The sequence below is a fragment of the Occultella aeris genome, assembly GCF_902703175.1.
Lineage (GTDB): Bacteria > Actinomycetota > Actinomycetes > Actinomycetales > Beutenbergiaceae > Occultella > Occultella aeris.
Genome location: NZ_CACRYJ010000062.1, coordinates 1 through 56,617, shown reverse-complemented (window position 1 = coordinate 56,617; position 56,617 = coordinate 1). Strand labels below are relative to the sequence as shown.

General features: G+C 70.3%; 50 protein-coding genes and 2 tRNA genes (1 of these 52 cut by a window edge). 23 read left to right on the top strand and 29 right to left on the bottom strand.

Features of this window, described 5'->3' with window-relative positions; translation table 11 throughout:
- Positions 1–1,938: the 3' portion of an alpha-galactosidase gene (locus HALOF300_RS22070; RefSeq protein ID WP_197522764.1), read on the top strand. Its footprint begins 141 nt before the window's first position; the window shows 1,938 of its 2,079 coding nt (coding positions 142–2,079); its start codon lies off the left edge, out of view; the stop codon is at positions 1,936–1,938.
- A gap of 36 nt (positions 1,939–1,974) precedes the next feature.
- Here the strand turns inward: HALOF300_RS22070 and HALOF300_RS22065 are convergent, their stop codons facing one another.
- The 4 genes from HALOF300_RS22065 to HALOF300_RS22050 form a co-directional block, all read right to left on the bottom strand.
- A complete protein-coding gene (locus HALOF300_RS22065; RefSeq protein ID WP_156743052.1) occupies positions 1,975–2,355 on the bottom strand; it encodes a VOC family protein in 381 nt (126 codons plus the stop codon).
- A gap of 87 nt (positions 2,356–2,442) precedes the next feature.
- Positions 2,443–3,495 carry a DUF2804 domain-containing protein gene (locus HALOF300_RS22060; RefSeq protein WP_231955688.1) on the bottom strand — a complete coding sequence of 351 codons (1,053 nt, stop codon included), beginning with the start codon at positions 3,493–3,495 and terminating at the stop codon, positions 2,443–2,445.
- Between the two features lie 26 nt (positions 3,496–3,521).
- A complete protein-coding gene (locus HALOF300_RS22055; RefSeq protein ID WP_156743051.1) occupies positions 3,522–3,992 on the bottom strand; it encodes a hypothetical protein in 471 nt (156 codons plus the stop codon).
- A 6-nt stretch (positions 3,993–3,998) separates the two neighbouring features.
- On the bottom strand, positions 3,999–4,496 hold the full coding sequence (locus HALOF300_RS22050; RefSeq protein WP_156743050.1) for a DUF1269 domain-containing protein: 498 nt from the start codon (positions 4,494–4,496) through the stop codon (positions 3,999–4,001).
- Positions 4,497–4,701: 205 nt separating this feature from the next.
- On the opposite strand from HALOF300_RS22050, the gene HALOF300_RS22045 reads away from it, so the two are divergent.
- Entirely contained in the window at positions 4,702–4,908 is a 207-nt protein-coding gene (locus tag HALOF300_RS22045; protein ID WP_156743049.1) for a hypothetical protein, read from the top strand.
- A gap of 5 nt (positions 4,909–4,913) precedes the next feature.
- Here the strand turns inward: HALOF300_RS22045 and HALOF300_RS22040 are convergent, their stop codons facing one another.
- The 4 genes from HALOF300_RS22040 to HALOF300_RS22025 all read right to left on the bottom strand — a co-directional run bounded on the left by HALOF300_RS22040 (position 4,914) and on the right by HALOF300_RS22025 (position 11,409).
- Positions 4,914–6,665, bottom strand: coding sequence for a SulP family inorganic anion transporter (locus HALOF300_RS22040; protein ID WP_156743048.1), 1,752 nt, complete (start codon positions 6,663–6,665; stop codon positions 4,914–4,916).
- Positions 6,662–7,762 (bottom strand): AI-2E family transporter, encoded by a 1,101-nt coding sequence (locus HALOF300_RS22035; RefSeq protein ID WP_197522763.1) that lies wholly within the window; start codon positions 7,760–7,762, stop codon positions 6,662–6,664. The genes HALOF300_RS22040 and HALOF300_RS22035 overlap by 4 nt, the downstream gene beginning before the upstream one ends.
- Positions 7,763–7,832: 70 nt before the next feature.
- Positions 7,833–10,580 carry a helix-turn-helix transcriptional regulator gene (locus HALOF300_RS22030; protein ID WP_156743046.1) on the bottom strand — a complete coding sequence of 916 codons (2,748 nt, stop codon included), beginning with the start codon at positions 10,578–10,580 and terminating at the stop codon, positions 7,833–7,835.
- Positions 10,581–10,734: 154 nt separating this feature from the next.
- Entirely contained in the window at positions 10,735–11,409 is a 675-nt protein-coding gene (locus HALOF300_RS22025) for a GAP family protein (RefSeq protein WP_156743045.1), read from the bottom strand.
- A gap of 204 nt (positions 11,410–11,613) precedes the next feature.
- Here HALOF300_RS22025 and HALOF300_RS22020 point away from each other — a divergent pair, with 204 nt between their 5' ends.
- From HALOF300_RS22020 to HALOF300_RS22000, 5 genes are all read left to right on the top strand, one after another.
- Positions 11,614–11,823 carry a hypothetical protein gene (locus tag HALOF300_RS22020; RefSeq protein WP_156743044.1) on the top strand — a complete coding sequence of 70 codons (210 nt, stop codon included), beginning with the start codon at positions 11,614–11,616 and terminating at the stop codon, positions 11,821–11,823.
- A 107-nt stretch (positions 11,824–11,930) separates the two neighbouring features.
- The gene (locus HALOF300_RS22015) at positions 11,931–12,329 is read left to right on the top strand and encodes a DUF7144 family membrane protein (protein ID WP_156743043.1); all 399 of its coding nucleotides are present in this window, start codon (positions 11,931–11,933) and stop codon (positions 12,327–12,329) included.
- Positions 12,326–13,042 carry a hypothetical protein gene (locus tag HALOF300_RS22010; RefSeq protein WP_156743042.1) on the top strand — a complete coding sequence of 239 codons (717 nt, stop codon included), beginning with the start codon at positions 12,326–12,328 and terminating at the stop codon, positions 13,040–13,042. Before HALOF300_RS22015 ends, HALOF300_RS22010 begins: the two co-directional genes overlap by 4 nt.
- A 2-nt stretch (positions 13,043–13,044) precedes the next feature.
- The gene (locus tag HALOF300_RS22005; RefSeq protein ID WP_156743041.1) at positions 13,045–14,778 is read left to right on the top strand and encodes a SulP family inorganic anion transporter; all 1,734 of its coding nucleotides are present in this window, start codon (positions 13,045–13,047) and stop codon (positions 14,776–14,778) included.
- On the top strand, positions 14,775–15,623 hold the full coding sequence (locus HALOF300_RS22000; protein ID WP_156743040.1) for a mechanosensitive ion channel family protein: 849 nt from the start codon (positions 14,775–14,777) through the stop codon (positions 15,621–15,623). Before HALOF300_RS22005 ends, HALOF300_RS22000 begins: the two co-directional genes overlap by 4 nt.
- A 13-nt stretch (positions 15,624–15,636) precedes the next feature.
- Here HALOF300_RS22000 and HALOF300_RS21995 read toward each other — a convergent pair whose 3' ends face one another.
- The gene (locus HALOF300_RS21995) at positions 15,637–17,022 is read right to left on the bottom strand and encodes a DUF1254 domain-containing protein (protein WP_156743039.1); all 1,386 of its coding nucleotides are present in this window, start codon (positions 17,020–17,022) and stop codon (positions 15,637–15,639) included.
- A 163-nt stretch (positions 17,023–17,185) separates the two neighbouring features.
- Here HALOF300_RS21995 and HALOF300_RS21990 point away from each other — a divergent pair, with 163 nt between their 5' ends.
- On the top strand, positions 17,186–18,520 hold the full coding sequence (locus HALOF300_RS21990; RefSeq protein WP_156743038.1) for a DUF1254 domain-containing protein: 1,335 nt from the start codon (positions 17,186–17,188) through the stop codon (positions 18,518–18,520).
- On the opposite strand, the gene HALOF300_RS21985 is transcribed toward HALOF300_RS21990, so the two are convergent.
- The 6 genes from HALOF300_RS21985 to HALOF300_RS21960 form a co-directional block, all read right to left on the bottom strand.
- Positions 18,507–19,379 (bottom strand): 5-oxoprolinase subunit C family protein, encoded by an 873-nt coding sequence (locus tag HALOF300_RS21985; RefSeq protein ID WP_197522762.1) that lies wholly within the window; start codon positions 19,377–19,379, stop codon positions 18,507–18,509. The genes HALOF300_RS21990 and HALOF300_RS21985 overlap by 14 nt on opposite strands.
- A complete protein-coding gene (gene pxpB, locus HALOF300_RS21980; RefSeq protein ID WP_156743037.1) occupies positions 19,376–19,987 on the bottom strand; it encodes a 5-oxoprolinase subunit PxpB in 612 nt (203 codons plus the stop codon). Before pxpB ends, HALOF300_RS21985 begins: the two co-directional genes overlap by 4 nt.
- Before the next feature lie 10 nt (positions 19,988–19,997).
- Entirely contained in the window at positions 19,998–20,729 is a 732-nt protein-coding gene (locus HALOF300_RS21975) for a 5-oxoprolinase subunit PxpA (RefSeq protein ID WP_156743036.1), read from the bottom strand.
- An 80-nt stretch (positions 20,730–20,809) separates the two neighbouring features.
- Positions 20,810–21,112: an SHOCT domain-containing protein gene (locus tag HALOF300_RS21970; RefSeq protein ID WP_156743035.1), complete on the bottom strand. Its 303-nt coding sequence runs from the start codon at positions 21,110–21,112 to the stop codon at positions 20,810–20,812.
- 51 nt (positions 21,113–21,163) lie between these two features.
- Complete coding sequence (locus HALOF300_RS21965) at positions 21,164–21,607, bottom strand: DUF6325 family protein (protein WP_197522761.1); 444 nt, start codon at positions 21,605–21,607, stop codon at positions 21,164–21,166.
- A gap of 163 nt (positions 21,608–21,770) precedes the next feature.
- Positions 21,771–22,538, bottom strand: coding sequence for a TetR/AcrR family transcriptional regulator C-terminal domain-containing protein (locus HALOF300_RS21960; RefSeq protein WP_156743034.1), 768 nt, complete (start codon positions 22,536–22,538; stop codon positions 21,771–21,773).
- 88 nt (positions 22,539–22,626) lie between these two features.
- Between HALOF300_RS21960 and HALOF300_RS21955 the strand changes: the two genes are divergently transcribed.
- Positions 22,627–23,019, top strand: a complete 393-nt coding sequence (locus HALOF300_RS21955; protein WP_156743033.1) for a VOC family protein — start codon at positions 22,627–22,629, stop codon at positions 23,017–23,019.
- A gap of 287 nt (positions 23,020–23,306) precedes the next feature.
- On the opposite strand, the gene HALOF300_RS21950 is transcribed toward HALOF300_RS21955, so the two are convergent.
- Together HALOF300_RS21950 and HALOF300_RS21945 are read right to left on the bottom strand one after the other, a co-directional pair.
- Entirely contained in the window at positions 23,307–25,667 is a 2,361-nt protein-coding gene (locus HALOF300_RS21950; protein WP_408637001.1) for an arylsulfatase, read from the bottom strand.
- Between the two features lie 87 nt (positions 25,668–25,754).
- On the bottom strand, positions 25,755–26,252 hold the full coding sequence (locus HALOF300_RS21945) for a DUF1269 domain-containing protein (protein ID WP_156743031.1): 498 nt from the start codon (positions 26,250–26,252) through the stop codon (positions 25,755–25,757).
- Between the two features lie 230 nt (positions 26,253–26,482).
- On the opposite strand from HALOF300_RS21945, the gene HALOF300_RS21940 reads away from it, so the two are divergent.
- Positions 26,483–26,686 (top strand): hypothetical protein, encoded by a 204-nt coding sequence (locus HALOF300_RS21940; protein ID WP_156743030.1) that lies wholly within the window; start codon positions 26,483–26,485, stop codon positions 26,684–26,686.
- Between the two features lie 21 nt (positions 26,687–26,707).
- On the opposite strand, the gene HALOF300_RS21935 is transcribed toward HALOF300_RS21940, so the two are convergent.
- Entirely contained in the window at positions 26,708–28,003 is a 1,296-nt protein-coding gene (locus tag HALOF300_RS21935) for a cation:proton antiporter (RefSeq protein ID WP_156743029.1), read from the bottom strand.
- A gap of 227 nt (positions 28,004–28,230) precedes the next feature.
- Here HALOF300_RS21935 and HALOF300_RS21930 point away from each other — a divergent pair, with 227 nt between their 5' ends.
- From HALOF300_RS21930 to HALOF300_RS21900, 7 genes are all read left to right on the top strand, one after another.
- Entirely contained in the window at positions 28,231–29,007 is a 777-nt protein-coding gene (locus HALOF300_RS21930) for a CYTH domain-containing protein (RefSeq protein ID WP_156743028.1), read from the top strand.
- 114 nt (positions 29,008–29,121) lie between these two features.
- The gene (locus HALOF300_RS21925; RefSeq protein ID WP_197522760.1) at positions 29,122–29,637 is read left to right on the top strand and encodes a DUF6069 family protein; all 516 of its coding nucleotides are present in this window, start codon (positions 29,122–29,124) and stop codon (positions 29,635–29,637) included.
- Positions 29,638–29,690: 53 nt separating this feature from the next.
- Positions 29,691–30,932: a PucR family transcriptional regulator gene (locus HALOF300_RS21920; RefSeq protein ID WP_156743027.1), complete on the top strand. Its 1,242-nt coding sequence runs from the start codon at positions 29,691–29,693 to the stop codon at positions 30,930–30,932.
- 78 nt (positions 30,933–31,010) lie between these two features.
- Complete coding sequence (locus HALOF300_RS21915) at positions 31,011–31,952, top strand: ACP S-malonyltransferase (protein WP_156743026.1); 942 nt, start codon at positions 31,011–31,013, stop codon at positions 31,950–31,952.
- A gap of 103 nt (positions 31,953–32,055) precedes the next feature.
- Positions 32,056–33,111 (top strand): beta-ketoacyl-ACP synthase III, encoded by a 1,056-nt coding sequence (locus tag HALOF300_RS21910; RefSeq protein ID WP_156743025.1) that lies wholly within the window; start codon positions 32,056–32,058, stop codon positions 33,109–33,111.
- A gap of 117 nt (positions 33,112–33,228) precedes the next feature.
- Entirely contained in the window at positions 33,229–33,477 is a 249-nt protein-coding gene (locus tag HALOF300_RS21905) for an acyl carrier protein (protein ID WP_154794631.1), read from the top strand.
- 89 nt (positions 33,478–33,566) lie between these two features.
- A complete protein-coding gene (locus HALOF300_RS21900) occupies positions 33,567–34,811 on the top strand; it encodes a beta-ketoacyl-[acyl-carrier-protein] synthase family protein (protein ID WP_156743024.1) in 1,245 nt (414 codons plus the stop codon).
- Positions 34,812–35,023: 212 nt separating this feature from the next.
- Here HALOF300_RS21900 and HALOF300_RS21895 read toward each other — a convergent pair whose 3' ends face one another.
- From HALOF300_RS21895 to HALOF300_RS21880, 4 genes are all read right to left on the bottom strand, one after another.
- A complete protein-coding gene (locus HALOF300_RS21895) occupies positions 35,024–35,524 on the bottom strand; it encodes a DUF3145 domain-containing protein (protein ID WP_154794633.1) in 501 nt (166 codons plus the stop codon).
- A 120-nt stretch (positions 35,525–35,644) separates the two neighbouring features.
- The gene (def, locus tag HALOF300_RS21890) at positions 35,645–36,130 is read right to left on the bottom strand and encodes a peptide deformylase (RefSeq protein WP_156743023.1); all 486 of its coding nucleotides are present in this window, start codon (positions 36,128–36,130) and stop codon (positions 35,645–35,647) included.
- A 63-nt stretch (positions 36,131–36,193) separates the two neighbouring features.
- A complete protein-coding gene (locus HALOF300_RS21885) occupies positions 36,194–38,266 on the bottom strand; it encodes a hypothetical protein (RefSeq protein WP_156743022.1) in 2,073 nt (690 codons plus the stop codon).
- Positions 38,267–38,384: 118 nt separating this feature from the next.
- A complete protein-coding gene (locus tag HALOF300_RS21880; protein WP_156743021.1) occupies positions 38,385–41,993 on the bottom strand; it encodes a methylmalonyl-CoA mutase family protein in 3,609 nt (1,202 codons plus the stop codon).
- A gap of 138 nt (positions 41,994–42,131) precedes the next feature.
- Here HALOF300_RS21880 and HALOF300_RS21875 point away from each other — a divergent pair, with 138 nt between their 5' ends.
- Positions 42,132–42,833 carry a hypothetical protein gene (locus HALOF300_RS21875; RefSeq protein WP_156743020.1) on the top strand — a complete coding sequence of 234 codons (702 nt, stop codon included), beginning with the start codon at positions 42,132–42,134 and terminating at the stop codon, positions 42,831–42,833.
- 379 nt (positions 42,834–43,212) lie between these two features.
- Here HALOF300_RS21875 and HALOF300_RS21870 read toward each other — a convergent pair.
- Positions 43,213–43,286: transfer RNA gene (locus HALOF300_RS21870), tRNA-Ile, on the bottom strand.
- A gap of 49 nt (positions 43,287–43,335) precedes the next feature.
- On the opposite strand from HALOF300_RS21870, the gene HALOF300_RS21865 reads away from it, so the two are divergent.
- Positions 43,336–43,836, top strand: coding sequence for a hypothetical protein (locus HALOF300_RS21865; protein WP_156743019.1), 501 nt, complete (start codon positions 43,336–43,338; stop codon positions 43,834–43,836).
- A 63-nt stretch (positions 43,837–43,899) separates the two neighbouring features.
- Positions 43,900–43,975: transfer RNA gene (locus tag HALOF300_RS21860), tRNA-Asn, on the top strand.
- 305 nt (positions 43,976–44,280) lie between these two features.
- On the opposite strand, the gene HALOF300_RS27410 is transcribed toward HALOF300_RS21860, so the two are convergent.
- From HALOF300_RS27410 to HALOF300_RS21845, 3 genes are all read right to left on the bottom strand, one after another.
- A complete protein-coding gene (locus HALOF300_RS27410) occupies positions 44,281–45,507 on the bottom strand; it encodes a DUF4352 domain-containing protein (RefSeq protein ID WP_231955687.1) in 1,227 nt (408 codons plus the stop codon).
- A 97-nt stretch (positions 45,508–45,604) separates the two neighbouring features.
- The gene (dnaG, locus tag HALOF300_RS21850) at positions 45,605–47,737 is read right to left on the bottom strand and encodes a DNA primase (protein ID WP_156743018.1); all 2,133 of its coding nucleotides are present in this window, start codon (positions 47,735–47,737) and stop codon (positions 45,605–45,607) included.
- A 50-nt stretch (positions 47,738–47,787) separates the two neighbouring features.
- The gene (locus tag HALOF300_RS21845; RefSeq protein WP_156743017.1) at positions 47,788–49,077 is read right to left on the bottom strand and encodes a deoxyguanosinetriphosphate triphosphohydrolase; all 1,290 of its coding nucleotides are present in this window, start codon (positions 49,075–49,077) and stop codon (positions 47,788–47,790) included.
- 95 nt (positions 49,078–49,172) lie between these two features.
- Here HALOF300_RS21845 and HALOF300_RS21840 point away from each other — a divergent pair, with 95 nt between their 5' ends.
- Both HALOF300_RS21840 and HALOF300_RS21835 read left to right on the top strand, forming a co-directional pair.
- Positions 49,173–50,900: a glycoside hydrolase family 13 protein gene (locus tag HALOF300_RS21840; protein ID WP_156743016.1), complete on the top strand. Its 1,728-nt coding sequence runs from the start codon at positions 49,173–49,175 to the stop codon at positions 50,898–50,900.
- Between the two features lie 63 nt (positions 50,901–50,963).
- Positions 50,964–51,431: a DUF5956 family protein gene (locus tag HALOF300_RS21835; RefSeq protein ID WP_156743015.1), complete on the top strand. Its 468-nt coding sequence runs from the start codon at positions 50,964–50,966 to the stop codon at positions 51,429–51,431.
- Here HALOF300_RS21835 and HALOF300_RS21830 read toward each other — a convergent pair.
- The 3 genes from HALOF300_RS21830 to HALOF300_RS21820 form a co-directional block, all read right to left on the bottom strand.
- Positions 51,421–52,293: a sugar ABC transporter permease gene (locus HALOF300_RS21830; RefSeq protein ID WP_156743014.1), complete on the bottom strand. Its 873-nt coding sequence runs from the start codon at positions 52,291–52,293 to the stop codon at positions 51,421–51,423. The genes HALOF300_RS21835 and HALOF300_RS21830 overlap by 11 nt on opposite strands.
- 1 nt (position 52,294) lies before the next feature.
- Positions 52,295–53,818, bottom strand: a complete 1,524-nt coding sequence (locus HALOF300_RS21825; RefSeq protein WP_156743060.1) for an ABC transporter permease subunit — start codon at positions 53,816–53,818, stop codon at positions 52,295–52,297.
- 278 nt (positions 53,819–54,096) lie between these two features.
- Positions 54,097–55,356 carry a sugar ABC transporter substrate-binding protein gene (locus tag HALOF300_RS21820; protein WP_156743013.1) on the bottom strand — a complete coding sequence of 420 codons (1,260 nt, stop codon included), beginning with the start codon at positions 55,354–55,356 and terminating at the stop codon, positions 54,097–54,099.
- Positions 55,357–55,566: 210 nt separating this feature from the next.
- Here HALOF300_RS21820 and HALOF300_RS21815 point away from each other — a divergent pair, with 210 nt between their 5' ends.
- Positions 55,567–56,589, top strand: coding sequence for a LacI family DNA-binding transcriptional regulator (locus HALOF300_RS21815; RefSeq protein ID WP_156743012.1), 1,023 nt, complete (start codon positions 55,567–55,569; stop codon positions 56,587–56,589).
- Positions 56,590–56,617: the final 28 nt, after the last annotated feature.

Sequence of the window (56,617 nt, the reverse complement as noted above, 5' to 3'; positions counted from 1 at the left end):
GTCGAGACGCAGGCGGACGTGACCCCGCTGGCCCTCACCGCCGCCGGGACCCGCCAGGTCCAGCGCGCGGACCTGCTGATCGAGCGGCCGGACGGGCGCACCGGCGCGCGCCTGCGGCTCGGGCAGGTGCGGCTCACCCGGGAGGGCACCCGCACCCGGCTCGCCGCGGAGCACGCCGATCCCGGCGGCGGCGTGCTGGCCACGCTGTTCGTGGAGTCCGACACCCGGCACGGCGCCGTGGCCCAGTGGGCGGACATCGTCAACACCTCCGCCGTGCCGATCCGGCTCACCCGTGCATTCGGTGGCTCCTGGGAGCTGCCCGTCGGCCCCGGCGCGCGGATCGGCGCCCTGGCTGGAGCCTGGAGCCGGGAGTTCACGCCGGTCACCGTCGACCTGCCCGCCGGCACGTTCGCGATCGGCTCGCGCACCGGGCTCACCTCGCACCTGTACGCGCCAGTCGTCACCGTCGGTGCCAGGGAAACCGACCTGCCCGACGCCGGTGCCGCCTTCTCCGTGGCGCTCGCCTGGAGCGGGTCGTGGTCGATGACGGTCGACGCGGTCCCGTTCCGGGGCCGGGTGCGGGTCGGCGCCGGCGTCGACGACGAGACCGGCGTGATCATGCTCGAGCCGGGCGCGTCGTTCACGACGCCACGGACGTACGCGATCCGGGCCGCGGACCCGGCGGACCTGCCCGGCGCGTGGCACGGCTTCCAACGCACCGTCCTGCGCCGGGACGCCTCGGCCCACCACCACCCGGTCGTCTACAACTCCTGGTACGCCACCACCTTCGACGTCCGCGCCGACCACCAGCTCGCCCTGGCCCAGCGGGCCGCCGACCTCGGCGCCGAGGTGTTCGTGGTGGACGACGGCTGGTTCCGCGGCCGGACCTCGGACGCTGCCGGGCTCGGCGACTGGGGCGTGGACCCGGCGAAGTTCCCGGAAGGTCTCGGCCCGCTCATCGACGGCGTCCGGGACCTGGGGATGCGGTTCGGGATCTGGGTGGAGCCCGAATGCGTGAACCCCGACTCGGACCTGTTCCGCGCCAACCCGGACTGGGTCTATCGCGCCGGTGACCGGCCACTGGTCACGGTCCGCAACCAGCACGTGCTCGACCTCGGCCGGCCCGAGGTGGAAGCGTTCGTGGCCGACATGCTGCGCCGGCTGCTCAGTGAGCACGACATCACCTACCTCAAGTGGGACATGAACCGCCCGATCGGCGACGGCGGCCGTCCCGGCGACCCGCACGGTCTCGAATGGTCGGTCCAGCACGCCCGCGGCTACCACCGGCTGCTGGACCTGATCCGCTCGGAGTTCCCGGCCGTGACCGTGGAGGCGTGCGCGTCCGGGGGCGGGCGGGTGGACGCCGAGGTGCTCGCCCGCAGCGACGTGGTCTGGGCCAGCGACGAGACCGGGCCGCGGGACCGGCTCGCGATCCAGCACGGTTTCCTGTCCGCGTACAGCGCGTCCTGGATGGCGTCCTGGGCCACCGACGAACCCGACCAGCTGGACACCGAGCCGACCAGCTTCGCGTTCCGGTTCCTGGTCGCGATGTGCGGGGTGCTCGGCGTCGGCGGAGACCTGGGCGCCTGGTCACCGACCGACCTCACCACCGCCCGCGACCTGATCGCGGCCTACCGGGAGATCCGGCCCGTCATCCTCGACGGTGACGTGACCCGGCACGGAAGTCCCGCCGTCGGGCAGTACGTGGTCCAGTACCGACTGACAGAGCCCGACGGCGGAGCGGACACCGTCGTGCTGCTCGCCTTCTCGCGGGGTGGCGTCCGCGAGCGCGTGCGGGTCGCCGGACTCGACGGCAGCTACCGCGTCCGAAGCAGCGACGTGACCGTGTCGGCTGCGGACGCGGCCGGCGCCGGGGTGGAGATCGGCTACCGCGTCGCCCCGGACGCGGATCTGGTGGTCCTGGACCGCGTCAGGTGAGCCACGGGCCGCAACCGGAGCAGGTCCGCGCCCTGCTCAGGCAGCCGCGTTGTCGGTGCACAGCCCGACGAGCCGCCCACCGGGGTCGACGATCTGCGCCCACCAGCCCATGTCACCACCGACCTCCTCGCGGGTGTTCCGCACCGTGCCGCCGGCTGCCTCGGCGGCGGCGAGCGTCGCCTCGAGGTCGGCGACGTTGACGTAGACCCGGATGCCGTCCGAGGGGGCGAGTTCGGGCGCCTGCCAGAGCCCGCCGATCATCTCGGAGCCGTTCAGGATGCCTTCGTATCCCTCGCCGAACGGGGTGAAGGTCCACCCGAACACGGCGCCGTAGAAGGACTTCGCCTGGTCCAGGTCGGTGACCGGCAGTTCCCACCAGGTCACGGTGTTCACGGGTGCGGGTGTCGGTTCGCTCATGAGGAATCTCCTTCGATCACAGTGGCGTGATCAGCCTTGCGCCACATCATCGTGCGGTCAAGATCCGCCCACCCGGGCGGACCCGGGTCACCAGCGCTGGTGGACGTCCTCGGCCCAGCCGAACACGTCCGCGACCCGGAGCCACTGCCCCTCGACGCGCACGCGGCCCGACCACGTGCCGAAGCACTGGTGGGTGAAGGAGGAGATCATCTTGAGATCGATTCCACTGGCCTTGTCATGCTCCGGAGTCAGAGTGAGGTCGACGTCGGTCCCGGTGACCCGCCAGGGCCGCAGCCAGTCCTGGGTGTCGTAGTCCCAGACCAGTTCCTCGCTGATCTTGTGCAGTCGGCCGTCCACGAAGATCGCATTCTCGGTCGACCCGGTGCCGTCGGTCCAGTTCCCACCGAGCTGGATGCCGAGCACCCGCCCGTCCGTCCGCCCGGAGCCTGCGCCCCAGTTCCAGTGCATCCGGTGCGGCCACCGGCCCCGGCCGTGGTCCAGCGTCGCCCACGACTGCCCCTCGGCGAGCCTGTGCTCGACGCCGTCCATCCAGAGCCGGCCCGTCGCCGGCCGCGCCACGTCCTTGACCGTGTACTGGAACAACCGCTCGCTCCAGGGCACCACGACGCCGAGGGACTCGTGCCCCGCGGGCCGGTGTGCGAGGACGTCCAGGCGGACCCGGTCACCGATGGCACGCAGGCGGGTGCCGCCGTCGACCTCCTCGATGCGGACCGCCACGCCCAGGGACCGCACGGTGGCCGGCCCCTCGCCGAGGGTGCCCGGCAGTGAGATTCCTGGGGCGAACGGGGCCATCACGTCCTGCCCTCGGATGGCGCCGGTACGCCGGTTCCACAGCCAGAGTCCGTGCACCCCCGCGTAGTCGATGTGCGAGGTGGTCATGGCCACGACGTGGGTGGGCGTGGTCACCGCCCAGTACTCCCAGCGCTTGTTGCGGCCCTTGCCGTACCGGCCGCGGCCGACGCCGTCGGTGCGGACCAGCGGCGTGCGGCACCAGCCGATGGCGTCGGGGTTGAGACGGCCGTCGGGGCGGGTCAGGTTCACGGGCGCCGTCAGCTCCCGCTCGATGACGCGGACTGGCTTCGTCGCACGACCGGGGACGCCGGGAGGGATCTGACTCACCAGCGCACTCTAGCCAGGAAGCCCGGCTACACCGCCGTGCGCAGGGCAGCCACGGCCCGGTCCAGCTCGTCCGCGGCGGCGAGGAGTTCGGACCGGATGCCCTCATCAGGAGCGGGCAGTGCGCCCGCGTACTCCGTCATCCTGCCCGCTAGCGCACCGGCCGTGGCGGCAGCCCGCTCGGCCAGTTCCCGCGGACGAACGGACTTGGTCCGCTGGCTCAGCTCCTGCGCCGACCGGGCCAGATCGGCGGTGCGGCGCTCCAGGTCGGACCACACCTCGGCGCCGGCGGCGCCGGCGTGCTCGGCCCAGATCCGCACCCCGTCCACGACCTCGCCGCCCTGGTCTGCAAGACCGTTCGCCTCGTCATGCCAGCGCACCGCGCGGCCGGACCGACGGGACGCGGTGCCGATGGCGATCCCCGCCAGGCCCAGGAGTACCAGGGCCACGACGACCCAGGTCACGATCGGCCCGGCCCCGACCCCGGCGGCGTCCAGCACGCTGGGTCAGGCCTCCTCGGAGAACGCCTCGCGCAGTTGCGCCTCCTGCTCGTTGCTGAGGTTCGACTGGATCAGGGTGCCCTGGATGCCCCTGGCCTGGAGGTTGTCCCGCACCTTGTCCACGACCGCGTTCTCGGACATCAGGAACAGTGCGGACGTGCCGGGAACCACCTGGTCGCGGACCGAGCCGATGAACTCGTCATCGATGCCGACGTCGGTCAGCGCCCCCGTGAGCGCACCGATCCCAGCGCCGATGGCCGCCCCGAGGAACGGCACGAAGAAGATCAGCCCGAACAGCAGGCCCCAGAACGAGCCACCCAAGGCACCGACGCCCGCGGTGTTGAGGCCCTGGCGCGTCTTCGGCTTCTTCTTACCGGCCTCCCAGGAGACGGTCGCCGAGTCGTCGACCGTGATCAGGCCCTGCTTCGAGAGTTCCCCGAGGGCTACGGCCGCGGCGTCTGCACCTTGCGCCGTCTCGAACTTCCAAACACTCAGCGTTGCCATGCTTCAGTCTCCTCATGGTGGGTGGACCGGCCCGGACGAGCGCCGAACCCGGCCTGTACCCCACCATCGTCCGAAGCCCGCCGGCCGGACGCCTCATCCCTGGCGGGTGAGCCCGGTGTTGCCGACCTTCGTCCGGAACGCGTGAGGCGGGGGCGACGCGCACCGAGGAGGCTTGGCGCCGACCGGACGGGCCGAGGGAGGTGCGATGCGCTACGACATCCGGGTGCGCGGGCGCCTCGACCGGGCGCTCGTGACCGCGCTCGGACACATCACGATCACCGCAGCGGGTCGCGACACGATCCTGCACTGCCGGGTTCCCGACGTCGCCGCGCTGGTCGGAATCCTGCATGCGCTCACGGCGCAGGGTCTGACCGTGAGGGAGGTCCGCACGGCGGATGCCGAGCCCACCTGAGGGCGTCAGCCGGAGCCCGGCTCACGTCGGTCGTTCCCCTCGGTTCCGCCGCCCGCTGCCGGTCGGCCGCCCGTTGCGGACCGGTGCCTGACCCGTCGGCTGGTCGCCGCCTCCATGGCGTGCGTGGTGGACTCGCCCAGGACCTCCGTGGCCGGGAACACCTCGAGGGCCGCCCCCACACCGCTGAGCCGTTCCTCGTCCCAGTACCTGACCATGTCCTCGCCCAGACCACTCAGGTAGAGCCGCCCACCGTTCATCTCGAGGCGCCGGGCATAGTCGGAGACCACGGTGAAGAACGTGACCCCGAGGGTGGTCCGGCCCCGAAGCCGCAGCACTACGGCGGCGTCGGTCGCCAGCCCGGGATCCGGCAGCCGGGCCTGCAACGTGCGAGCACCCGCGTAGAACAGACTGCCGTAGACGTCGAGGACGACGACGTCACCGGCGGCGAGGGCAACGGGGGCTGGACCCTCGATCAGGTGACCCTGCTCGTCGCGCTCCAGTCGCACCACCTTCAGGTCCACGGCCTCCTGGTTGAGCTGGACGAGAAGCGAGAGGGCCACACCGATGCCGACGGCGACGACCACGGGCAGGGCGAGGGTCGCCACGAACGTGGCCGTGAGCGCGATCTGTGAACTGGCGCCGGCGCTCCAGATCGTGCGGATCCGAGCGGGGTTCAGCGAGCCGATCGCCGCGTAGATCAGGATCGCGGCGAGGGTCGGCATCGCCACCCGGCCGACCAGTCCCGCAAAGACGACCAGGATGAGCAGCATCCAGACGCCCGAGAAGACCGACGCCCAGTGGGTCCGGGCGCCGGCGGCGACGTTGATCGCGGTCTGCCCGACGGAGCCGCCCACCGGCATCCCTCCGAAGGCCGCGGAGGCCACGTTTCCCCAGCCCTGGGCGCCGAAGTCGCGGTTGGCATCGGAACGCCGTCCGGACGGGTTCGGCGCCGACTCCGCCACGCCGGCGCCCTGCACCAGCACGATGGCAGCGACGGCGAACGCACCACCGACCAGACCGAGGGAGAGCGCGCCGGGATCGGGAATCTGCGGCAGCGGAAGGCCGGTCGGTATCGTGCCGACGTCGGAGACGTCGGCCACCGTGAGCCCGAGGATCGCGACCGCGGCCGTCGGGATGACCAGCGCGATCAGCGAGCTCACCATCGCGAGCCGTCCCTTGGCGAGGACGATGAGCAGCGCCAGAGCCGATAGCCCGATCAGCAGGGACGCGGGATCGATGCGCTCGGGGTGGCTGATCACGTCCCAGGCCTTGAGGAGGGCCACGGCCCCGGACGCGTCGGCGCCGGCCAGGTCCGGCAGCTGCCCGAAGATGATGTTCACCGAGACCCCGGTGAGGAAGCCGGTCATCACCGAGTGGGAGACGAACCTCGTGTACCGGCCCAGGCGCACCAGGCCGGCCACGACCATGAGCGCCCCGGCGATCAGCGTCAGCCAGATGATCGCGTCCGAACGCTGCTCCGGCGCCACTGTCGCCAGCGCCGAGCCTGCCGCGAGTGCGGCCGCGCTGGTGGTGGTGATGACCATCATCCGGGTGCTCGCGGTCAGTCCACCCACCAGCGGACCTGCGAAGCTCGCGTAGAGCCCGTGCACAGGGTTCACCCCGGCAAGCACTCCGGAGGCCATCCCGTCCGGCACCGACGAGATCGCGCCCGGCAGTCCCGCGACGATGTCGGTCCGCAGGTCCCTCCACCGCGGCAGCCGCCGGCGCCGACGCGCGGGTGCGGATCCTTCGGTCATGTCGGTCCGGGCCCGCGTGCGACCGGCTCGTCACGCAGGAGTGCCGAATCGATCAGCTCGTGCCGGCGTAGGTAGGTCGAGATCACCGCCTGCGCGGTGGCCGCGAGTGGTAGGCCGATGAAGGCGCCCATCGGCCCGAGCACCGCACCGAACGCGATCACCGCTACGAAGGAGACGGCCGGGTTGATCTCGAGCGCCTTGGAAGAGACCCGGGGCGAGAGAATGAGGTTCTCGAACTGTTGGTAGGCGATGATCCAGGCGAGCACCACCAGGCCGAGCCCGATCGACTGCACGCCGGCCACGGCGATCGGCAATGCTCCCGCGATGTAGGTGCCAACGGTCGGCACGAACTGGGAGACGACACCCACGAACAGGCCGAGCGGCACGGCGTAGCCGATGCCGATCACCGCGAGGAAGAGCGTCGTGCAGACGGCCGAGACGAGCGCCAGCACGACGCGGGAAGCGATGAAACCGGAGAGCTTCTCCTGGGCGATGCCCCACATCGCGAGGACTCGCGCCTGCCGCACGGGCTCCAGCGGCCGGCAGATAGCAATCCGCAGTTGGGGTCCCGCGGCAAGCATGTAGAAGGCGATCAGCAGCACGCCCGTGGCGGTGATGAAACCTGAGGCGAGCACCCCGCCGATGCCTAGGATCCCGCTGGCGAGATCGGCACCGTACCGCTCCAGGGCCTCGGTCACGAGTGCCTGCCGGTCCGGGATCTGGTCCGCGAGCGCCGGGTCCAGGCCGGCCCGGACCGCGACCAGCGCATCGTCAAGGGCGGCCACGAGCTGCAACAGTTGGGTCACGAACAGGTTCCCGAAGACTGTGACGAGCGCGACCACCGCGACCAGTCCGCCCACCATCACGGTCGCCGTCGCCACGGCCCGTCGCCACCGGTGCCGGACCAGTGCGTTGACCGCCGGCTCCATCGCCAGAGCGAGAACGAACGCGATCAGGACCGTGGAGATGATCCCCTTGAGCGAGCCGAGGATCCCGTACGCGATCACCCCCACGATCGCGGCGACGACCACCTGGGCCAGCGCGCGCGGCAACCATGGCGGTGGTCGTCGGTCCACGACAGGTAGGGACGCGCTCACCTCCTGGACGGTACGCCGAGGCCCGTCCGCTGGACTCACCCCATCCGCATGAGGGCCGGTGGTGGGGCCGTCAGAGGAGGTCGCGCTCCACTGCGATCCGGACCGCCTCCCGCCGCCCGGACGCGCCGAGCTTGCGGTAGACGGCGCGCATGTGCGTCTTCACCGTGTTCGCCGAGACGAACAGGGACTGTCCGATCTCGGCGGCGGTCATCGGCGAGCGGAGATAGGTCAGGATCGTCATCTCCCGTTCGGTGAGCTCCCAGAACGAGGGCGACCGGCGGATCGGGACCCGATCACGCATCCGCGTGATGAGTTCGCCGACCAGGGTGCCGTACTGGGTCCCCCAGGCCAGATGCTCGGACAACAGTGGGGCGAGGTCGGGTCCGGGCAGCGCGAACGGGCGCGTCAGCTCTGACTCCAGGGACGTCCGGAGCGTCCGCTCGAGCAGCACATGCGCGTCCTCGGCCGCACCCTCGGCAGCGAACATGAGGGCCTCGGTCAGGTTCGCGCACATCGCGATGTGTGCTGTTCGCCGCGCGGCGGGGATCCGGGCGAGCACACCGCGAGCATCTGCGTAGGTGCCGGCACGGCGGTGCAGATCCGCCATCCAGACCAGGATGCTTGACTCGAGCTGGCTGGGGTCCATCGACGTGACCCTGGCCAGAGCGGCGTCCGGGTGACCCGAGACGTCCTCGCGAAGCGCCGCCATGATCGCCGCGAAGGGCTCGGTGAGCCCGCCGTCCGACTCCGGGTCATCCAGTCCCGCCTGCCGAGCGACCTCGACGAGCGCCGCATCGTCGGTGGACAGTCCCACAATCATCAGGGCGAGTGCCGCGTTCTTGCGGAGCTTTTCCTGCCGGGGCTGGGCCTTCCGGATGGCTGCTTCCAGATGGCCCCGCGCCTGCTCGATGTGATCGAGCCAGAACTCGGCCGCACCGAGGACGAGATGGGCCGGGACGAGCGAACTGGAACCTGTCCGCCCGGCGCGCCGGCCGCCGTCGACGGCAGCACGCGCCACGCGGGCGGCCTCGTCGAAGCGACCGAGGACCCACAACGGAACCGGCACCATGGCGGCACTCGCGGCCGCGAGTTCGTGCAGATCGCAACCGGAGGCGAGGTCCTCCGCCCGCTGGAGGTCCGCCAGAGCACCGGCCGGATCGTCGTCCAGGCGCACTGTCGCCTCGCCGATCAGGAAGTGCGCGAACGCCATGACGGCACGGTCGCCGGTGCCGTCCACCGGAAGCAGCTCACGCACGCGGTCGCGCGCCGCAGCAACCTCGGGGTCCGGGCCGGCCACGAACAACTGGAGCAGTGCGTCCACGAGTTCGACGTGACGTGCGCGATCCGGCGGCAGCACCGCGACCCGGGCACGGGCCCGCGCCCTCGTCGCGGTGCTCGTGGTGCGGTGGTCGAGGAACTCACACAGTGCGAGCACGAGCAGGATCTCGGCGTCGTCGACCTCCGGGCCGGGCAGTTGCGCGCAGAGCCGCCGCAGCAGTTCCGTCTCGCCCCGGAGCAACAGATCAGGCCACTGCGCCCGCACCAACGCGAGCGCGAAGGGACCGTCTCCCCCTGCCACAGCCAGCGAGACCGCGAGCGGCACGTCGGCCCCAGCCCAGTACCGGGCCGCACGACGACGAAGTGTCAGCGCCGCCTCTGGATCATTGCGCTGCAGGATCGCCCGGCACTGCGACGCGAACAACGCGTGCCAGCGGAACTCCTGCTCGTTGCCGCCTCCCGCAGTGAGGAAGACGCCGGTGCGTACGCATTCCTCGAGCAGTGCTGCCCCATCCGGGTGAAGCACCGCAGCCAGATCCCCGCGGATCCGGTCTCCGACGGTGGCGTACAGGATGAACGTGGCCAGTTCTGGCCGGAGGGTGCCGAGGATCTCGTCCGTGAGGTATCCGGTCAACGGCAGCGCCGCGTCGCTCATCGCTTCGAACTGCCGCCGCCAGTCCGTCGAGGTGCCGAACGCAACGATCGCCATCCGCGTCGCGACGGGCCAGCCTCCGGTCGACTCGAGCAGGAGGTCGGTGTCCGGCACATCCAGCTCGAGCCCGGCCTGGGCCGCCAGGGCGGCCACCTCCACGCGGCTGAAGCAGAGGTCGGCCTCCCGGATCTCTCCGAGTTCGCCGTCCAGGCGGCGCTTGTGAACGGGCAGGTTCGGGTCCGACCGCCCGGACAGGACGAGCCGCAGGTTGGGCGGCGCGAACCGCATCAACCGGCCGACCACCTCCCGGGACGCCACGTCATCCACGTCGTGCAGGTCGTCGATGACCAGCACGATCGGCGCCCGGAGTTCCTCCAGCGCCGTCAGCAGCGCGTCATACTGCTCGGGATCCACCCGGTACCGCGGCACCAGCGCCGACAGCCGGGCTCCGTCGGATCGTCCCGACCGGCGCAGCGCGGTCCGGAGGGCGTTGACCAGGCCACGGAACAACCGGCGCGGGTCGTTGTCGAACTCGTCGACCGTCAACCAGGCAACGGTCTGGCCCGTCGTCGCACACCACATCGACAGCAGCGTGGACTTGCCGTAGCCCGCGGGTGCGGTGACAAGTGTGAGCCCGTGGTCGCCCACGGACACGGTCAGCCGGTCCATGAGCGCACTGCGCTCGAGCAGGTGCGCACCGACGCTCGGGACCTCGATCTTCGCGGACGGCGTCGTCGTCGCCCAGGCCGAGTCCGCGGCGTCGGGCCTCGTGGAGGTCCCCTCCCGGGCAGCCAGGTCGATGAGCGGATGCCGACCGCTCGTTGCGCCCGAATCAGCGAAGGCGCGCTCAGCGTCCTCGCGTGCGTCCCGCGGCCCATCAGACATCATTCGCGCGTCCTGCCCGAGTCCCCAATCCTGCCTGACGCACACCGCTTCGTGCACGCCCCCCTGGCAGCCATCCAAGCGACAGCGTCACATCCGTGCAACCGGAGCCGTCCCGCGTGTCACCCGAACTGCGCGAACTTCCCCGGCCCGCGCCAGATCAGACGAGGATGGAGATCGCGTCCCCGATCACCTTGGTGCCGAGGACCAGCAACAGCACGCACATGATGACGGCGTTGTTCGCCAACATCCAGGCCCGCATACCTTCGAGCAGGCGGGCGGCCCGGTCGCCCATCACGAAGTAGATGACCACCGGGAGGATGACGCCGACGCTGGCCACCACGGTGAAGACCGCCAGGGCCACGAACTGGTCTCCGCGGGCGTCCGTGGCATTCGCGATCGCGGTGGCCCCCGCGACCACCAGGAGCAGGTTCTTCGGGTTGATGCCTCCCAGGAGGAACGCGAGACCGAACGCCTTCACGGGGCTGAACGTCTCGATCGCGGCCATCCACTTGGGCACCACCGGCGCGACGTCGCTGCCTGGACGGCCACGCCACTGCTTCACCGCGAGGAGCAGCAGGCCGAGGCCGAGCACCAGTTTCAAAAGACCCACCCAGACGGGCGTGGCGCCGTCGTCCCCGCCGGCCGTGTCGCCGACGAGCAGGAGCACGACCGATCCGACCACGGCGATTCCCACGATCCAGCCGAGCACGAACGCGACGCCGTTCGACCTCGCCCGCGCCGAGACCAGCATCAGCACGACGGCCACGATCGGCATCGGGGAGACCATCACGCCGACCGCTATCGGCAACGACTGACCGATCGCCTCGCCCATCCTGGCCTCCTTTTCATCGCCACCGACCACGATGGCCGGATCTCGACCGTGCCATCCTCGCTCGATCCGAGGACGGCGTACTCATCCGCTACGGGTGGTTCGCAGATCTGCCCGCGCGGGTCACACTCGGAGCCTGGTCCACACGGTCGACACCCGCCCGCGCAACGGACCATCCAGGTCACGGCCAAGCCACCGGAGGTCACCATGCTCTATCAGGTCCTCGTAGACGGTGCGGTGCGCCCCGACCGACTCATCGGCATCGACTACGTCAGCGTCACGCCGATCGCTGATCAGACCCTCCTTGCGTGCGCGGTTCCCGATCCTGAGGGTGTGGCCGAACTCGTCAGCGTGCTGACCGACCACGGTCTGCGGTTCGAACGGCTGCGCCGGATCCTCGACGTCCGACCGTTCTGAGAAGGACTCATCACGTTGGGGTGAGGCAGCCGCGGCGCCCGCGATCCAGGCTGGACACCTACCGGGTCCCACGGGGGTCCCGGACCGAGGGAAGACGGGTGTGGACGATGACGAGGAAGGTGACTGCCTGGGCCGGCTGGATCTGGTTCGCCGGCCTGATCATGCTCAGTTCCGGGGTGTTCAACCTGCTCAGCGGAATCTACGCGGTCGGCGCACGAGACGTCGGCGTCGTTGAAGTAGGCACCCAGATCCTGCTCCTGGACGTCAACTCCTGGGGCTGGGTCCACATCGTGGTCGGCGCCCTGCTGATCCTGGTCGCCCTGTGCCTCATCGCCGGGCAGGCCTGGGCACGGATCGCCGCAGTGGTCGTGGTCGGCCTGAACATGATGACCCAGTTCGTGTACCTGCCGCTGACTCCGTGGTGGTCGATCGTCGTGATCGCCCTCGACATGGTTGTCCTGTGGGCGCTCATCGTGCACGGCGAGGAAGCCGAAAAGGTGTCGTGACCGAACCGCAGGAGCCCGACGGCGGGGCTGCTCCACCCGTACGGGAGCGGCTCTTCCAGGGGTCCGGGGCCGGCTTGGCTGGCCTGCTCTTCGCGGTCCTGTTCATCGTGGGCTTCGTGATCCTGGACCAGATCCCGGACTCGGCGACCACCGATGAACTCACCGCCTACTACCAGGGCGCCAGCGGCAGCGCCGTGATCGTGGCCGGGTTCTACCTCGTCCCGTTCTCGGGCCTGGCCTTCCTCTGGTTCATCGCCGCCGCACGGCACCGCTTGCGATCCCTCGCACGCCGGGAGGACCCGCTGCTCGACACCGTGCAGATCACGGCTGGCGTGCTGTTCGTCGCGATGATCTTCGTCGCGGCCGCCGCCGCGGTGACAGGGGTCTCCGCGGTCCGCCTCACCCCCTCGGACGCCACCGCCGACCTCGTCACGCTCGAGCAGGCCTCGACCATGACGAATTACGCGCAGATGCTGCTGATGACCTACGCGTTCCGCACGGCCGGGGTGTTCATCCTGGCCAGCACAACCCGTGGCCTACGGGCGAAACTGTTCCCGCGTTGGTTCGCGGTTCTGAGCTATCTGGCCGTCGCGGTGCTGCTGCTGTCGCTGACGTCCGTGCGTGCCGTGGTCCTGGTGGTCCCCCTGTGGGTCGCCGCGGCCGCCGGCGTCATCCTCTTCCGCCGCGCCACCGGTCAACTTGAGGTCGCCTGACCATGTCCCCCGCTTCCGAGTCCCCGCGCGTACCGGTGTTCTTCGCATCACTGCGCGGGTACCAGGGCCAGTGGCTGCGCCGAGATCTCATCGCCGGGCTGACGGTGTGGGCCGTCATGGTGCCGGAGGCGTTCGCGTACGCGACGATCGCCGGCGTGCCGCCGGTGGTCGGCCTCTATGCGGCTGTGCCGGCGCTGATCGCCTACGCCGCGTTCGGGTCCTCGCGACACCTGGTGGTCGGTCCGATGTCCGCCACGGCGGCCCTCTCCGCTGCCACGATCGCGGAGTTCGCGCCTGGGAACTCCGACGCCTACATCGTCCTGACCACCGTGCTCGCGATCGTCACCGGCGTGGTCGCGATCGTGGCCGGGCTGGCCCGGCTCGGCTTCGTGGCGACGTTCATCTCGGAGCCGGTCCTCAAGGGTTTCATCGTGGGCCTGGCGCTGACGATCATCATCGGGCAGCTCCCGAAACTCTTCGGGGTCGAGGGCGGTGGCGAGGGCGCGATAGGCAAGTTCGTCCACGTGCTCGGCGGACTGGGCCAGCTCTCAGTCCTGACGACCGTCATCGGGGTGCTGTCCCTGGTTGTCGTCCTGGCGTTGAAACGGTGGCTGCCGGCGGTGCCGGCCTCCCTGGCCGTAGTGCTGCTCGGGATCGTCGTGGTCCATGTGTTCGGCCTGAGCGATCGCCTCGACGTGGTCGGTGAGATCGACCCGGGCCTGCCGACGCTCGGCCTGCCCTCGACGGCCTGGGGCGACTACGCCCAACTGGCCGGCCCCGCCGTCGGGGTCATGCTGATCGCGTTCGCCGAAGGGCTCGGAGCGGCGAAGACATACGCCGCCAGGAATGGCTACGAGGTGGACGCGAACCGGGAACTCATCGGCCTCGGCGCCGCGAACCTCGGCTCCGGGCTGGCCTCCGGCATGGTGGTCAACGGCAGCCTGTCCAAGACGGCCGTGAACGGGTCGGCCGGCGCGCGCTCGCAGGTGAGCGGCCTCGTGGTGGCTGCCCTGAGCCTGATCACCCTGCTGTTCCTGACCGCCCTGTTCGAGGAGTTGCCCGAGGCCGTCCTGGCCGCCGTGGTCATCTCCGCGGTTGTCGAGATGGTCGACACGAAGGCGATCATGCGGTTCTACCGCGTCTGGACACCGCGCCTGGGCGGCACGTACGGGCGCGCCGCCCGCGCGGACTTCATCGGGGCGCTCGCGGCCCTGATCGGTGTCCTCGTGTTCGACACGCTGCCCGGTCTCATCATCGGTATCGTCACCTCCCTCCTGCTCATGCTGTACCGAACCTCGCGCCCGAGCGTGCGCACCCTCACCGAGGTGGATGGCAATTGGCTCGACGCCGAGGCGAACGCGGATCACCCGGTGGACCCGGCCGTGCTGGTGGTACGGGTGGAGTCGGGCCTGTTCTTCGCGAACGCCGATCACGTCAAGGACGAGGTTCGCCGGCGCTGCACGCCGCAGACCCGGCTGGTTGTCCTGGACGCACAGACCACCCCGTTCATCGACATCAGCGGCGCGACCGCCCTTGCGGAGTTGAAGCAGACCCTGGAGCGGGGCCGCATCGCACTCGTGATCGCCGGGAACATCGGCCAGGTCCGCGACGTCCTCAGCGCCGATCACGTTGGTGGGCCCAAGGCATACGCGACCGTTGCGGAGGCGATCGGCGCATTCCAGGCGGGTGCCGACGACGAATCGGCCACGAGTTCACCCGAGCAGGTCGAACCGTGATCGCTGCCGACGGCCAGAGCCCCACCGACCAGATCGCTGGACTGATCGACTCCGGCAGTCTGAGCGGATGGGACCTCCTGATCGTCCTGATCGTCCTGATCCTCACCTGGATCGGGTCGCGCGCTGGCCGGCGCGCCGCGATGCGGCTGCTCGCCAAGACCGACGCGGTCCCCTACGAGGTGGCCTACACGTGTTCGCGCGCGGTGGGCTACTTCATCGTCCTGCTCGGGGTCGGGATCGCGCTCTCGGTCCTCGGCGCGCAGATCCAACCGGTGCTCGCCGCCGTGATCCTCATTGCGGTGGTCGCCTACTTCGCCCTGCGGGGTGTGGCCGACAACTTCGGTGCGAGCCTCATCCTGCAGATGCGCAAGCCCCTGCGCGTCGGCGACTGGGTCGAGACCGACGATCGCTGGGGCGCCGTCACGGACATGAACGCCCGATCCGTAGTGCTGCACACCTCGGACGGGAAGGTGATCCACGTCCCGAACGCCCAACTGCTCTCCGACCCGCTGGTGATCCAGCCCAGCGATGCGCCCGTCCGCTCTGAGATCGAGATCCGGACCACGGAGCTGGGCAGGATCGAGGAGATCGCCACGACCGCCGTCACCCTGGCCACCGGCGCGGACGGGGTGATGGCCACGCCTGCCCCCGACCTGGTCTGGGTGGCCAGCACCCCCGACCGGATGATCGGGCGGATCAGGATCTGGCACAAGTCCGGTGCGAGCACGGCCGTCGGCTCCCACGTCGTCCGTGCGGTCGGCGAAGGTCTCGGCGCGGCCGGGCTCGCGGCGAGCCTCACCGCACCGCCCCCACCCCCACCACTGGTACCCACTCCGACGCTCTGAGCCGCCCGATCCCTCAGGTGGGCGTGATGTCGCCGAGCTTCCAGGTCCGGTCGAAGTAGGGCTCGAGCGGACCGTAGAACCGGGTGTAACTGAACCAGTGCCGTCCAGGGATCGTCTCGATCCAGTTCGTCTCGCCGGACCCCGGCGCACTCGGACCGAAGACCAGATCGACGGAGCCATCCTCGTTCACACGAAGATCACGATCGCGTGAGCCGCGGTCGCCGCGCTGCTGCTCGTTGTCGATGAGGCAGCGTGTCTGGGAGTCGTAGACGGTGACGGACCAGAACAACTTCGCGGGCACCTGCGCGGGAACGTGCAGGGTGTACGTGCGGGACCCGTCGAGCCACTCGCCATCGGCTCCGGTGTAGGTGCCGAGGTAGGCCTGGCCGAGGCCAGGCGTCTGGCTCTTCATCGCCTCGGAGAAACTGACGGCCTCGTAGAACCAGGAGGCGCGCTCCAGGAGCTCGTCGTAGTTGGTACCGCGCTGAGCGGAGTTGTCCAACGGCAGGACCAGGTCCCATTCCCGGTCGGGCCAGTAGCGAGACCCGGCGAAGCGTTTGGCGAACGTGTTCGCCTGCGCCATCAGTTCGCCGGCCGCCGCTCCGTCGGTGAGGATGCGGGTCAGGCGCTCGTCGGGGGCGAAGGGCTTGCCCTTCTCGATACCGAGTTGCTTGAGCATCGCGAGATAGAACCGGTCGCGGTCATCCACGATCTCCCGCTGGTAGATCTCGTGCAGACGCACCCAGTACTCCAGGCCCCGGGGCTGGTCTCCGCTCCACGCCCGGCCTCCGGGTGAGACGAGACGCGTTTGCGGCGGATCCTCGCGTCGGGCGTAGGGGTAGATTCGGACGGCGTCGACGAGAGCCTGAGAGCGATCCGGGTCCGGGTCGAGGGTGCGGAAGCCGAACATGATGTTCGTCCCCGTGGAGTGAAGCACCCGGTAACCGTCGACCTCCGTGGTACCGCCTCCGGGCGGGACGATCAGATACCGTGCGCCTTCGCCCCGGTCCGGTCCCATCTCGCCCATCGCCGCGATCTCTCGCTGCCAGAAGTCGGACACACCACCGGCGGTCGGTCCCGCGGGTAGCTCGATGACGAGCGGGCCGCTCTCGGCGAGGTCGAAGAAGTTCAGGATGTACGGCGTCGTGGCGTTCGCGGTGATCAGACCGAGCCGATCGCGGTAGCTGACGTAGTGGACCAGGTCGCTTCCGGTCGCACCGAACACCTCGTAGTGCTGCTTCTTCCACTGTGCGTAGGACACCAGGGGCAGCGCCCAGAGGTAGGCCTGACAGGCGAGCTGATAGTCGAGCTCGTCGAAGACGACGGGGATGTCGTCCCGGTGTGGGAGTTCGCCCTCCATCCGCACGGTACCGAGCCGCCCCGGCAATCCGTTCGCCATGCCACCATCTCCTTCGCCCGAGTACCTCCGGTGCGCACGCACCAGCGCCAGTCTGGCTCCGGTCATCGGCGACCGGCTCACTCGCAGCGGATGAGCCGCCCGTGCGGGCGGGCACCTAACGTCGGCGGTAACCCACCCGCTGCGACGATCGGAGGAGCACGCCGTGACCGAGCAGGACATCACCGAGCTGGCCGCCAGGGCCTTCAGCTACGGATATCCCCTTGTCACCAACCTCGATCAGGTGCACCGGTACGTCACCGAGGGCGTCGGGGCGAACCCGGCGGCGCCGTTCAACACCTTCAGCCATGCACGCACGCTCGCCGGGCCGGCGGACACGTTCGTGACGATCAACAACGACACGGTCTACTCGATGGCACAGCTCGACCTCAGCGCCGGGCCGCTCGCCCTGCACGTGCCGGACACGTCCGGGCGGTACTACGTCCTTCAGTTCGTCGATGCCTGGACCAACAACTTCGCCTACGTCGGGCACCGGGCCACGGGCACCGGCGCGGGCGACTACCTGCTGGTGCCCCCGGGATGGGTCGGCGAGAGCGGCGACGTGCAGGTGATCCGGTTCCCGACGTCGGTCGCGTCGATCGTGGGACGGTGGGCCTGCTCGGGTGCGGATGACCTGTCCAGCGTGCATGTGCTGCAGGACGCGACGGTGCTGCGACAGGTCGATCCCGACGCGCGTCCGGCCGGCCTGGCACGCCCGGATGCCGGCGTGCCGGAGCCTCTCGTGTTCCTGGAGAAGCTCCGGGTGTGGTCGCAACAGTTCCCACCGGCCGCCCGCGACGTGCCGCTCCAGCAGGGCCTCGCCGCGACCGGGATCACCACGGACGGGCCCTCACCGTACGCCGGCGCGGCCGACTCCGACCTGACCTCGGCCCTGACGGCCGGGCTCGCACAGGGGCGGGAGAAGCTGCTCTCGATCCTCAGGTCCGGGTCCAGCCCGAGTGTGAACGGCTGGAAACTGACGCTGCACGCCTTCGACTACAACCTCGACTTCTTCGAGGTCGGCGCCCTCGACGACGACGCGTTCAAGATCTCCGACCCCGCAGTCCGGGTGGTGGAACGTGCCGCCGCAGCGATGGGAGGCCTGTGGGGCAATCATGCCTACGAGGCGGCCTACATCATGACCTATCTCGACGACCGGGGTGAGCAACTCGTCGGTGACCGAACCTACGAACTGCGGCTGGATCCCGTTCCGCCCGTGAACGCGTTCTGGTCGCTCACGATGTACTCGGTGCCGGACTTCTTCCTCGTGGCGAACCCGATCGACCGGTACTCCGTCGGCGACCGGACGCCCGGAATCGCTGTCGACGCCGACGGCGCCCTCACCATCACGATCTCACACGAGCGGCCGTCCGATCCGGCCGCCGCCGCGAACTGGTTGCCCGCCCCGGTGGGGCAGTTCCGGCCTGTACTCCGCATGTACGAGCCCGACGCAGCGGTCCTGGACGGCACCTACATCGTCCCCCCGATCACTCGGGTGTGACGCGGCGCCGGAACCGGATCTCCTGGCCGGGCCGTAGTTGGCCTGCGGCGTCCCGAGCGGACTCGGTGAGCACCGCTATCACCGGGTAACCGCCGGTCACCGGGTGGTCCGGGCCGAAGATGAGCGGCTGCCCATCCGGGGGTACCTGCACTGCCCCGGACACCACGCCTTCCGAGGGGAGTTCTCCCTCGCGCGCACGGTCCAGCGTGGCGCCCTGCAACCGCACCCCGACCCGGTCGCCCACGTCGGAGACCCGGTACCGACGCTCGAACAGCGTCCGCCAGGCGTCCTCAGTGAACCAGTCCCGCCGCGGCCCGGGCATCGCGTCCAGCATGAACGCGGGGCCCGACGGCGGAGCCTGGTCGGCGTCGATCGTCGCCAGGGCGGAGCGCACCCGGCCGACGGGCAGCACCTCGCCGCTGCGCACCGGCGCCGGACCGAGCCCGGACAGCACGTCCGTGGAACGGGATCCGAGGACCTCCGGCACGGCTAGCCCGCCGGCGACCGCGAGATAGGTGCGCAGACCCCAACGAGGCACCCCGAGCCGCATGACGGAACCCGCCGCCACCGCGAGCACCTGCCGCTGTGGCACCGCCACGCCGTCAATGGTGGTCGGGGCGTTCGCCCCCGTCAGGGCGAACAGCAGGTCGGACTCGGCACGCACCGTCAGGCCGCCCATCGCAATCTCCAACGCGGCCGCGCCGTCCTCGTTGCCCAGGATGCGGTTCGCCGCGATCAGGGCACCCCGGTCGGCAGCTCCGGAGGGGGACACGCCGAGCGCGGCGAACCCGGGGCGGCCGAGGTCCTCGATCAGAGTGAGCCCACCGGCCGCCACCACGGTCAGGGTGCGCTCGCTCACCCGGCCGCCTCGAACCGGACCCGCATCCCGGCCCGCAACAGTGCCGGTGGCTTCGCGGTGACGTCGAAGAGGGGCGCGTCGGTCCGTCCGAGCAGGCGCCAGCCGCCCGGGGACGAGCGCGGGTACACGGCGGTGCGGTCGGCGGCGATCGCGACGGACCCGGCCGGCACGCTCGGTCGGGGCGTGGTCAGCCGCGGCAGGTGCAGCGCCGGGTCGAGCCCGGAGAGATAGCCGAACCCGGGGGCGAATCCGATGAAGTCCACGACGTACTCCGGTGCCGTGTGCCGTGCGATCACCTCGGACTCGGTCAGACCGGTTGTCTCCGCCACGTCGGCGAGATCGGCGCCGTCGTAGTGCACGGCGATCCGGACCAGCTCCCCCATCGGCGCGGAGGTCGATACGTCGGATTCCAGATCCCTTATCCGGGCGGCAATGCCCGGCAGGTGAGCGGCAGCGTCCGCGACCACGAGCACGGTGCGCGCGGCTGGGACGACGTCCACGATGCGAGGATCGCCCGCGGCGGCCAGTGCCGCCGCCAGCGCATGGGCCTGAGCGAGGGTGTCCACCTCGATGAGCACGGCGCGCTCCCCACTGGGCCGGATCAGCATCAGTCGCGCCTCAGCTGAACGGCACCGGCGCGAGGCCGGCGCGCTCGAGCTCGGCGCGGACCCGGGTCGCGATGGCGACGGAATCCGGGGTGTCGCCATGCACACAGATGGTCCGCACGTCGAGGCGGACCTGGCTGCCGTCGACGGCGGTGAGCGTGCCGGTTCGGATCAGGCCGGCGACCCGGGCCGCGATAGCCCGCGGGTCATGCAGCACCGCCCCGGGTTCAGTGCGCGGCACGAGCGACCCGAGCGGGGTGTAGGCACGGTCCGCGAAGCCTTCGGGGATCCCGGGCAGGCCCGCTGCCTGGGCCAGCTCCAGAACCAGGGCGCCGGGGGCGCCGACGACGGCGAGTCCCGCCCCGCGCGCCAGTGTCACCACGGCTCGGGCGTGCGCCGCGTGGGCGTGGGCCGCGTGGTAGAGCGCACCGTGTGGCTTCACGTAGCTCACCCGGGTGCCGGCGGCCGCGGCGGCGTCGGCGAGTTCGTTGAGCTGCTCCGAGATGTGGGCGAGCAGGTCGGCCTCGGCGAGGTCGGTGAACGTGCGACCGAAGTTCTCCCGGTCCGGGTAGGCGACATGAGCGCCCACCCGGACGCCCAGTGCCGCAGCCTGCTCACACACCGTGCGCATCGTGGTCCGGTCGCCGGCATGACCGCCGCAGGCCACGTTGGCGCTGGTGACGACCTCGAGCATGGCCGCGTCGTCGCCCACTCCTTCACCAAGATCGGCGTTCAGGTCCAGCATGCACCGATGGTCCCACGCACAGGGCTCAGCCGCGCCAGGGCTGCCATGGGACGCTCGCGTCGCCGGGGACTCCCGACTCCTCAGCCGGCCAGGATGCGAGCCTTCTGGGCCTCGAACTCGGCGTCGGAGAGCACGCCCTGCTCCTTCAGCGCGCCGAGATCCTTCAGCTGAGCGAGCTTCTCGTCCATGCCGATGCTCGGCGCGGGAGCGGCAGGCGCAGGGGGCGGGGGCGCGGCGTAGACAGGCTCCTGCGGCGGAGGTGCCTGCGCCGCCTGTTGTTCCTGCCATCTGCCGGCCTGGCGGTGGGCGACGCGACCGGAGACGGCGGTCGCGGTGCCGGCGATCGCGGCGGTGCGGGCCATGGTGCGGAGCAGTCGTGGCATTGTGGGTTCCCTTCCGATGGACTCAGGTTGGATGGTCGGACCGGGCTCTGGTCAGGCGTCCGCTTCGGTCTCGTCGAGCGACTCCAGGAACTCGTGCAACGGGATCCGGCCGTTGGAGACCAACTGCCCGCCGGAGGCTCGGACGGCGGCGGCGAACGGAACTGCCCACAGGTTCTCGTAGATCAGGACTGCTGCGGAACTGCCCGGCTCGATGACCCCGCCGACATCGTCGAGGTCGTCCTCCCCGATCAGCCCGGTCGAGGCACCTTCGAAGACGGCAAGGTCGAGCTCGCCGTCGCCGTCAAGGTCGGAGATGGTCAGCATCGTGACCTCACCATCGGCTTCCTTGCGAACGAACAGCAGGTCGATGATCCTGATCAGCCCGCCGTCCACGAGGTCGAGCAGCCGCGGAAAGACATCACCGCGGAATTGGTTGCCCGGGAACTCCAGAACGAGGTAGTCGATGGGGCCGATCTCATCGAGAGATTCGGTCATGGCACGTCCTCCGTGTCCGATCCGTGGGGGTGCCGGCCGTGCCACCATGACTTCGGCAGCATGATGCGGCACCGAGGGCCCTGCGCCCACCGGTCAGCATGCTCGCCGATCCGGCCGGAGCGCCTCACCCAACCAGGGTGAAAGCGCCCGATCGAGGTCCGGCTCAGGCATCGATGAGGTCCGCGAGACCTGCCAGGAGCCGGTCCAGGCCGAAACCGAAGGCGGCATCCGGGTCGTATGCGGCACCGTGGGCCGCGCCCGCCGCCTCGCCGATCCGGACCGCTCGAGGGTATCGGGCCGGGTCGAGCACGCTCGCGAGCAGGGGGCCGTTGGCGGCCCACCACTGTGCATCCGTGACGCCGGAGTCACGGCGCGCCGTTTCGACCGCGCGTTCGGCGAGTGCCTGCTGCTGGGTGAAGCCGAGCAGGAAGGTCAGCGCGGCGTCGACGTCGACGTCGGACAGGCCGGTGCCGTCGAACGCGGCCAGCTCGTATTCGTACTTGGCCATCTGGCCGGGCCCGAGCGGCGGTCGGGACAGTGCCACGACCTCCACCAGCCATGGGTGCGCCCGGAGCAGGTCCCGGTTCGCCTCGGCCACGGCCGTGACCCTGCGGCGCCACCGCCGGCGCCCCCAGGCCGGGCGCGGCATGGTCAGGTAGAGATGATCGACCATGAGGTCGGTCAGTTCCGACATCCCGGGCACGTGGGTGTACAGGGACATCGGTGCCATGCCGACGGCAGCCGCCACGGCTCGCACGCTCAGTGCCGCCGCCCCATCGGCGTCCGCGAGCGCGACCGCGGCCAGGATCACCTCGTCGAGCGTGTGGGCGGGAGATGGTCCGCGACGGCGCGGGACCGGCGATTCCTGTCCGCGCCAGAGCAGGGCGAGGGTCCGGTCGCGACCGACCACCTCGGATTCGTCGTCGCCCATGGGAATGATTCTTGCATCACGATCGTTGTGCAGCGTACGGTGTAACTACCTCGTACACCGTACGCTGTTATTGCCTCGAAGGAGACCCATGCACATCACTGAGTCATCACTGTCGCTCAATGTCCCGGACGTCGAGGCCTCAGCCGCCTGGGTCCGCGACCACCTGGGCTTCACCCAGGCCATGGCGGCGGACGGGTTCGTCTCGCTGACGCATCCCGAGGCGGGCATGGCCCTGATCTACCTGCGCGTGGGCCTGCCGACGTTCAAGCCTGCTTCGGCTGCCGGAACGGCCGACGGACTGCTCGTCGTCTTCACAGTGGACGCGATCGACGCCGAGTACGAGCGGCTGCGCGGCGAGGGCGTCGAGATCGCCACCGAGATCGAGACCGAGCCGTGGGGCGAGCGCTACTTCCAGATGAGGGACCCGAACGGCGTCATCTACCAGCTCGTGCAGTGGGTGGCGGCACCAGACCCGCAATGACTTCCGGCGCAATCGGTCCCAGGAGCCTCACCCACCCGGGATGAGGTCCCTGGGACTGGACCTCCCTAGCATTCCGGATCATGGCCGCACCCTGGTCCTGGCGGGCTCGGTTCCGCACCAGGTCCTACCCCTGGCCTGCGCTCTGCTGGGCGTCCTTCTCGCCATGGGCACGCGCCACGCGGTCTTCGACCGGCACGGTCCTTGGGCCGGAGGTGACCGCCGCGACGAACCTGAGGGTCGCGTCGCTGGTGGCCGTCGGCACAGGAAGGAGGCAGGCTCGCCATGAGCTACTGCTTCATCATGGCGACCGCGACCTTGTGCTCGTCGTCGATGAGGTGCGAGTGATCATCCTCACCTAGGTCGATCTGCACCCAGTCCAGATCGCCGGTGAACTCGTTGCCCGTGGCGGTGTAGTCGGACGAGACCGGCGAAGCCAGATCGACGCCCACATCGACCGTCTCGTCGAACGTGAACTGGAACGGGATCGTCCTCTCCACGCGACCCTCACCGATCTGGCGGGCATCGGCGAACAGGGTGACCGTGCCACCCTTGGCGAGACCGCCTCCGTCGTAAGCGAAGTGCACCCGGATCTCAGTGGTCCCTGCGGGCACGGGTGCCTCGGAGCGGATGGTGTCGGTGTGGATGCCCAGAAGGTTGTAGGCGAACGCGAGTCTGCCGTTGACGCCGTAGAACGACCAGCCACCGTACGCGCCGCCCTGAGCGATGACCACGCCGTTGGTGCCCTCTGCGGGTATGACGACCTTGGCCGTGACGGTGAACGACTTGTTCTTGATGTTGATCGCCGAGTTCTCTCCGAGCCGTCGCATGCCGCGGTAGAGCTTCTGACTCTGCGCGGTGATCAGTGCTGGGCGGCCTGCGAGATCGGAGTTGAAGCGCTCAGCTGTGCGGATATCGAGCGGCAGCACGTTGAAACGGGCCGCCTGGATGAGGAACAGTTGCTGCAGGTGCGCCAACCTCTCGGGTTCCAGTGCAGCGAGATCGTTGGATTGGGTCCAATCCTCCTCGACGTTGTACAACTCCCAGATATCTTCGTCGAGGCCGTGGCTGGAGCCGAGCCACGGGTCCTTGTGCTTGGCGACCGCCGTCCAGCCCCTGTGGAAGATCGCCCTGTTGCCGACCATCTCGAAGTACTGCGTGGTGTGGCGCTCGTCGGCATCGGCGTCGGCGAAGGTGTAGTTCATCGGCGTGCCCTCGTAGGGTCGCTGTGTCACACCGTTGACGGTGCTGGGCTCCGGGATGCCGGCCGCCTCAAGCACGGTCGGTGCGACGTCGATCACGTGACTGAACTGGTTGCGGATCCCGCCCTTCTGAACACCACCGTTCGGCCAGCTCACGATCGTGCCGTTTCGAGTGCCGCCCCAGTGGCTTGCGACCTGCTTGGTCCACTGGTAAGGCGTGTCCATCGCGTGTGCCCAACCCACCGCGTAGTGGTTGTACGAACTCGGGGTGCCGAGGTCGGCGATGTGCGCGGCGACGTATTCCTCAGTCTCGATCTCGTTCATGTGGTTGATCGTGAAGCCCTCGTTGGTGGTGCCATGCATCGAGCCCTCGGCCGAGGCGCCGTTGTCACCGATGATCACGTAGATGAGCGTGTCGTCGAGGATGCCGAGCTCGTCGTAGGCGTCAAGGAGTTTGCCCACGTAGTGGTCGGTGTAGGCGAGGAATCCCGCGTACACCTCCATCTGACGCGCGAGGGCCGGCTTGATGACGTCGCTCATCTCATCCCAGGAGGGGATACCGGGGCTGCGTTCGGTGAGGACCGCATCTGCCGGGATGACACCGAGTTCGATCTGGCGGGCGAACGTCTCCTTGCGGACCTCGTCCCAGCCCTGGTCGAACTGGCCCTTGTACTGGTCGGCCCACTCAGTGGGAACGTGGTGCGGTGCGTGTGTGGCGCCGGGGGCGAAGTAGGTGAAGAAGGGCTTGTCCGGGGCGAGCGACTTCTGCTGGCGCGTCCAGTCGATGGCCTTGTCGGTCATGTCGGCCATGAAGTGGTATCCCTGGTCCGGCGTGCCCCACGCTTCGACGGGCGAGGTGTTCTCGTAGATCGCGGGGTACCACTGGTTGGTCTCTCCGCCGAGGAATCCGTAGAAGTACTCGAAGCCACCACCCGGGTGCGGCCAGTGGTCGAACGGGCCGACTGCGCTGGCCTCCCAGACAGGCACCTCGTGGCACTTGCCGAATTGGGCTGTGTTGTAACCGTTGAGCTTGAGGGTCTCGGCCAGCGGCGCACAATTGTTGGGGCGCACGCTGCTGTAGCCGGGTGCGCTGGTGGCAATCTCGGTGATCCCTCCCATGCCGACCGTGTGGTGGTTCCGGCCGGAGAGCAGCGCGGCACGCGTGGGCGAGCACAACGCTGTCGTGTGGAACCGGGTGTACTTGAGCCCTTGGTCGGCGACACGTTCGAAGTTGGGCGTCTGGACCGGGCCACCGAACGCGCTCGAGGCCCCGAATCCGGTGTCGTCGATGAGCACGACGAGCACGTTCGGCGCACCTGCGGGCGGTCGAACAGGAGTGATCGGCGGGAAGGACGTGTCCGGGTCGGTCGCGTCGTAGGTGACCGTGCCCGTGTAGGCGAGGTCGGGGATCGGCAATGCCGTGCGCTGCACCTGCTGAGAGTCCACCATCATGTGCTCCTGGTCCGTCCCGACCCACCTCTGAGCCGGGGCACCTCCGGTTCCGGATTCGGAGCCGGTCATCGTCGAGGCTTGGCCTCAGGCGTCCTCGCCGAACGCCTCCCGCAGCTGCGCCTCCTGCTCGTTCGAGAGGTTGGTCTGCACGAGCGTCCCGTGCAGGCCCTGGGCCTGCAGGCTCTCGTGGACCTTGTCGACGACGGCGTTCGCGGACATCAGGAAGAGTGCGGACGTACCCGGGACCACCTGTTCCCGTACGGAGTTGATGAAGTCGTCATCGATGCCGACGTCCGTCAGGGACCCGGTCACCGCACCGATCCCGGCGCCGACGGCCGCACCCAGGAACGGCACGAAGAAGATCAGTCCGAACAGCATGCCCCAGAACGCCCCTCCCATCGCGGCGATGCCGGTGGTGCTGGTGCCCTGCCTCGTCTTCGGCCGCTTCTTGCCTGTCTCCCACGACACGGTCGCCGTGTCGGCGATCGTGAGCAGGCCCTGCTTGGCCAGTGCCTCCAGCGCGACCGCGGTGCGCTGCGCACCGTCGGCTGTGTCGAACTTCCACACGCTCAGGGTTGCCATCCGACCTCTCCTCAAACTGTCAGATCCGCCGTCGGCTCCGGTCGTCCGTGGCGGTACATCGACCTCATCCTCGGTGGACCCTCGGAGAGTGGGCATCACCCACCGGGGATGACTGGGTCGGCGTGGGCGTCGACGATGGGCGCCCGCGTTCGTCCGATTCGTATGAGGTGATCGGGTCTCCGACGGCGGATGCTGGCACGAGCAGCATCGTTCGGCGCCGAGGAGGAGCCATGCGCTACGACATCCGGGTGCGCGGCAGCGTCCGGGAGGAGGTCGTGGCCGGCCTCGGTGACGTGACCGCCGTCGAATCGGGTATGGACACGGTCCTGCGCTGCCGCGTTCCCGATGTCGCCGCCCTAGCCGGGCTTCTTCGTGCCCTGGCCCAGGCCGGCTTGGTGATCCGGGAGTTGCGCAAGGTCGACCCCGGCTCGTGAGGGCCGTTCGGGGCCCGCGGATCAGGTGTGCAGGTCCAGGCGCCGTCGTGGGGCCGGGGCGACCTCGACCAGTTCGGGAGAGGTGGCGGGCCGCCCAGCCGCCCACCTCCCGTAGCGAACGGCGAGCGGTGCCGCGCTGACCCCGTGCGCGAGGATCGAGCCAAGCACCGTGACGGCCGCGACGTCGAGCAGGTGGTCCGAGAGCGCCGAGGCACCAAGCGACTCCAGCGCGATGAGGGCGAAGATGACGGTCGCGAGTCCGCGCGGACCGAACCAACCGACGAACGCGATCGTCGGGACCGACCATCCGCGGCCCACCATGGCGATCGCGACCGGGAGCATCCGGACCACGGTCAGCGCGCCCACCGCGATCAGCACGGTTCCGACCGTGGCCCGTGCCAGGGCGGGACCGACCATCGCGGCACCGAACGCGAGCCAGACCACGTACGAGGCCAGCAGGCCGGACGTCTCCGTGTATTCCAGGTCCGCTCCAGCCTCCTGAGAACCCAACGCCGCGGCCAGGACCATGCCACCGACGAAGGCGGCGACGAAGCCGTTCGCAGCCACAGCCGTCGCCCCGAGATAGCTCAGCAACGCCAGCGCGAACGCGGCCACCTGCTCGGACAGCGGGGACGTCCAACCGCGGCGCCGGCACGAGCGCAGCGCCATGCCTCCCCCACCGCCGACCACCACCCCGACCACGACCCCGATCGTCAGCGACCACAGCGCGCGCACCTCCCAGCTCTCCTCTCCGAGGAGTCCGGCCTGGGCGGCGACCGCCGCGATCAGAACCGTCACCACCGGCGTCGCCAGACCGTCGTTTAGTCCGCTCTCCACGTTCAGCAGGCGGCGCACCCGGGCCGGCACCCGGACATCGCTGACGACGGCGGCACCGAGTGCGGCATCGGTGGGTGCCAGCAGCGCCGCGATCAGCGCCGCGACGGCCCATCCCGACGAGGGGAACACCGCGAACGCCAGCAACGTCCCGGCGACGATGGTGAGTGGCAGCCCGATGAACAGGAGCCGGCCCACCGGTCGCGGATCACCGCCGACCTCCCGCAGTCGTAGACGGGCCGCGTCCGAGAAGAGCAGCAGCGCCAGGGTGATCTCGGCGACGGAGAGCAACCACGGTGCGTGCGGGTCCACCGGCACGATCCCGGTACCGGACTCGCCGAGCGCCACACCGATCGCGACGAACACCATCGCCGCCGTGACGCCGAGACGCTCGAGTCGGCGCGCCAGGATCGCATAGACGAGCACCGATCCTCCGAGGAGGAGCGGGATCGCGATGTCCGCGACGTCCTGGCTCCAGCCCATCGCTCCTCCGTGGCCCCGGTGCCGATCCGGATCCTCGCACCGTAGGCCCGCCCCCGCCACAGGTCGTCACCCAGTCCGCGTGAGGTCGGCACCCTCATCCAGATCATGCACCCTGGGTGAGGCCCGGTTGCCACGGTGGGCGTTGGATGGCACTGTCACGTCGCCCGCGCCCGACGTGATGGGCTGCCGGCCCGTCCGTCGGCGCGTGGAAGGGTAGGGCAGAAGAGATGAACACGGAGAGCCAGCGGCTCCTGAGCGAGGATCTGGTCAAGGTCCTCGACCTGGTGAAGGACGCGGACAGCATCGAGTTGAAGCTGACGCTGCCGGGATCGTCCTACCGGCAGTCGGCGGCCGCCCTCGGCGTGGATCCGCTCGAGGCGCAGATCCGCCAGGTCTTCTTCTTCGACACACCAGACCTCAGGCTCAATCAGGTGGGGGTGGTCGCACGAGCACGACGGATCCAGGGGCGTGGAGACGACTCCGTGATCAAGCTCCGTCCGGTGGTGCCCTCGGAACTGCCCGACGACGTGCGCGCGTCCGAGAACCTCGGGGTCGAGGTGGACGTGATGCCCGGCGGCTACGTCTGCTCCGCGTCGATGAAGCATGCACTCACCGCGCCGCGGGTACGGCAGGCCGTGGTGGGCGAGGTGCCGCTGCACAAGGTGTTCTCGAAAGAGCAGCGGGCCTTCCTCGCCGCGCACGCCCCGGACGGCCTGACGATCGACGATCTGTCCGTCCTCGGCCCGATCTTCGTGCTGAAGCTCAAACTGCGTCCGGACGCGTTCTCGCGCCGCCTGGTGGTCGAGGTCTGGCTGTATCCGGACGGTGCGCGCGTCTTCGAGCTCTCGACGAAGTGCCTGCCCGGCGAAGGTGTGATGGTCGGTATGGAGGTCCGGAAATTCCTGGAGAGCAAGGGCATCCCGCTCAGCGGCGCCCAGCAGACGAAGACGAAGACGGCGCTGGAGTTCTTCTCCGCAGAGCTGCTCGCAAGCGGCCCCGAATGAACCCGCCGCTTTGGCGACGACCGGCCCTCATCCGGGTCGAGTGACCCGGCCGAGCGTCGAAGTCGCGATGCTGGTTGTGGACCGCCGCGCGGCATCGAACCGGAGGAACCTGCCATGACCCAGCAGAACGCGACCCCACCGACCCACCCACCCATCGACGCGGGCAGACTCTGGGCCGGAGGAGCCGCCACCGCGCTCGTCGCGGCGCTCATCGCGGTCGCCGGGATCGTGATCTGTCGCGGGGTGTTCGGGATCGCCATCCTCGCACCGGAGGGCGACGGGGCCTGGGGGAATGCGAGCACCTTCTGGTACGCCGGCGCGGCCGCACTCGCGGCGCTGCTCGCCACGGCGCTGATGCATGTGCTGATCCTGACCACCCCGCAGCCGCAGCGGTTCTTCGGCTGGGTCATCGGCCTCGCCACGGTGATCGCGGTGGTGATGCCCTTCGTCCCCGACGCCGGGCTCGATGCGAAGATCGCGACCGCGGCGATCAACGCCATCATCGGGATCGCGATCGGTTCACTCGTCCCGTCGGTGGCGCGCAGCGCGATGGCGATGGCGCTGCGCCCGCCGGGCGGATTGCCTCCGACCGGCGGACCGCCGACCCGTGGCATGCCGCCGACCCGCTGATCCGCGGCCCGTCGTTTGTGGGCTTTCCACAATCCGGGCCGTATCCTCACCTCATGAACAGCGCGGCATCCGAGCGAGGCAAGGCGACTCGCGAACCGGCGCAAGCACGGACCGGGAGTGACGCCGCCGACGCTGAGCGACCGGCCACGCAGGAGATGGTCCGCCGGCTGCGGCACGGAACCGATCTCCTCACCGCCGCCGCCATGCGCCGCCTGGACGACGAGCTGCCCTGGTACCGGGCCCTGCCGGCCGAGGACCGCTCCTGGATCGGCCTCGTGGCCCAGTCCGGGATCGCGAACTTCATCGCCTGGTACGAGAATCCCGAGCACGGCTCCTACAACGCGGCCGAGATCTTCCGGGCCGCGCCCCCGGAGCTGACCCGGTCGATCTCCCTGCAGCACACGCTCCAGCTCGTGCGGATCGTCGTGGAGATCGTCGAGGAGAACACCGAGCAGTTGGCGGCGCCCGGCCAGCACTCCAAACTGCGTGAGTCGGTGCTGCTGTACTCACGCGAGGTGGCGTTCTCGGCCGCCGAGGTCTACGCCCGTGCGGCCGAGACCCGCGGCGCGTGGGACGCGCGCCTGGAGGCCCTGGTGGTGGACTCGCTGCTGCGCGGCGACGGCGACGACTCGCTGCACTCGCGCGTGGCGGCACTGGGTTGGGCGGGCCGCGGGAACACGCTCGTGATGGTCGGCACCACCGAGGGGGAGCTCGACGACGTGGGCACCGCGGAACTGCGCCGGGCGGCACGGCGCACGGCCCAGGACGCGCTCGTCGGCATCCAGGGAAGCCGGCTGATCGTGGTCCTCGGGGGCACCGGGAACCTGCGCCAGCAGGCCGAGGAACTGCTGGCCCGGTTCGGCCCGGGACCGGTGGTCATCGGCCCCCAGGTGCGCGAGCTGGCCGACGCCGGCCGGTCCGCCCGAGCGGCCCTGTCCGCGCTGCAGGCGGTGCCGGCCTGGCCGTCCGCACCGCGCCCGGTCCTGGCCGACGAGCTGCTCCCCGAGCGCATGCTGCTCGGTGACCCGGATGCGCACCGGACGCTGCTCGCGGATGTCTACGGCCCGCTCCTCGGGGTGGGCGGACCGCTCCTGGAGACCCTCTCGGTGTACCTGAACGAGGGTCGCTCGCTCGAGGCCACGGCGCGGCTGCTGTACGTGCACCCGAACACCGTGCGCTACCGGCTCAAGCGGATCGCGACGATCACCGGCTGGGATCCGGCGCACGCCCGGGAGGGCTTCGTACTCCAGATCGCGATCGCCGTCGGACGCCTCGCCGAAACCGTGCCATTGTAGGAATCGCACAATCCCCCCGACGGAGCTTCGTGCGATCCGTCGCCCGCACCGGCAGGAACGCACAGGAAGAGTGGAACGGTGATCGCAGTCCTCAGCCCTGGTCAGGGCGCCCAGTCCCCCGGCATGCTCGCCCCATGGCTCGAGCTCGACGGTATCGCCGGCTCGTTGTCCGACGAACTCGATGGTTACGCCGACGCGATCGGGCTGGACCTGCGCACACTGGGCACGACGGCTGACGCGGACACCATCAAGGACACCGCCGTCGCCCAACCCCTGATCGTGGCGACCTCGCTGCTCGCGCTCAGTGCGCTACAGGCCCGCACGGGTGACGTCACCGGCTGGGCGAGTGCTACCGCCGGGCACTCCGTCGGCGAGTACGCCGCCGTCGCCGCCGCGGGGGTCCTGCCTGCCACCGACGCGCTCCGCCTGGTCGCCGTGCGCGGCGCCGCTATGGCGCAGGCCGCCGCCGCCGAAGCCACCGGGATGTCCGCCGTCGTCGGCGGCGACCCGGACGAGGTGCTGGCTGCACTCGCCACCCATGACCTGGTCGCCGCGAACGTCAACGGTGGCGGGCAGATCGTCGCGGCCGGTGCACTGTCCGGGCTCGCCGCCCTCGCCGACGATCCCCCGGCGAAGGCCCGTGTGATCCCACTCGCCGTCGCCGGCGCCTTCCACACCAAGTACATGGCACCGGCCGTCGATGCAGTCGCCACGGCCGCGGCCGCGCTCACCCCGGCCGACCCCCGGCTGACCCTGCTCTCGAACGCCGACGGCGCCGCCGTCGCCTCGGGGGCAGACGCCCTGGCCGCGCTGGTCCGGCAGATCTCCTCGCCGGTGCGTTGGGACCTCTGCCAGAACACCCTCCTCGAATCCGGAGTGCAAGCGGTCATCGAACTCGCTCCCGGCGGGGTCCTGACCGGTCTCGCCCGCCGGACCATGCGCGGTGTCGAGACCCTCGCGCTGAAGTCGCCCGCCGACCTCGACGCGGCCGCAGACCTGATCGCCCGCCACCGCGGATGACCGGCCGACGCACCATGTGCCGGCCGCGACCCAGCCGCGACGCGCCTGCCGGGCCGGACCGGCCCGCACGCGCCCGGACCACCCGACCCACCCAGGAGCCACGATGACCAAGCCGACCCTCGCGCAGCCCACACCCGTCCTCGGCTCCCGCATCCTCGCCGTCGGGGGTTCGCGTGGCAGCGAACTCGTCCCGAACGACGACATCGTCGGCCCGATCAACTCCTCGGACGAGTGGATCCAGCAGCGCACGGGCATCAAGACCCGGGCCCGGGCCGCGAAGGGCGTGACGGTCAAGGATCTCGCCGTCGACGCCGCGCAGGACGCGCTCGCCAAGGCGGGCCTGACCGGGACGGACCTGGACGCGGTGCTGGTCTCCACGGTGACCCACTTCGAGCAGACGCCGTCGCTGGCCACCATCGTCACCGACGCCATCGGAGCCACCCCGGCGCCGGCGTATGACGTCTCCGCCGCCTGCGCGGGCTACTGCTACGGGATCGCCCAGGCAGACGCGCTGGTGCGGGCCGGGACGGCCGAGAACGTGCTCGTCATCGGCGTCGAGAAGATGAGCGACTTCATCGACCCGACCGACCGCACCATCTCATTCCTCCTAGGTGACGGGGCGGGCGCCGCGATCGTCGGCCGCTCGGACACGCCCGGGATCGGGCCGACCGTGTGGGGCAGCGACGGCTCGCAGGCCTCCGTGATCTACCAGACCCACTCCTGGCTGGACTACCGCCGCGAGGAGCTCGGTGAGCCGGTCCCGGAGACCCCGGAGACCGCCGAGGAGGTCTCCCAGATGACCACCCCGACGCTGCGCCAGCTCGGGCCCACCGTGTTCAAGTGGGTGATCTCCTCGATGCCGAACATCGCCCGACGCGCCGTGGATGCCGCCGGGCTGCAGCTCGAGGACATCGACGTGTTCATCCCGCATCAGGCGAACATGAGGATCACCGACCAGCTGCTGAAGCTGATCAAGTTCCGCGAGGACATCGTGGTCGGTCGCGACATCGCCGACACCGGCAACACCTCCGCGGCGTCGATCCCGCTGGCCACCGAACGCCTGCTCCGCGAGGGGCAGGCGAAGAGCGGCGACATCGCGCTGCAGATCGGCTTCGGCGCCGGGCTCGCCTACGCCGCGCAGGTCGTGGTCCTACCCTGAGACCTGCTCGGGCCGCCCGAACCTCCTCCGGCCGCCCAGCGCGCCGCGGTGGCACCGTCACCACGGCGTCGGGGACACTGTTCCCACCCCGAATGAAACCCTGAGAATGGAGCAAGCATGGCGCACAGCGAAGAGGACATCCTGGCCGGTCTGGCCGAGATCGTGAACGACGAGACGGGCCTGCCCACCGACGCCGTCCAGAAGGACAAGTCGTTCACCGATGACCTCGACATCGACTCGCTGTCGATGATGACGATCGTCACCCTGGCCGAGGAGAAGTTCGAGGTCCGCATCCCCGACGAAGAGGTGAAGAACCTCAACACCGTTGGTGACGCCGTGAGCTTCATCGCCCAGGCCCAGGCCTGAGCCTCGTCCCGACCCCGGTTGCCGCCGGGCGTGCGTGATCCGCACGCCCGGCGCGGCCACCCCCTGCTTCACAGTCTTGGAGTACGCAGATGAGCGATCAACCGAACGTAGTTGTGACCGGCCTCGGAACGACCTCACCGCTCGGTGGTGACGTCCCCACGACCTGGGCCGCCGCCCTCGCCGGCAAGTCCGGCGTGCGTACCCTCGAACACGACTGGGTGAGCCAGTACGAGCTGCCCGTGACGTTCGCCGGCCAGCTGGCCGTACCAGCCGAGGACGTCCTGTCCCGGCCCGAGACCCGCCGGATGGACCCCAGCGCGCAGTTCGCGATGATCGCGGCGCGCGAGGCCTGGGCGGACGCCGGGTCCCCCGAACTGCCGGGTGAGCGGATCGGCGCCGTGATCGCCTCCGGCATCGGCGGGGTGATCACGCTCGTCAACGCCTGGGACACGATCAGGGACCAGGGCGTGCGGCGGGTCCTCCCGCTGACCGTCCCGATGCTGATGCCGAACTCCCCCGCCGCCTACGTCTCCATCGAGGTCGGTGCCAAGGCGGGCGCCCACACGCCCGTCTCCGCGTGTGCCTCCGGCGCCGAGGCCATCGGCTACGGCCTGGAGATGATCCGCACCGGCCGCGCGGACGTGGTCGTGGCCGGCGGCACCGAGGCCGCCATCCACCCGCTGCCGATCGCGTCGTTCGCGAAGATGCAGGCGCTGTCCACCCGCAACGACGATCCGGCCGGCGCCTCGCGCCCCTACGACGTCAACCGGGACGGGTTCGTGCTCGGCGAGGGAGCCGGCGTCCTCGTGCTCGAGCGTGAGGACCACGCCATCGCCCGCGGCGCCCGGATCTACGCCCGCGTGGCCGGGCTCGGGATCACGTCCGACGCGTACGCCGTCGCGCCCCCCGACCCCACCGGCGCCGGTCAGGAGCGGGCCTTCCGGCTCGCCCTGGAGAACGCCGGGGTGCGCGCCTCCGACGTGGTGCACGTCAACGCGCACGCGACGTCCACCCCCGCCGGTGACGGCGTGGAGGCCGCGGCGATGCGCCGCGCACTCGGCGACGACGCGGACCACGTGGCGATCTCGGCGACGAAGTCCATGACCGGGCACCTGCTCGGTGGCGCCGGCGCACTGGAGTCGATCTTCACGATCATGGCGATCGTGGACCGGCAGGCGCCGCCCACGATCAACGTCTCCGACCCCGAGCCGGACCTGCCGATCGACTTGGTCCGGGACGTGCCGCGTCCGCTGCGTGACGGCGACATCGCCGCCGTCAACAACGGCTTCGGCTTCGGCGGCCACAACGCCACCCTGGTGTTCACGAGCGCCTGACGGGCGCCTTCCCCGCAGGGCGCCCACCCTCGTACCTGTCCCGCTGGATTCGTACCCGCGCCCGAGCTCCCCTGACCTGAAGTGTGGGTCCGCCCGCGCACAACCCGCACCTCGCGTCAGTGGAACAGATGCCTTCGTAGGTGCTATCTCAGCGCGATGGGTGCGATCTCAACGTCAAGGGGTGGGGTCGGTGCTGGCGCGGGCCGCCCGGCTCAGCCGACGCGGTGCAGCCAGCGCACCGGGACCCCGGCGCCGGCGTAGCGGAACGGCTCGAGCTCGTCGTCCCAGGCCTGACCGAGGGCCAGGTCCAGCTCGTGCTTCATCCGGGCCGGCTCGTCGGCATGCGTCATGGCGGCCCGGATGCGGTCCTCTGGGACCACGACGTTGCCGTGCACGTCCACCTGGGCATGGAAGATGCCCAGGTCCGGCGTGTGGCTCCACCGGCCGCCGTCAGTGCCCAGGCAGGGCTCCTCGGTGACCTCGTAGCGCAGGTGGGTCCACCCGCGCAGTGCGGAGGCCAGGCGGGCGCCGGTGCCCGCCGGTCCGGTCCAGGACAGTTCGGCGCGGAACAGGTCGGGCGCGGCCGGCTGCGGGGTCCAGTCGAAGGACGCGCGCGCGTCCAGCACGGAGCCTGCTGCCCACTCCACGTGCGGGCACAGAGCCCGGGGTGCGGAGTGCACGAAAATGACGCCGCGGGTGCTTGCACCAGTCATTGCCATCCCCTTCCTGTTCTGTTCGAGATACGTCTTCCCCAACGATCTCGGTCAGTCACATTCAAGGAATGCACACGGCTTCCATGTCCATGATGCCCTAAAGGAGGGCGTTTGTGCACCTCACATCAATTCCCGGACCTTCCGCATCGCACTCTTGCGGACGTCCCGGTCCAGCCGATCGAGGTACAGCTTGCCGTCCAGGTGGTCCACCTCGTGCTGCAGGCAGCGGGCCTTGATGCCCTCGCCCTCGACGGTCACCGGGGCGCCGTCGAGGTCGATCCCCTCGACCTTCGCGTACGCGGCGCGCCTCGCGGGGAACCACAGGCCCGGTACCGAGAGGCATCCCTCGTCACCGTCCTGGGTCTCCTCGGAGACCTCCACCAACCGCGGGTTCAGCACGTAGCCGACCTCGCCGTCGAGATTCCAGGAGAACGCCCGCAGGCTGACGCCGATCTGGTTCGCGGCCAGGCCGGCTCGGCCCTCGGCGTCCACAGTCTCCACCAGGTCCGCGACCAGGGCTCGGACCCGGTCGTCGATGTTGGTGATCTCCTCACACAGGGTCCGCAGCACGGGGTCGCCGATCGTGCGGATGTCACGGAATGCCATGCCTCGATCCTTCCACGCGCAAGGGCGCCGGGGGTTTCCCCAGCGCCCCTGCGACGGCGGTCTCTACTGCTCGGCCAGGACCCAGCGATAGTCCTGGGAGCTGCCGGTGAAGTCGAGCCAGTCCGACCACGTCACGGCCGCGACGTCGGTGGGCACGTCCAGGACGGCCCAGCCGGTGTACGTCTGTCCGGGCTGCATCTCCGACGGCGCCTGCTGGCTCGAGTCGAGGCAGAAGAGGCCGGAGAAGGCGTTGGCCTCCAGGTCCGCGCCGGAGGCGGTCTGCGCCCCGAGTTCGAACCCGATGAACGAGTAGAAGCCGTCCTCGGTATCGGCCAGGGCCGGCAACGTCGTGAACTCGAACTCCAGGCCGAGGTACTGCCCGGCCTCGGGCTCGGAGCACAGGACCGAACTCCCACCCGGCTGCCAGCCCGTCTGAGCCTGGAGCAGCCGCACCTCGACGACCGGTACCCCGTTGTCCGCCACGATGGCGGGGTCGGAGCCGGTGAGGTTCACGTAGTCACCGGTCGGCGGGGCCACCGTGGTGGTGTCCGTCGGCTCATCCGTGGGCTCGTCCGTCGTTTCGTCAGTCGCCTCGTCGGTCGGCTCGTCCGTCGGCGGCGCGGTGGTGACGGTCGGCGTCGGCGTGCCACCGGTGTCACCGTCGCCGCCGGTGATGGCGCGGATCGCGAAGAAGGCGACCAGCGCGATCACCACGACGGCCACGACGATCCCGATGATCAGCGGGGTCTTGTTGCTCCCGCCACCGCCCGGGGTCCCGGGTCCGGCCGGGCCGCCGTAGCCCCCGGCCATGCCGTAGGGCGAGTTGCCGCCCTGGTCAAGGCCGCTCGTGGGTGCGTAGTTGTACATGCTGTTCGACGGCGGTTGGCCGGCGGTCTGGCCGCCGTACCCCGCAGCGCCGGCCGCCTGGCCGTACTGGTCGTAACCCTGCGGGGCCGAGGCCTGGCCATACTGCCCCGCGGACTGGTCGTAACCCTGCGGGGCCGAGGCCTGGCCATACTGCCCCGCGGACTGGTCGTAACCCTGCGGGGCCGAGGCCTGACCGTACTGACCGGCCGACTGGTCATAACCCTGCGGAGCCGAACCCTGACCGTACTGACCGGCCGACTGGTCATAACCCGGAGCGGATGCCTGGCCGTACTGGCCGGGCTGGCCGCCAGCCGGACCGTACTGCTCCTGCGACTGGCCGAACTCCTGAGTGGGTGACTGTCCGAACGCCTGAGTGGGCGACTGTCCGAACGCCTGCGTCTGGGGGTCGCCGTAGGACGGCTGCGGCGGCCCGAACTGGGACGCGGCCGCACCACCGACGGCACCCGCGGCGGCTGCGCCGCCGTAGGAGGGCCCCTGCTGTTCGCCCTGGCCGGCGCTCGCGCCACCGTAGGTGGGCGCACCGCTGGCGCCACCGTAGGTCGGCGCACCGCTGCCGTCACCGTAGGACGGCGCACCGCTCGCGGCGCCGAAGCCGTCACCGGCCGGACCCGGCTGCTCTGGCTGTGCGGGACCCGCCACGTGCGCACCCGGCGTGAACAACGTGGTCGGCTCGTCGCTGGCAGGCAGCGGGCCGGCCGCCCCTGGGGCCGCCTCGCCGAAGCGCGGTGAGGCGTCTCCGTCGAACCGGGGCACCTCGTCCGAAGCCGTGGCGTCCGCACCCGCGCCGTTGGCGCCGGACGTGGAGGTGTCAGCCGACCCGATGGCGTCCGAGGACCCCATCGAGTCCGAGCCGGCCATTGCCTCCGAGCCAGCGCCACTCGTGGCGTCCGAGCCGGACATCGCGTCACCCGTCGGCATCGCCGAACGCACGACGGTCGCGTCTGAGTCGACCACACCGCCCACGGAGTCCGAACCGGCGACCTCAGCCATGGAGTCCGAGTCCGTCGAGTCCGAGCCAGTCGAATCAGAGCCGGTCATGGCGTCCGACCCGGACGTGCCGGCGGCATCGCTCACGGCGGCACCATCCGTCGCGGCGGCGGCGGGCGGGGCACCGGTGGCCTCGTCCAACCAGAACTGCCAACCCTCGGGCGCCGGCCCCCAGGACGCGTCCGGCTGCCACCCCGGCGGAGGGGTCCAGCCCTCCGGCGGCGTCGGCCAGCCAGGAGGCGAGTTGTAGCGATATGCCATGCCGTTCCCCTCAGAGTCCGAGCACGCCCCAGCGCCTCGGTCGATTCGATTTTCCGGCCCAGTCTAGGGGTATCGGCCCAGGTGGCGCCGGGATATCCCGACGGGCACCTCTGCCCCCTCACATGTTGCGTCGGTACTCCCCGCCGACCAGGTACAGCGCGTGTGTGATCTGCCCAAGCGAGTGCGTCCGGACGGCGGCCATGAGCGCCTCGAACAGGTTCCCGCCGTCACGCGCGACGCGCTGCAGGTCCGCCAGCGCGGCCGGTGCGAGTCCGTTGCGCTCCGCACACCAGCGCGCGACCTCGGCGATCTGCTGCTCCTTCTCCGCAGTGGTGCTGCGGATCAGGTCGATCTTCGTGGCGATCCGGCCCGGGTCGTCCCGGGGCAGGAACGTGTTCACCCCGACGATCGGCAGCGACCCGTCGTGCTTGCGCGTCTCGTACAGCAACGACTCGTCCTGGATCCGGCCCCGCTGGTACATCGTCTCCATCGCCCCGAGCACCCCGCCACGGTCGCTGATCGCCTCGAACTCGGCGTAGACGGCCTCCTCCACGAGGTCGGTGAGCTCACCGATGATGAAGCTTCCCTGCCACGGATTCTCGGTCCGGTTCAGCCCGAGCTCGGCGTTGATGATCATCTGGATCGCCACGGCCCGGCGCACGCTCTCCTCGGTCGGGGTGGTGACGGCCTCGTCGTAGGCGTTCGTGTGCAGGCTGTTGCAGTTGTCGAAGATCGCGTACAACGCCTGCAGGGTGGTGCGGATGTCGTTGAACTGCACCTCCTGGGCGTGCAGCGACCGGCCCGACGTCTGCACGTGGTACTTCAGCATCTGGCTGCGCGGGCCGGCACCGTAGTTGTCCCGCATCGCCCGCGCCCAGATCCGCCGCGCCACCCGCCCGATCACCGCGTACTCGGGGTCCATCCCGTTGGAGAAGAAGAACGAGAGGTGCGGCGCGATCTCGTCGATGCTCATCCCGCGGGCCAGGTAGTACTCGACGATCGTGAACCCGTTCGCGAGCGTGAACGCGAGTTGCGTGATCGGGTTCGCCCCGGCCTCGGCGATGTGATAGCCGGAGATCGACACCGAGTAGAAGTTCCGCACCCCGGAGTCGATGAAGTACTGCTGGATGTCCCCCATCATCCGCAGCCCGAACTCCGTGCTGAAGATGCACGTGTTCTGGGCCTGGTCCTCCTTGAGGATGTCCGCCTGCACGGTACCCCGCACCGCAGCGAGCGTGCGGCTGCGGATCCGCGCGTAGGTCTCGGCGTCGACGAGCTGGTCGCCGGTGACCCCGAGCAGGGCGAGACCGAGGCCGTCGTGCCCGGGCGGCAGGTCGCCGGTGTATGACGGCACGTCCCCCTCCGCCGACTCTGCCTGCAGCTGCTCGAGGCGAGCCTGTGCGCCCGCCCAGCGACCGCCGTCGGCCCTCAGATACTTCTCCACCTGCTGATCGATCGCCGCGTTGAAGAACATGGCGAGGATGATCGGCGCGGGCCCGTTGATCGTCATCGAGACCGACGTCGTCGGCGCGCACAGGTCGAAGCCGGAGTACAGCTTCTTCATGTCGTCCAGGGTCGGCACGTTCACGCCGGAGTTGCCGACCTTGCCGTAGATGTCCGGGCGGGTGGCCGGGTCCTCCCCGTACAGGGTCACCGAGTCGAACGCCGTGGACAGCCGCGCGACCTCCTGCCCAGCGCTGAGGTAGTGGAACCGGCGGTTCGTGCGCTCCGGGGTACCCTCCCCCGCGAACATCCGGGTCGGATCCTCGCCGGTGCGCCGGTACGGATAGACGCCGCCGGTGTACGGGAACGCGCCGGGCAGGTTCTCGTGGTGCAGGAACGCGAGCAGGTCACCCCAGCCGCGGTAGGTCGGCGCGGCGACCTTCGGGATCCGGGTGCCGGACAGCGACGTCGAGTGGTTCGCCACCTCGAGGTCCTTGCCGCGGACGCGGTACGTGCCTGCCTCGCCGGTGATCGCGGCGAGCCGCCCGGGCCAGGCGCGCAGCAGTTCGCGCGAGTCCTCACCGAGCCGCCCGACGGCGGCGTTGTAGGCCCGCCGCAGCGCGAGCAGGGTCGCGTCGGGCGAGTGCCCGACGGCGTCCCCCGCCCCCGCAGGAAGGTTCGCGTCCGCGGGCTCCTCGGCGGCGGGACCGACGGCGTCACCCGACCCCGTCGGCGGCGTCGCCTCGGTCGGTGACTCGGCCGGGCCGGCTGCGTCGAGGTCGGCGCTGCGGTAGGGCGCGAGGGCCTCGGGCAGCGCCGGGTCGCCGAGGTCACGCAGGGTGCGCCAGTAGGCCTGCGCCGCGTCCGCGGTCTCGACGTCGTTCGCGACGCGGTCCCGCAGGCCGCGACCGGCCTCGGCGATCTCGGCCAGGTAGCGCACCCGCGCCCCGGGGATGAGCGCCACGGAACGGGGCTCGGCGCCCGCGGAGGCCCCACCCGGGTGAGCGTCCCACTCGAGGCGGGCCTCGCCGTCGGCGGCCTCGACCTGGGCAGCGAGCATCGCCCGCAGCCGCTCGAAGACCGCGGTCACCCCGGGGTCGTTGAACTGGCTCGCGATCGTGGGCAGCACCGGGACCTGCTCGGCCGGGAGGTCGAACGCGACGCGGTTGCGCCGCCACTGCTTGCGGATGTCGCGCAGCGCGTCGGGGGCACCGCGGCGGTCGTACTTGTTCAGCACGATCAGGTCCGCGTAGTCGACCATGTCGATCTTCTCGAGCTGGCTCGCGGCGCCGTAGTCGCTGGTCATCACGTAGACCGGGAGGTCCACGAGTTCCACGATCGCCGAGTCGGACTGCCCGATGCCCGCGGTCTCGACGATGACGAGGTCGAAGCCCGCGGCCTTGAGCAGCGCGATGCAGTCCCCGAGCATCGCGGCGATCGAGGTGTGCTGGCTGCGGGTCGCGATCGAGCGCAGGTGGATCGCATCGCTGCGCAGGGCGTTCATCCGGATCCGGTCGCCGAGCAGCGCCCCGCCGGTGCGGCGGCGGGTGGGATCGACCGAGAGCACCGCGATATGGATGTCCTCGAAGGCGGCGAGGAAGCGGATCAGGAGCTCGTCGATCACCGAGGACTTGCCGGCGCCGCCGGTTCCCGTGACGCCGAGGACGGGCACGGCGCGGCCGGCCGCGGCCGCGGCCCACTCGGAGCGGACGGCTGCCAGGTCCGCGTCCGCCAGGACTCCGTCCTCGATGGCGCTGATCGTGCGCGCGAGGGCGACGTCGTCGCCGACGGACGGGACGCCGTCGGGCATCGACGCCGGGCGGCGGTGCGCGCTCGCGCGGGCGATGACGTCGTCGATCATGCCCTGCAGACCCAACTGCATGCCGTCGTCGGGGTGGTAGATGCGCTCGACGCCGTACGCCTCGAGCTCGGCGATCTCTGCGGGGGTGATGGTGCCGCCGCCTCCGCCGAATACGCGCACGTGGTCGGCGCCTGCCTCGCGGAGGCGGTCGACGAGGTAGCGGAAGTACTCCAGGTGCCCGCCCTGGTAGGAGGAGATCGCGATCGCGTCGGCGTCCTCGGCGAGTGCGGCGCGGACCACGTCATCCACCGACCGGTTGTGGCCCAGGTGGACCACCTCGGCGCCGCTGGCCTGGATCAAGCGACGCATGATGTTGATCGCGGCATCGTGGCCGTCGAACAGGCTGGCGGCCGTGACGAACCGGAGCGGGCTCGCGGCACCCGCGCCCGTTTCCCCGCGGATACGGTCGGTCGACACGCTCATCTGGCTCCCTCCACACGACGCCGGGCGGATCTTGCGATCGTAACCCGCCAACTCGGTCGCCACAGGGCGGGACGCCGACGCGCCCGATGCGACACAATGGCCACCAGACCTCACCGGAGACCACAAGGGGAATCGACCGTGACCAACCCACCTGCCAGCCCGTACGGACCGCCCGACCCGCAGCAGGGTGGCTACGGCCAGCAGCCGGGCGGCTACGGCCAGCAGCCCGGATACGGTCAGCAGCCTGCGTATGGCCAGCAGCCCGCGTATGGCCAACAGGGTGGCTACGGCCAACAGCCGAGCGGCCCACCGGCGATGCCGCCGGTCCCTGGCCAGTACGGCGCGGGTCAGGTCGGCGGGAACCAGTTCGGCGCCAACCAGTACGGCACGCCGTTCGGGCAGACGCCCTACGGGCTCCCACCCGAGAAGCCCGGCTCGGTGAAGGCTGCCGCGATCATGAGCTGGATCGGCGGTGGCCTCGGCGTCCTGCTCGGCCTGCTCATCGCGGTCGCCGGTGGAGCTTTGGCCAACGACCCGGAGTTCGCTGAGATGCTGCCGGGCAGCGCCACCGGATTCATCGTCGGACTCGGTCTCCTCGTCGTGGTGTGGTGCATTGCGGTGATCGTCCTCGCCGTTCTGATGTGGCGCGGGAAGAAGGGCGCGGCGATCGGCCTCGCCGTGATGGGCGGGCTCTATGTCCTGCTCAGCATCGTCTCGGTCGTGTCCGGCGACGGCGCCGCCCAGCTAGGGCTCGGCGTCATCTGGGTCATCGCGGCCTCGGCCCTCGCGATCGTGAACTCGTCCCGGACCTGGTACGACCAGCAGGCGGGTATCCGCTAGCCGGTCGTATCGGCGATGGCGTCGGCCGTCCGCGGACCCGCTGCGCCCCGAACGTGGTCCCGGTGACCACGCCGCCGCCCGCTCCCCCTGCCCGGTCATGACGATCGGGCAGGGGGAGTTGTCACATCCGCAGCCGCTGCCCGGTCCTTGCTGATGCGTGGGCCGGAGCAGGGGCCGAGTCGCAGGTAGGGACGAGAACCACCGGGTTTCACCGGGGCGGGCGTAAGGCCGCCATGCCGGAAGCAGAGAGCGACTGGACCCGCTCGTCGTCCCCTCCGGCCCGCGCGAACGTCGCCGGACCACGCGAACGAGTCGTTGGGCGGCACAACGCGGCCGCCCGCCGCACAATGACACCCTCGCGGTGCGGCCGGGCGAGCGGTGCCCCAGGTGGGGCTTGAACCCACGACCGACGGATTATGAGTCCGCTGCTCTGACCGGCTGAGCTACTGGGGCCGACGGCGCACCAGCCTATCTGCCCGCGCGGTGGGTTAGCGTCAGGGGTATGGCCCGATCACGCGAATCCCTGCCCGCTACGGCTGCCGAGAAGCTGCCGCCCGGGGTGCGTCCCCTGCTGGTCCAGACGCTCGACGGCGGTGGCTGGGCCGTGCTCGCGCGCGGAAGCGTGCTCGTGGTCACCGAGGACGACCTGGTGCTGGACCGGCCCTGGTCCGACGTCGACCACGGCGACTGGGACGGCGAGACCCTGACGATGACGCTCACCTGGGTGGACGGCGCCGCACCGACTGAACTGACCCTGACCGAGGAGGCGCCGGCGAGGTTCCCGCTGCTGATCCGCGAGCAGGTGGAGCACTCGCTGGTCCAGGTCATCACCGAGAAGGCGCCCGGTGGCGGCCAGCTGCGGGCCGCCGTCAGGCGGGGGCCGGACGGCGAGCTGTTCTCCCAGGTGACCGCCTCCGGCAAGGTGCGTAGCGGGCCCGCCCTGGAGGCTCAGATCGCGGACCTCGAGCGGCGGATCCGCTCCGCCGTCGGGCTCCAGCCCTGAGGTCACGCACGGCGACCGGCGGGCCGGAGCACCCCGCCGGGACTGTTAGTATTCTCAGCGCGATCCCTCGTAGCTCAATTGGCAGAGCATCCGACTGTTAATCGGACGGTTACTGGTTCGAGTCCAGTCGAGGGAGCCAGCGCAAGGCCCGGAATCCATGAGATTCCGGGCCTTCTCAGTTCAGGGCCGGCAACGCGGCCCGACCGGCCCGGACCGGGGCAGCGCCCACGCCCGGGCTCCGCACGGCTTGGTCTCGGGGCAGGCGACGGGTCTCGCCGGGCCGGGATGCGCCGGGGGCGGGTTTGGGCGTGATCCTCGCCACATGCACGCCGGCCCGCTCGTGATCGCGCGCCTCGGACAACGCCGCAGGGCGTGACCCCCGGGTGGGAGTCACGCCCTGCGTGGTTCGGTCCAGACAGGCCTACCTCGCGGCGCCTGCCCCGATCACCCAGCCGCCTCGAAGTAGAGGGTGTTACCCGCCTCGTCGATGAAGCCCCACTGACCCTGACCATCGTCATCGGCCGGGATCTCCAGACCCCAGTTGCCGGAGGCGGACGCGCCAGGTGCGACGTCGTCAAGCTGGAAGGCGTCATCGGGCACCACCGCGAGGGTGCTCTCGTAGATCTCACCGTCCGTGGCGAGGTAGCCGATCCCGACGCTGTTGTACAGGTTCAGCGCCGCGGCACCGTTGTTCGTGCCGGTCACCCGGATCATCGCGTACCGGAAGCCGTCCGGCGGCGGGTCCGAGCCCTCGCCTGCGACCAGGTCGTTGGCGTCCGGAACGAAGTCGCTCAGCGAGATCGACCAGTCACCGAGCGTTCCGGTCTCCCCGAACGGGAGGATGTCACCGGAGGCCGTCGGCATGTCCGTCGGCTCGTCGGTCGGCTCGTCGGTCGGCTCGTCCGTCGGCGCCTCGGTCGTCGGCTCCTCGGTTGTGGGGGCCTCGCTCGTCGTCGTGGGAGCACCGGTCGGGTCCTCGCCGCCGTCCCCACGAGTCCCGAAGTACACGCCGACGCCGACCAGGGCGATGATCACCACTGCGGCCACCCAGGTGTACCACTGGGTGTACCAGGGCTTGGGGCCCTGCGGGGGCTGTCCGCCCCCGTAGCCACCGCCGCCGGCACCGTAGCCCGGCTGCTGACCGTACCCCGGCTGCTGACCGTAGCCGGGTTGCTGCTGGCCGTAGCCGCCGCTGGACTGGCCGTAGCCGCCCGCACCGGCGTCGGGCTGCTGACCGTAGCCCGGCTGCCCGTATCCCGGTTGCTGCGCGCCCGGCTGCTGACCGTAGCCTGGCTGCTGTCCGCCCGGCTGCTGGCCATAACCTGGCTGCTGCCCGCCGGGTTGCTGTCCGTAGCCGGGCTGCTGCCCGTAATCCGGTTGGCCCATCGCCTGTGCTCCCATCGCTTGTTGCGGCCCTGCGCCGGCTTGGTCCGGCGGGGGTGTCGGTTGCCCGTATCCGGGCTGGCCCGGTGGCGTCTGCTGCCCGTGACCGGGCTGGGAGCCGGCGCCGTACGAACCCGGGTTGTACAGCGTGGTCTCCTCGAACGCCTCCGGCGGGAGTGACGACTGCGCGTCCCCCGATGACGTTCCACCGAGCGATTCCGTTGGCGGTTCACCGTTCCCTGCTGGGTCGGTCGAGCCGCCATGACCTTGCGGCGGGTTCTCACTCATGGGTCAGACCCTAGGCCACCCGGCTGGGAGCCGCAGGACAGCGCACGGGTAGACCTACCCGTGCGGCCGGGGCCGCCGCCTACGGCGCCGACTGCCGTCAGGCGTCGCTGAGCAGGGAACGACGGCGTTCCTCCAGTTCGAGCAGTCGGCCGAAGGTCGCCGCGTACGCCTCGTCCGCCGGGTCCATCCGCTGCAGCCGACCCTTGGCGTCGGCGATCTCCCGGGTGACGCCCAGGCGCAGCAGCGCCACCAGGACCCCGCGCGCGTAGCCGCCGAGGGCCTCGGGTCGGTCCTCGGGCAGCGGTGCGACCGCGAGCTCGGTGACGAGCACTCCGACGGGCCCGATCGCTGCCTCGCGGACCTGCTCGTTCCAGGACGCCGCCGCCCGGGAGTTGGCCTCGCCCCCGGCACCACGGGCCGAGGCATCCCCAGCGAGTTCACCGAACGCGCGCACTCCCCCGGCCGCGCGGATCGCATCATGCACCGCACGGTGGGCGGGCACCACGAAGGTGTCCGCGCCGAGGTCGTCGAAGGAGGTGGCCAGCGCGTACTGCGGGAGTTGGAGGACGACCTCGAGGACCTGCCGTTCCAGGCGGGCCACCGGGTCATCGCGGTGGGAGGCGCCGAACCCGGAGTCCGACGCGCCGTACCCACCCTGGGTGTCCTGGCCCCGCTGACCAGCCGAGTCCCGTTGCCCGTTCGAGGAGCCGCCGCCGTAGCCGTTGCGACCGCTCTGGGAGCCGCCGTACCCGTCGCGGCCGTTCTGACCGCCACGACCGCCGGCCGACCCTCCCTGGCCGCTACGCCCGCCCGCGGCGCCGTCCACCCCGGGCCGCCCCGGTGTGGACGGCGCCGGCGGAGGGTTACGGGCGGTCCTGGTGACGTCGCGACGTACCGAGGCCTCGTCCATGCCGAGCCAGCCGGCGAGCTCGCGGGCGTACTCGCCGCGCAGGGCGTGGTCGCGGATCCGGGCGACCACCGGAACGCCGGCGCGCAGCCCGGCGACGCGGCCCTCGGCGGTGTCCAGGTCGACCTGGCGCAGCACGGACCGGATCGCGAACTCGAACAGCGGCTCGCGCCCGCCGACCAGTTCCCGGACCGCCGCGTCGCCGCGCTGTTGCCGCAGGTCGCAGGGGTCCATCCCGTTCGGTTCCACGGCCACGAACGTCTGGGATGCGAACTGCTGGTCCTCGGAGAACGCCCGCAGCGCCGCCTTCTGTCCAGCGGCATCGCCGTCGAAGGTGAAGATCACCTCACCGCCACGCGCTCCGCCGGTCGCGAGCATCACGCCGGCCGCGGCGTCCGCGGTGTCCCCGAGCAGGCGACGCACGATCCGGATGTGGTCGGTGCCGAACGCAGTGCCACAGGTGGCCACGGCTGTCGGCACGCCCGCCAGGTGCATCGCCATCACGTCGGTGTAGCCCTCGACCACGACCACCTGCTTGGACTTCGCGATCTCCCGCTTCGCCAGGTCGATCCCGTACAGGACCTGGGACTTCTTGTAGATGGTGGTCTCGGGTGTGTTCAGGTACTTCGGGCCGGGGTCGTCCTCATAGAGCTTCCGGGCGCCGAACCCCACGACGTCCCCGGACAGGTCCCGGATCGGCCACATGAGGCGGCCCCGGAACCGGTCGTAGGAGCCACGGTTGCCCTGGGAGAGCAGACCCGACGCCGTCAGTTCCGCCTCGGTGAAGTGCTTGCCGCGCAGGTGCCGGGTCAGGTTGTCCCAGCCCTTGGGGGCATAGCCGACCCCGAACGTCGCCGCGGCGGTCCGGTCGAAGCCGCGCTCGGCCAGGAATGCCCGGCCGGTGTCCGCCTCCGGCGTGGCCAACTGCTCGACGAAGTACTCCGCCGCGACGCGGTGCGCCTCGATGAGTCGCTGGCGCCGACCCGGCTGTTCCCGCGGACGGTTCGCGCCGCCGTCGTCCTCGTACCGCAGTTGCAGCCCGACCCGGCCGGCCAGGTGCTCGACGGCCTCGGCGAACGTCAGGTGGTCGATCTTCTGCACGAACGAGATGACGTCCCCGCCCTCGTCGCAGCCGAAGCAGTGCCACAGCCCCAGTTGCGGGCGCACGTGGAAGGAGGGCGTGCGTTCGTCGTGGAACGGGCACAGGCCCTTCATCGATCCGACGCCCGCGCTGCGAAGCGTCACATGCTGGCCGACGATCTCCTCGATCCGGGCCCGTTCGCGGACCGCGGCGATGTCCTCGCGTCGGATCAGGCCTGCCATGGGCCGAGTGTAAGCCGGATCCGGCCGGGTACCGGCGCGGTGGCGGAGGCTCAGATCTCGGTACCCGCGTCCGGGCCACACAACTGCGCGTGCCACTGCAGGGCGGACAGGTCCGTGAGCGAGGCGACCTGGTCGATGACCACCCGCAGCCGGATGTCGTCATCGGTGGCCTCGGACCAGTCCTCGGCGAAGATCTCCGCGAGGGCGAGCTCGGCGCGGTCGTAGAGCACGGCGACCAGGTCGGTGAGGATGAGCCGCTGCCGACGGAACACCGGGTCGTCCTCGCGGGGGGCCATCACGAACGCGGCCGCGACGCCCTTGAGCACGGTGATCTCGGCGAGGACGTGATCGGGCACGATGAGGTTGCCGTCGTAGCGGATCAGCGGACCGTCGCCGTAGGTGGCCCGGGTGGCCCGGGCGGAGGAGTCGCAGAACCGGCCGATGAGCTGGCTGGTCATGTCCTTCAGCGCGGCCAGCCCGCGGCGGGTGCCGTCGTACCGGTGCACCCAGTAGTCCAGCGCGCTGAGCTCGTCCATCGCCGTGACCAGGACCTCGTCGGACAGCGCCGGGGCGTACCAGTCCCGGATCTGGGCGATGATCCGCTCGCGTGCCTCGTCCTCGGCCACCCGGCGCAGATCCACCCGGCCGGAGAACACGGCGTCCTCCACGTCGTGCACGGAGTAGGAGATGTCGTCGGCGAGGTCCATGACCTGCGACTCGATGCATCGGACCCCGTCAGGGGCGCCCTCCCGCAGCCAGGCGAAAACGGGGGCGTCGTCCACGTAGACGCCGAACTTGCCCGACGGCGTCCCGTCCGCCCTCGGTGGTGCGTCGGCCGCCGACCAGGGGTACTTCGTGGCCGCGTCCAGGCTGGCGCGGGTCAGGTTCAGACCCACGCCCACGCCGTCGGGCGTGAACACCTTCGGCTCGAGCCGGGTGAGCAGCCGCAGGGTCTGCGCGTTGCCCTCGAACCCGCCGATGCCGGCGGCGACCTGTGCCAGGGCGACCTCGCCGTTGTGCCCGAACGGCGGGTGCCCGAGGTCGTGCGCGAGGCACGCGGTGTCCACCACGTCCGGGTCGCAGCCGAGGGACTTCCCGAGCTCGCGGCCCACCTGAGCCACCTCGAGCGAGTGCGTCAGGCGGGTCCGGGCGAAGTCGTCGGTGCCAGGTCCGAGGACCTGGGTCTTGGCTCCGAGCCGGCGCAGCGCGGAGGAGTGCACCACCCGGGCGCGGTCCCGCTCGAAGGGGGTGCGGGCGGCGGATTTGCCTGGCTCGGCGAGCCAGCGGTCGGTGTCCGCGGCGTCGTAGCCTCCGATGAGGCGCTGGGGTTGGGCCGGCACGGCCTCAGACTACTTGCGAACGGCGATCGGGCCGGCAACGGCTGGGGATATCGCGCCGATTTCCCTCCGGGCGCGGCCGGGATGACAATGGCCGGATGCTGATCGAGGACACGCCCGACGTTCGTACCACCCTCATCCATCGGGCCGACTCCCCGGGCGGTCAGTGGTGGCGCAGCGCGGTGATCTACCAGGTGTATCCGCGGTCCTTCGCGGACTCGGGCGGCGACGGGATCGGCGACCTGCCCGGCATCACCGCGCGCCTCGGCCATCTCAGCCGGCTCGGCGTCGACGCCGTCTGGCTCTCGCCGTTCTACACCTCCCCCCAGCACGACGCAGGCTACGACGTCGCCGACTACCGGCAGGTGGACCCGTTGTTCGGGACCCTCGAGGACGCCGACGCACTCCTCGCTCGGGCGCGGACCCTCGGCCTGCGCGTGCTCGTGGACCTGGTGCCGAACCACACCTCGGACGAGCACGCGTGGTTCCGCGCGGCGCTTCCCGCGCCGGCAGGCTCCCCCGAGCGGGCGCGGTACATCTTCCGTGACGGCCGCGGACCGGACGGCGCCGAGGCGCCGAACAACTGGCGCAGCGTGTTCGGCGGGCCGGCCTGGACGCGGGTCGCCGATGCCGACGGCACCCCCGGCCAGTGGTACCTGCACCTGTTCGACGTCCACCAGCCCGACCTGAACTGGGAGAACGAGGAGGTCCGGGCGGAGTTCGAGGCGATCCTGCGGTTCTGGCTGGACCGCGGCGTGGACGGCTTCCGCGTCGACGTGGCGCACGGACTGGTCAAGGACCAGGGCTTCGAGGACTGGGCCGGGCACGCCGAGATGATCGCGGGTGACGATGCGGGCGAAGAGGGTGTCGGCCCGGCGCCGATGTGGGACCAGCCCGGGGTGCATGACATCTACCGGCGCTGGCACGAGGTGCTCGCCTCCTACGACGGTGACCGCGCGCTGGTGGCCGAGGCGTGGGCGGACACCGACGAGGCGATGGCCCGCTACATCCGCCCCGACGAGATGCACCAGGCATTCAACTTCGACTTCCTGTGCACCGAGTGGTCCGCGCCCGCCCTGAAGGACTCCATCACGGAGGGCCTGGCGGCCTGCGACTCGGTCGGCGCACCGACCACCTGGGTGCTCTCCAACCACGACGTCGTGCGGGCCACTTCCCGTCTCGGCCTGCCGGCCACGGGCAAGGGCCCGAACGGGATCGGCGCCGACGACCCGCAGCCGGACGCCGAGCTCGGCGCCCGTCGCGCCCGCGCCGCCGCCCTGCTGATGTTCGCTCTGCCGGGCTCGGCCTACATCTACCAGGGTGAGGAGCTCGGGCTGCCCGAGCACACCGCGTTGCCCGGTGACGTGCGCCAGGACCCGGCGTTCTGGCGGTCCGGGTACACCGAGAAGGGCCGGGACGGCTGCCGGGTGCCGCTGCCGTGGGAGGCCGACGCCCCGGCGTTCGGGTTCTCACCCACTGGCGCCTCCTGGCTGCCGCAGCCGACGGCGTGGGCCGGCTTCGCGCTCGACGCCCAGAAGGGCGTGGCCGGCTCCAGCTACGAGCTGTTCCGCAAGGCCCTGCGGCTACGCCGCGAGTTCGACCTCGGCACCGGGTCGCTGGCCTGGGTGGATGGCACATGGGGCCCCGAGCAGGGCCTGCTGGTGTTCACGAACCGCCAGGTCATCGTGGCCGTCAACCTCAGCGACGGCCCGATCCCGCTGCCGGACGGGCTCGACGTGATCCTCGCCAGCGGCGAGCTCCGCGGCGAACTGGGGCACCAGGCCCTGCCCGCCGACACCGCCGTGTGGGCCGTGCTCGAAGACTGAGGCGACCGGCCGCCGTCGGGCATCGCGTGCGGTCCCGGGCCGCGGAACTGTAACGTCGCGGCGATGAGCAGCACCCCAGCGAGCCGACAGCCGGAGCGGTGGCAGGCGATGGTCGACGACCCGGGCCGTCCCGGCAACTGGGTGGCGCTGCCGGAGAACGGACTCGGTGCGCTGATGGCGTTCGCCGCCGGGCCGGGCTATGCGCGCCCCCGCTCGGGCGTGGTGCCGCGGCCCGTTCGGGTCACACTCGAGCGCCCCGGCCGACCGCCGATCTCCTGGGAGGAGGAGCGAACGCCGGAGGACGACGCGGTCATTCTCGAGTCGATCGTCTCCTATCTCGCCGAGGCCGGCATCACCGCGGCCGCCCCCGTGACCGCGTGGGAGATCCTGCTACCCGAGGGCGTGACCGGCGCGGACCTCGAACGACGCACCGGCGCAGCCATGGCCGAGGTGCCCGTTCGGCGTGGTCCCCTGACGCAGGCTGAGGTCGACGCGGTCGTCCACGCCGTCCAGGACGTCGTCAGCCCTTGACCGACCCCGCCGTCAGCCCGCCCACGATGTAGCGCTGCAGGAACAGGAAAAGCAGCAGGACGGGCAGTGCGCTGATCACGGCGCCGGCCGCGAAGATGCCCCAGCGGGCGTCGAACTGGCCGGAGATGAACTGGTAGAGACCCACCGCGATCGTGAGCTTGTCCTGATCCTGCAGCACGATCCCGGCGATGATGTAGTCGGAGAAGGTACCAACGAAGGACAGCAGCGCCACGACCGCGAGCACCGGCGCGACCAGCCGCAGGATGATCGTGAAGAAGATCCGGGCGTGCCCGGCGCCGTCGATCTTCGCGGCCTCGTCCAACTCCTTCGGGATGGAGTTGAAGAACCCGAACATCAGGAACGTGTTCGCCCCCAGCGCTCCGCCGAGGTAGACGCAGATCAGCCCGAGCCGGGAGTTCAGCCCCAGGATCGGGATCACGTCGCGCAGGCTCAGCAGCAGCAGGAAGATCGCGACGAACGCGAGGATCTGCGGAAACATCTGCACCAGGAGCAGGAACGTGAGGCCACCGTTGCGCCCAGCGAACCGGAACCGGGAGAACGCGTAGGCCGCGGCCGACGCCATCAGCACCGTGGCGATGGCCGTCACGCCCCCGATCACGAGCGTGTTGACGATCCACTGCGGGAAGTGGGTCTGGAACAGGGCCTCGTACTGGGCCGTGGTGATGTCCGCGAAGAGTTCGTTCGAACCGGTCAGGGTGCCCCGCGGGGACAGCGACGCGGACAGGATGTACACGATCGGGAACGCCGCATACACGACGGCGGCGACGGCCACCAGGTAGCGCCAGCTGACCTCGCGCCACCAGCGGCGGCCCTTCATCTGCACGTACGCCTCGGCGGCCATGTCAGATCACCTCCTCGAGCTTGCGGGTCTGTCTGAAGCCCAGCCAGGAGATCAGTCCGACCATGACGAAGATCAGGATCGACATCGCGGAGGCGAGGCCGTACTGCTGGGTGCCCGACTCGATGGCGACGGAGTAGACCATCGAGATCAGGATGTCCGTGGCGCCGACGGCGATCGGCGAGCCGGGGAAGTTCGGGCCGCCCTCGGTGACGAAGTAGATCAGGTTGAAGTTGTTGAAGTTGAAGGCGAACGAGGCGATCAGCAGCGGCGCCACGGAGATCATCAGCAGCGGCAGGGTGATCGAGCGCATCGTGCGGAAGGCCTTCGCGCCGTCGAGTTTCGCGGCCTCGTAGACGTCGGAGGAGATGGCCTGCAGGGCGCCGGTGGCGATCAGGAACATGTACGGGAAGCCGAGCCAGAGGTTCACGCCGATCACGGACAACTTCGCCAGCCAGGGGTCGGTCAGCCACGGGATCTCCGCGCCGCCGAGCAGGACCTGGTTGATGAACCCGAATCTTCGGTTGAGCAGGCCCGCCCAGACAAGCCCGGAGAGGAATCCGGGGAACGCGTAAGGGAGGATCAGCAGCGACCTGATGATCTTGCGTCCGCGCACGGCCGGGTGGTTGAACACGATCGCGAAGAACAGGCCGAGGAAGAACGTGGTCGCCACGGACAGGAACGCGAACACGAACGTCCACACCAGCACGGACAGGAACGGCCCGCTGAGTCGGGAGTCGGTGAACATCTTCGTGAAGTTGTCGAACCCGACCGCCACCCGCCAGCCGACCACCAGGGTCGAACCGTCCTCCGCCTCGAAGGACCCCTCGCCGTTGTCGGAGTAGACGACGCCGGTGTCGGTGTTCGTGATGGCGCCGGTGGCCTCGTCATAGGTGAGGACGGAACGGTACAGGTACCCGGTGGAGCCGTCCTGGGTGCGGATGCTGCCCTCGTCGACATCGTCGAACCCGACCCGCAGGGAGGTGATCTCGTTCTGCTGCTCGAGGACCTCCCCGAAGGTGAGGACGCTGTAGCCGGGGACCTCGGTGACGTCGCCGTCGGCGACCGTGGCATCCGGCGCCGCCTCGAAGGTCTGCTCCTCGGTGCCGACCAGCACCTCGTCATCGTCGTCGATGATCGCGAAGCCGAGTTCGCCGTCCTCGCCCGTGACCACGGTGAGCGGATAGCTCGGCGAGTCCGGCACGCGGTTCTCGTTCTGAGCGAGGTTCGCGGCGATCGCGTCCTCGCGGGTGGCGTTGTGGCCGGTCCCGTAGTTCGTGAAGCTGATGTAGGCGGTGTAGCCCATCGTGAACAACTGGTAGACGAGCAGGAAGACCAGGCCCGGGAAGAGGTACTTGGCGGCGATCATCCGCTTGGAGAAGTAGACCCAGTTGGCCACGATCAGGATCGCGACCATCGAGCCGAGGATGCCCCAGTGGCTGACCTGCCAGGCGGAGAAGATCACGAACAGACCGAAGGCGTTGATCAGCGCCAGCACGGCGAGTTTGACCAGGAAGTACGGCCCCATCTCGCGGGCGTGCGACGTGGTGCCGCGTCCGGTGATCGCTACCTCGGCGGCCGTGAGGTCCTTCGAGACATCCCGCGGCGTGCTGGTGGAGTCCGCCGCGTCGCGGCCGTTCGTGCGTGCCAAGAGGAGCCTCCCGGGCGGTGGCACGCGACGTCACGTGCCTTGATCTGAACAGTAGGACCGGCAGCGCCCCGTCGCCCCTGGACCAGGAGCGACGCAGCGGAGCGAGAAGGTGGGGTGGACCGGCCGCCCGTCACGGCCGGCCCACCCGCGTCCGATCAGGCCGCGTCGATCGCGCCCTGGATGTTCTCCACCATCGTGGCCCAGGCAGCGGCCGGGTCGGTGGCGACACCGGAGACCAGGTTCGCCTCCGTGACCCCCCAGAAGGCCCAGACCGAGTTCATCTGCGGCAGCGACGGCATCGGCACACCGATCTCGCCGGCGGCGACGAAGCCGGCCGCGATCGGGTCGTCCGAGACGGCCTCCGCAGCCGCGGTCAGCGCCGGGATCCGGCCGCCGGTCTCATACATGGCGACCTGGACGTCCTCGGTGGCCGCGTAGTTGATGAGGAACTCGTTCGCGAGGATCGCGTTCTCGGAGTACGAGTTCACGTAGAAACCCTGCACGCCCACGAACGGTGCGGCGGGCTCGCCGCCTGCGCTCGGGATGGGCAGGACGGTGACGTCGATGCCGGCGTCCGTGAACGGAGCGATGTTCCACGGCCCGGTGAGGATATACGGGGACTCGCCGTTGGCGAACGCCTCACGGGCGATGTCCGCAGTGATCGCCGTGTCGAGCACGCCGGAGCCGGCCTGGCCGATCGAGGCGAGGTAGTCCGCGAACGCGGTTCCGGCGTCGCCACCGAGCGCGAGCTCGGGGATGTAGGAGCCGGTGTCGTCGGTGGCGAACACCGGGGCACCGAACGAGGTCTGCAGCGGGTACATGTGGAAGGCGTCGCCCTCCTCGCCCATCTGGATCAGCACCGGGTACTCGGCGCCGGAGGCCTCACCCTGCGCGATCAGTTCGTCGAAGGTGGCCGGGGTGTCCGACGCGAGCGCGTTGTTGCGCACCAGCGCGATGTTCTCGATGCCGTACGGGACGCCGTACACGGAGCCCTCGTAGGTGAAGGCGTTGACGGCGACCTCGGAGAAGTCGGCCGCCGCGTCGCCGAGTTCGACCGGGCTGACCAGACCGTTCGTGACGAGTTCGCCGGACCAGTCGTGGGCGCCGACGATGATGTCCGGACCCTCGCCGGTGGGCGCCTGGGCGATGAACTCGTCCTTGATGTCGTCGAAGTTCTTCTCGACGATCTCGACCGTGACGCCCTTGTCCTCCTCGAACTGGGCCACGATGTCGGTGAGGGCTGCCGCACGGAACTCGTCCGCCCAGATGGTGAGGGTGCCGGCCGAGCCGCCGTCCTCGGTGGTCTCCTCGGCGCCGGCGGTGGTCTCGTCCTCGCCACTACCCGTTCCGCCACCGCAGGCGGCCAGGGCCATGGTGAGGCCCACCGCCGCGGTGATGACAATGCTCCGTCGCATCCGACTCTCCTGAAATGTGTCCACGTATGTGGCGACGCGGGGCAGTTTGTGACCACAGCGTCGCCCGGATGACGAGACCGTAACCGCTCCGGCTTGGATCTTGCAAGTCCTTGCTGTAACTTTCAGATTGTCGTTACAGAACCGTTGTCACGGCGGCCCCCCGGCCAAGTACCCTGCGGGACGGACCGCTACCCAGGACAAGGAGGTCCAGTGCCCACGCGTACCACTCTCACCGATCTGGCCGAACAGGCCGGCGTCAGCACCGCCACCGTGTCCAGGGTGCTGAACGGCAAGGCCGGCGTCTCCGCGGACACCCGCCAGGCCGTACTCGCCGCCCTGGACGTGCTCGGCTACGAGCGGCCGGAGAAGCTGCGGCGCCGATCCGCCGGACTGATCGGGCTGGTGGTCCCGGAGCTGACGAACCCGGTGTTCCCGAACTTCGCGCAGAAGATCGAGTCCGCGCTCGCGCACGCCGGGTACACCCCGTTGCTGTGCACGCAGTCCCCCGGCGGTACCACCGAGGACGAGTACGTCCAGATGCTCCTCGACCACGGGGTGGACGGGATCATCTTCGTGTCCGGACTGCACGCCGATACCCAGGCGGCGCCGGACCGCTACCAACGACTGCGGAGCCTCGGTACCCCGTTGGTGCTCGTCAACGGCTTCGTGGCCGAACTGGACGCGCCCTCGATCTCCTCCGACGACGTCGGCAGCATGGACCTGGCGGTCCGGCACCTGATCTCCCAAGGCCACTCGAAGATCGGCCTGGCGATCGGCCCGCAGCGGTTCCTGCCGGCGACCCGGAAGATGGAGGGGTTCAGCCGCGCCCTGTCCGAGCGGCTCGGCATCACCGACGCCGCGCCGCACATCGCGACCAGCCTGTTCAGCGTGGAGGGTGGGCAGGCCGCCGCCACCGAGCTGCTCGAGAGCGGTCACACCGCGATCGTCTGCGGCTCGGACCTGATGGCGCTCGGCGCGATCCGGGCGGTGCGCTCGCGCGGCCTGTCCGTGCCGGAGGACGTCTCTGTGGTCGGGTACGACGACTCCCCGCTGATGGCGTTCACGGACCCGCCCCTGACCACGATCCGCCAGAGCGTGGACGCGATGTCCATGGCCGTGGTGAACACGATGCTCGCCGAGATCGCCGGCGCGAACCCGCCGCGGACGGAGTTGCTGTTCAGCCCGGAACTGATCGTCCGGGACTCAACGGCCGCCTGCCCGCGCCCGTCCTGACGCAGGCCTCTGCTGCCCCACTCACCCC

What these genes read in the sequence shown, in the direction of transcription:
- HALOF300_RS21825 (WP_156743060.1), bottom strand. Translation starts at nt 53,818, where the DNA reads ATGGGGCCGTACTTCCTGGTCAAACTCGCCGTGCTGGCGCTGATCAAC.
- HALOF300_RS21830 (WP_156743014.1), bottom strand. Translation starts at nt 52,293, where the DNA reads ATGGCCGCCGAGGCGTACGTGCAGATGAAGGGCCGCCGCTGGTGGCGC.
- HALOF300_RS21970 (WP_156743035.1), bottom strand. Translation starts at nt 21,112, where the DNA reads ATGCCACGACTGCTCCGCACCATGGCCCGCACCGCCGCGATCGCCGGC.
- HALOF300_RS21965 (WP_197522761.1), bottom strand. Translation starts at nt 21,607, where the DNA reads ATGACCGAATCTCTCGATGAGATCGGCCCCATCGACTACCTCGTTCTG.
- HALOF300_RS21935 (WP_156743029.1), bottom strand. Translation starts at nt 28,003, where the DNA reads ATGGGCTGGAGCCAGGACGTCGCGGACATCGCGATCCCGCTCCTCCTC.
- HALOF300_RS21960 (WP_156743034.1), bottom strand. Translation starts at nt 22,538, where the DNA reads ATGGGCGACGACGAATCCGAGGTGGTCGGTCGCGACCGGACCCTCGCC.
- HALOF300_RS21930 (WP_156743028.1), top strand. Translation starts at nt 28,231, where the DNA reads ATGAACACGGAGAGCCAGCGGCTCCTGAGCGAGGATCTGGTCAAGGTC.
- HALOF300_RS21905 (WP_154794631.1), top strand. Translation starts at nt 33,229, where the DNA reads ATGGCGCACAGCGAAGAGGACATCCTGGCCGGTCTGGCCGAGATCGTG.
- HALOF300_RS21895 (WP_154794633.1), bottom strand. Translation starts at nt 35,524, where the DNA reads ATGACTGGTGCAAGCACCCGCGGCGTCATTTTCGTGCACTCCGCACCC.
- HALOF300_RS21995 (WP_156743039.1), bottom strand. Translation starts at nt 17,022, where the DNA reads ATGGCGAACGGATTGCCGGGGCGGCTCGGTACCGTGCGGATGGAGGGC.
- HALOF300_RS21835 (WP_156743015.1), top strand. Translation starts at nt 50,964, where the DNA reads ATGAGCAGCACCCCAGCGAGCCGACAGCCGGAGCGGTGGCAGGCGATG.
- HALOF300_RS22040 (WP_156743048.1), bottom strand. Translation starts at nt 6,665, where the DNA reads ATGACCGAAGGATCCGCACCCGCGCGTCGGCGCCGGCGGCTGCCGCGG.
- dnaG (WP_156743018.1), bottom strand. Translation starts at nt 47,737, where the DNA reads ATGGCAGGCCTGATCCGACGCGAGGACATCGCCGCGGTCCGCGAACGG.
- def (WP_156743023.1), bottom strand. Translation starts at nt 36,130, where the DNA reads ATGGCATTCCGTGACATCCGCACGATCGGCGACCCCGTGCTGCGGACC.
- HALOF300_RS21940 (WP_156743030.1), top strand. Translation starts at nt 26,483, where the DNA reads ATGCGCTACGACATCCGGGTGCGCGGCAGCGTCCGGGAGGAGGTCGTG.
- HALOF300_RS21865 (WP_156743019.1), top strand. Translation starts at nt 43,336, where the DNA reads ATGGCCCGATCACGCGAATCCCTGCCCGCTACGGCTGCCGAGAAGCTG.
- HALOF300_RS22015 (WP_156743043.1), top strand. Translation starts at nt 11,931, where the DNA reads ATGACGAGGAAGGTGACTGCCTGGGCCGGCTGGATCTGGTTCGCCGGC.
- HALOF300_RS22005 (WP_156743041.1), top strand. Translation starts at nt 13,045, where the DNA reads ATGTCCCCCGCTTCCGAGTCCCCGCGCGTACCGGTGTTCTTCGCATCA.
- HALOF300_RS21880 (WP_156743021.1), bottom strand. Translation starts at nt 41,993, where the DNA reads ATGAGCGTGTCGACCGACCGTATCCGCGGGGAAACGGGCGCGGGTGCC.
- HALOF300_RS22050 (WP_156743050.1), bottom strand. Translation starts at nt 4,496, where the DNA reads ATGGCAACGCTGAGTGTTTGGAAGTTCGAGACGGCGCAAGGTGCAGAC.
- pxpB (WP_156743037.1), bottom strand. Translation starts at nt 19,987, where the DNA reads ATGCTGATCCGGCCCAGTGGGGAGCGCGCCGTGCTCATCGAGGTGGAC.
- HALOF300_RS21945 (WP_156743031.1), bottom strand. Translation starts at nt 26,252, where the DNA reads ATGGCAACCCTGAGCGTGTGGAAGTTCGACACAGCCGACGGTGCGCAG.
- HALOF300_RS21975 (WP_156743036.1), bottom strand. Translation starts at nt 20,729, where the DNA reads ATGCTGGACCTGAACGCCGATCTTGGTGAAGGAGTGGGCGACGACGCG.
- HALOF300_RS27410 (WP_231955687.1), bottom strand. Translation starts at nt 45,507, where the DNA reads ATGAGTGAGAACCCGCCGCAAGGTCATGGCGGCTCGACCGACCCAGCA.
- HALOF300_RS22065 (WP_156743052.1), bottom strand. Translation starts at nt 2,355, where the DNA reads ATGAGCGAACCGACACCCGCACCCGTGAACACCGTGACCTGGTGGGAA.
- HALOF300_RS21840 (WP_156743016.1), top strand. Translation starts at nt 49,173, where the DNA reads ATGCTGATCGAGGACACGCCCGACGTTCGTACCACCCTCATCCATCGG.
- HALOF300_RS22025 (WP_156743045.1), bottom strand. Translation starts at nt 11,409, where the DNA reads ATGGGCGAGGCGATCGGTCAGTCGTTGCCGATAGCGGTCGGCGTGATG.
- HALOF300_RS22020 (WP_156743044.1), top strand. Translation starts at nt 11,614, where the DNA reads ATGCTCTATCAGGTCCTCGTAGACGGTGCGGTGCGCCCCGACCGACTC.
- HALOF300_RS21920 (WP_156743027.1), top strand. Translation starts at nt 29,691, where the DNA reads ATGAACAGCGCGGCATCCGAGCGAGGCAAGGCGACTCGCGAACCGGCG.
- HALOF300_RS21950 (WP_408637001.1), bottom strand. Translation starts at nt 25,667, where the DNA reads ATGGTGGACTCTCAGCAGGTGCAGCGCACGGCATTGCCGATCCCCGAC.
- HALOF300_RS22045 (WP_156743049.1), top strand. Translation starts at nt 4,702, where the DNA reads ATGCGCTACGACATCCGGGTGCGCGGGCGCCTCGACCGGGCGCTCGTG.
- HALOF300_RS21885 (WP_156743022.1), bottom strand. Translation starts at nt 38,266, where the DNA reads ATGGCATATCGCTACAACTCGCCTCCTGGCTGGCCGACGCCGCCGGAG.
- HALOF300_RS21925 (WP_197522760.1), top strand. Translation starts at nt 29,122, where the DNA reads ATGACCCAGCAGAACGCGACCCCACCGACCCACCCACCCATCGACGCG.
- HALOF300_RS21955 (WP_156743033.1), top strand. Translation starts at nt 22,627, where the DNA reads ATGCACATCACTGAGTCATCACTGTCGCTCAATGTCCCGGACGTCGAG.
- HALOF300_RS22030 (WP_156743046.1), bottom strand. Translation starts at nt 10,580, where the DNA reads ATGATGTCTGATGGGCCGCGGGACGCACGCGAGGACGCTGAGCGCGCC.
- HALOF300_RS21820 (WP_156743013.1), bottom strand. Translation starts at nt 55,356, where the DNA reads ATGCGACGGAGCATTGTCATCACCGCGGCGGTGGGCCTCACCATGGCC.
- HALOF300_RS21900 (WP_156743024.1), top strand. Translation starts at nt 33,567, where the DNA reads ATGAGCGATCAACCGAACGTAGTTGTGACCGGCCTCGGAACGACCTCA.
- HALOF300_RS21910 (WP_156743025.1), top strand. Translation starts at nt 32,056, where the DNA reads ATGACCAAGCCGACCCTCGCGCAGCCCACACCCGTCCTCGGCTCCCGC.